Raw genomic sequence first — 57,671 nt, 5'->3', positions numbered from 1 at the left:
ACACTTTGTTAGGAATGATCGACAAGGCCACCAGATCAAAGCCCATTGCCAGTGCCGAATCTTTGGTAAGCTGTAAATTCATAACAAGCGAATCAAGCTCGGATTGGCGGATTTTTGAGAAGGAAGAGGTCACATTAGGTGTGTCCGTATCCATATAAGAGACCACGCTCCGGTCGTTATCAACCAGTGTAACGCTTGTATTGACGCGATGAAACAGATGGTAAGTGAAATCGGCTTTCCATTCTTTCACTTTCAAAAACGCTTCATTTTGAAATAAAAGCGCCTCAAACCTATCCTGTGCCTGCTTTCCGTTGAATGCATCATCCAATTTGTGCATGAATTTAGGATCAACCACTTTTTGGACGAAAGTGGCTGAATCCGGCAAAAGCAACGAAACAGGTGTCGCCAGATGTTGCCGGAAATGTCTTTCCACAGATTCGAGCAGCAGAATGTTGGTCGCTGAGGTGTCCAGTTTTATATGCAGCATATCCGACCACTTTACATATGTATAACCGGCAACGTTAAAATCACTTTTACCAACGCGCTGGGCTTCCGTAAAGCTATCGCCGATAATGTATAAATGGACTTTTTGAGAAGTATTTTGTCGGGATGGCGGCGTGTAATCCGGGCATTCTTTTCGTGGATCCTTAAATGCAGAAAGGTTAGCCATGCGGTAAAGATCGCCGTACTGATAGCCATCCCGGATCAATCCATATTTTCCGACCATACCTAACAAGGTAGGATTGAGCCCGCAAGCCCAAATAATGCATCCTAAAACTAAAATCGTGTATTTTAAAAACTTCATACTTTTTAACGAAGCTTAACGGACCAAACCTGAATCTTTTTCTCGGACCGGCTGAATATAAGCAATTTATAGTATCCGGGTTGATAAGTGAGCTGAACGGGCATTTCCGAAGGAATCGCCTTGTCGCCCAATCTCTTACCCGTCATATCGAAAACCGTCGTGTAACTTCCCGACTTAATGGTGATAAAACGGTTGTCAACGCCGAAGAAGTGATATTGGATAATCGAGTTGGGTAAAATGTCTTTTATCTCAAAAAGATCTTTTCCATCCTTGGTAATAATGGCTGTTTTGGAATTCAATGATCTGATCAGGATCCAGTCCAGGGAATTGCGGTCAAATAATGTCTTGAATTTGGAACCGGGTTCAGGTCTTAATAATTGCTTCCGCGAGGTAATCTTTCCATCCAGGCTGATGCGGATCAGCTCTCCCGAAACGCTTACGCCCACAAGCTCCGGCTGGCCTGTTGCAGGATCCTGGGTCCAGGTAAATGCACTTTCAGTCCGAGTAAGGATGTCGACTGGAAAGCCCTGGCGGACGGTCCCGTTTTCTTTCAGCAGGAATATTTTACCATTTTTCTGAGTAACGATAAAACCACGGTTCCCGATCTGGTTCAATGCAACAACGGGGCTTTGAATGTTCTCGAATTGTACTGAATGATTGAGGCGTCGAATAGGCCTGGTCACACTTTCCCACAGAAAGAGCTCTTCCGCAGTGTTTTTGACGATGAACCGGTTACTGCCATCATCCCCGCCATCGATGGCATACAACGCCGCAATGTCCTGTCCGGATGGCAAAGAACCCGTAAATGTTGTCACAGTTGTAGAATCGTCTTCGTCCAACGCATAAACAGTGCTTTTTGTCGCGAATATGCGTTGCTGCCTGCCAATGTTCAGGAAATCGACTTTATAAGCGGAGGTTATAATAGGACCATTGAGCTTCGCGATGGTTTCCGTTTTTCCTTCTCGTAAATTATTGGTCCTGAGTAGGTTATTCTGTTTATCAGTCAAAAGAATTTCAGAACTTCCGTCGATTGGATTTTGTAATGCGGCCAGTTCCGTATCGTAAATATCCGGCCATTCAATGTCAATGTTCAGGAATGTGCGGTTCAGCACTTTGCTGGCAGTCTGTCGTTTTTTGGGAATAAGCGTAATTTCCGGAAAGGCGTCACCGTCTTCGTATTTACATTGAAATACAAGCGATTCCATTTTGGAAACGAGATCGGTATATTTCTTGATCCCTCCGTTTCCGGCACGCGTTTGCGCTTTCCGCAAATTGACAATGAGGGAAAGTTGCGCCTCCGATTTCGCGGAAATAAGCACGCTGTCATACTCCGGCGACTGCTTCCAGGTGATCTGGTTTTCGTAATCAACAATGTAATTTTGCAAAACCTGAGAATTGTTGCTGATCACCAGATATGGTGCAATGTACGTAATGTAACTGCGAGGAAAACCCGAAAACATAGGCCCGTAAAGCCCCGTTGGGAGCTCAGGAATGGGGACAGAATAAATGTCATAACCCTGATATTGGTCAATGGAAACATTGGTTTCTTCATTGGCCAATCGCGACAATTTTTGCAGCACAGGGCGTAATTTTTCATAATTAGAAAATTCGGCCAGAAGAATTTTGCCGTCGCTAATGCTGTTGTTTTCTTCCAATTGACATAAAATCAATTCTGCACCGAGATTATCAATCAGCTGATTGCTTTCTTTTCCGATGTAATAATTGAGCTTATTCCAGGCTTCTGACTTGTATTTTTTGTGCCACTGCTGAAACTCCTTTTGAAATGCTGCCCGGTCAACCACCGCTGAACGGTAAAGAAAGGAAGTCTGCTGCGAAATGTGCTTATGACCGACAAATGGCGCTCCCGGGATATCCTTAACAATGTCTGTGAGGTAATAATCAGGGGCGCTTGTCCCCGTTGATTTTAAGGAAAGGCTGCCTTTTACTTTTGTTTCCTCAATGTGGAAATCCTGAAAATTGGGAAAATTACGGCCAAATTCGTAAAAGTTGCTGTTGATATTATCACCTGAAATGACCGATTTCCATGCGTCATTCCGTAAATAAATGCTCGTTCCATAATCGGAGTCATTAATTCGGGAAAAGTTGGATTTCAGCCGGAACGATTCAATGTTAATAGACGATGCCCGTACCGCATCTTCAATCAAATCTCCATAATAACTAACGATCAGATAGTGGTCCTCAATGAGATAGGAGAAAAGTGGACGGGAATTGGCGTCAATGATGTCTGTGATCCGGTGATCCTGAAAGTTATGATGTAGTGCGCGAATGTTAGGGTTTTGCGGCGTGCTCAGCCATTTTGCTTCTTCCTCGTTGGCAATAGGAATATACACAATAACACCCCATTCTGTACTGGTCCGCGGGTGATACGAGTAGGATAATGCTTTGTTTTTGAGGAAGTTGTTTAATCTTTTCTGGTCTTTGGTGAAAAGATTCAGGAGCGATAAATTGTCACTCGCGACGTCCAGTAAGGGCAGCCTTTTTACATCCAGGTTCGCATCCGTGGCTACATAAAGAGAATCCTGAAGGTGCTCGCTGGTAATGACTACGAGGGCGCTGGACGGGATGAATTTCCACGCAGCAGCAGAACCCCGTGAATATTGGAACAGAAAATATCCTGCTGCCGCAAGGACAGCAGCAAGCAGGATAGCAATAATGTATTTTTTCGACACAAGCCTAGTTGTTAAGCACGGATCGCTTTTACCTTTTTATTGAGTTCAAGTCGAAACCGCAACAGTTCTTTAAAGCTGCGTATACAAACCTTCCAGAGGTTCCATTTTACGATCGAAACCGTGCCGGTCTCACGATCTTTATGTGTAATAGGAATGTCAAATAACTCCTGACCCGATTTTTTAGCCATTACAGACAAGAAAATATTAGGCGCAAACGGCTCAGGATCTGGCAACTGATTCATTAATTTTTGCAGGAATGTTCCTTTGATAAGCCGGAAAGGAATATTGCTGTCCATGATGAATGTGCCGTAAACGGTTGAGATCGTTCCGCGAAGGAATTTTGTGATAAATAAACGCACGCCGGCATCATGTCTCACTTCCCTGTAACCCAGGATAAACTGCGATTGGCTGCGTTTATTCCAAAGTTTATCAAAATCGTCCGATACAAACTGGTCATCGCTGTCTGTCTGAAAAACGTATTCAGAATTGAGTTCCAGCGCTTTGCGATAGCCGTTCACGACCGCATTGCCGTGGCCGCCATTTTTCTGGTTGATGACGGTAAGATTGGTCACCTCCCGCTGTAATTTGTCTAAAAGAACTTTGGTGTTGTCTTTTGAGCCGTCGTTGATTACAATCAGTGTGGTGTTGTCGTTGGGAAATTTATTTTTAAGAAAATTAGTCCAATTATATACTACCTTTTCGATACAATCCTGTTCATTGTATGCGGGCATTACTATACTAAGAAGGTACGACATGCAGAAACGTATTTGGTATGGTTGCGCGAAATTAATAAATAAAGCCTGTAACCGGGCTATGGGTAATGAAAATTACTAAGCGTACTTGTCCTTCAAGGCGTTAATAGGCTTCTCGAAAAAATGCCAGGAGAAAGCCGCAACGGCAATCGTTAATGTGATCACAACCAGCGCTTCGAACGCGACAGAGCCCTTCAGATCGGGTGCATACTGGTAGATTTTTCGGAAAATCCGGACGGTTGGGTGCATAGGGCCACTATGAAAGTGGTTATAGACAAAATTGTGATACAAATACAAACCGTAACTGATTTTACCCAGATAAATGCTCACCGGATTTTCCAGAAAGGCCGCCATAATCCCCGTATAACCCATTACTGCGCGCCCGATAAGGAAAAAGCCAAAGATCGAAGACACAGTTCTGTCCATTACAACGAAAGAAACATTGAAGCGGTTCTCAAAGGATTTGGACCAGAATTGGAGCAGGACCCACGCCAGAAATGCCAGCACAACCGGCCATGATTTGCTAAAAAGGTTTTCGAAAAAATCAGTTTTGTAGACCTGCAACCAGGCAAGGAGACCACCCAGCGCGAATGAGTCAAGGCATGCAGGCGTACTCACATAAGTAACGATCCAATCGTCAATAGCAAAATCCGGGTTTGCATAATAGTAGTAAAACCTAAATCCGAGACTGAGCAAGCCCATCACGCCTAAAACCGGGACCAACTTGCCTTTTGGAATAAAAAAGATCAGAAAAGGGAAGAACAGATAAACCTGCTCTTCAACCGCCAGCGACCATAAATGATCCATGGAACCCATCCAGGTTTTGTTCCAGGCCATGTAAATATTGGTTCCGTATAATGCCAGCCAGCCCAGCTTTTCCCGCACCGGAGGCACATTGAAAATGTAGAGCAACAGAATAGTGAGATAATAGACCGGGAAGATCCTTATTGTCCTGCGTATCAGGAATTTGCTGAGATATTTTTTGAATCCACCTTCCGTTCCATAGTTCTTTTCTTTGCTCTTTAAGAGAATTCTTGAAATCAGAAAACCACTCAATACAAAGAAGATCGTCACACCTGTAGCGCCTACCGGAACTGTGTTAACTTCTACAAAAAGATGTTCAATAAGAACCAGCGCAATGGCAATAAAGCGGATTCCATCAAGTTGAATAATGTGTCCCTGTGATGTGGTGCGCATATTTACCAGTTTACCTTCACTTTGTTTTTCTTTATTTCATTCACCTTCACCCTCTGATTCTGAAAGAGAATGCCCGTTTGGTCGCCTTGCTGACGGATCAATGCAACATCATAAAGTCCTTTGTCCATTTCAGAAAAAGGAATGTCTGCCCTGAATCCGGGTGCAAAATAATATTGTTTTAAAAACAGCTCTTTTCGGCTCGTGTTCCGCGTTCTTTTTGCCGGGAACAGATAAAAGCGATCTTTTGAACTGAGTAAAATGTAGATGCCGCTATCCTGCAATCGCTGACTGGTGAATGTGCTGTTTTCAATGATCAGGTTTTCGTTTCCGGGTGTAAATGTAGTACGATCGTACAAATCTGTTAAACCCCGTGAGTTGCCTGCGTAGGTTTGCCGGTCTGCCAAGGAAATGAGCGGAAGCAGTTTTTCGTAGAATACAGGCGTCTTTTCAACAATGTTCGCAGCTAATGAAGTGTCGGTCGGATAAGTAAGTTTTTTATCTGTAAAAGTCCAGTTGAACTGATATGTGGTCAGGTCTTTACGGAGATTGTATGCTTCCACCAGGTGATAATGATAGCTAAAAACATTAAAAACAATGCCCAGGAAGACAATAGTCGTAATATATGGCGAAAGAAAGCTTCCGCGAATGGGAATAACCACATATAAATAGGCTACAATCAGCAGAAGCACGGAATAAATCTTGTAACGGCTGGTTATCAGCGTATCCATTCCAAAACCTGCACGTCCATAAACGACTATCAATGCGGTGCCCAGGATAAAAAGGATGGTCCCAAGGCAAAAAAGATCGGTTATTCGCTCAAACTTGTGCGCATATTTATTTCTGACAATGCGGAACAAAGTCGTTGAAGCAATTGAAACGGCAACCAGGAACAGCACAATCCCCATAAAAAAGCAAACCTTGATATGGTCTGCAACAGGGAATGATTCTGCAAAAGAGCCCAAAAACGCCATGTAGCCCTTAATAAGCTGGAAAATGGATGCTTTTGACTCAGGATTGGATTCCGGTTTGGTATACCAATTAAAATAACAGAAAATCTCAACTGCGCTGACGATCAGCCACAATGCAAAGCGTTTCCTGTTGCCAGTCAGGAACAACAAGAGTGCGCCTAACGGCAGAACAAGCAGGCCGTTTCCGCTCGTAAGGATTGTAAGCGCTGCCAGAAACAGCGAAATGATATAAGGAAATGTTTTAAAATTAATGCACAGATATAATGTCCAGACCGTAAGAGTGACAACGCCGAAATTCTGGATCGCGGCCATTCCCCAATACATATTTTCCCAAAAAGCGAGTGTAAGCCAGAGAAAAGGGATTGGTAGCAATGCCGAAAGCGGCTTCTTGTTCTTTTTCAGAAGTTCGTACCAAAGCGGAATAACGGCGATGAGCAGCAAATTTCCTGCCGTCATCAGGTGGCGGTAATTCAGTGAACCGAATAAGGAATAATCCCACCAGGCAATGAGACGGGTTAATGAGATCCGGTGTTCATTGTGCTGTTTAAAAAGCAGCCAGATCTTTTCTTTCCAGGTCGATGCCTGCGAATAATAAAGAACAAATTCCTTTAAAGCGTGGTCATCCCATTTCGGGATATTGATAGCATAATAATTCCAGACCGTAAAGTATATCAGGACCGGTAGCAGCAAGATCAGGCTCAGAATGATGGTTAAAGCCTTTTTCGTCATGCCGGAATCATTAGTTGTTCAATATGGGCAATGATGGAATCGGGATCCAGGCCGGAAAGTTTTTGATGATAAGTCTGACTTCCGTAGCGGCCGTTGGGATAACCTTCCGCTTTCAGGCTTTTGAAACTGCGTGGGAAAATGCCGCTCTCCAAAAGTTGAACGGAAAGCTGTTGGGCAAGCCCGCCTATGCTGATATGTTCTTCTGCAACGAGAATTGACGGGGCTTTTCTAATCAAAGATTCCACTTCACTGGTAATCTGTAAAGGAAAATGCAATGCTGTTACCACATTCACTTTTGGCGCAAGATCTTCTGAAAGCGACAGTGCCGTCATGACATTGTTAGCAATCGGTCCAAGTGCAAAAACGGTGATTTCAGCCGTTTCCGGTGCATGTATTACCTTGAACGATCCAGAAATGTAGCTGTTGTCCGGTGTAGTTTTTCCAGCACCTAACCGCAGGTAAGCGGGACGTCCATCGGCCACGATCTGGCGTATAACGGGTTCAACTTCATCGGAAAAAGCAGGCACCCAAACATTTGCATTCTGCTGTCCGCTCAGGCAAGCCAGGTCTTCAATTGTATGGTGGCTGCTTCCCATAATTCCGTAGCCATAACCACCGCCGTTTCCTACCAGGAAAACAGGTAAGTTATTGAAGCATACGTCATTGCGGAATTGTTCCAGGCAGCGGTAAACGATAAATGGTGCAATGCTGTAGCAGAAAACTTTGTAGCCTTTATGTGCAAATCCTGCCGCAACGCCGACCATATTTTGTTCAGCGACACCAGCATTTATAAATCTCTTACCCATTTTGGCCTGCAAATTTTCTAATGCATTATAGCCAAGATCGCCTGTAATGAAAACAATGGAATCATCTTCCAATGCCAACTGCTCCATAGCGTTCGAAAATTCTTTTCTCATTCGGTTTGTATGATGATGCTTTTACGCACTTTTTATTCTGACAGCAGTTTCAAGTTTTGGAAGCGGATACATTTTCTTTTCGTATTCCTGGATTGCTTTGGCAACCTCCAAAAACTTCTGCTGTTTGTTAACGTCTTCCTCAAAATTCTCGGCAATCAGGTTATCAATGATCCTGAAAGCCTCATTATATTCTTGTTCAGTCGAAAGTTTCATAGCAATGTCCTTTAAATCTTTGAAACATTGATCTTCTCATATTCGCTATGCGCTCCAAACCAACGTATATACACGGTTCGGACACTGAAAAATATCATCGCAACCATTCGATAATGGTTGCCTTTGATATTAAAGACAAACCTATTGTCTCCCACGTAGTCGACGCTATTAAAAACAGATTTCACTTCCATGAAATTTGCCCAGTTCGAGGACTCTGTTTTACTCGCCCATTCGGCAATCGCAATCTTTGCCTCCGGGTACTTAATATAATATTCGTGAAGCGTCTTTTGTTTGATAATAACCATCAAGCGACAACATTAATTTGAATTTATCCAATATAATTTGAGATTTCAAAGTTGTTGAGCTTAACTAATTTATTGTTACTATTTCCGCAATTGCTTCACTAACGTCCTGATCTCGTCGGCGGTTTTGTATGATTTGGAGCCGCGGCGGATTCTGGTTCGGATGTATTTCGGTCGTTTTTTGGTTTCTTCAAAGATCTTGGCAATGTACTCGCCCAGGAATGAAATGCCCAAAATGGTCAATCCGCCGAAGAACACGACCAGAACGATAACGGTGCTAATCCCTTGCGGCGTATCCCTGAAAAACACGAATTTCGCTAAGATTTGCCAGATAATCCCTAAAATTGAAAATCCGGTTAATGCAAAGCCTGCATAACTCATCAATTCCAAAGGCGCGAAGCTGAACGAGAAGATCGCCTTTTTTGCCCACCAGATATTCTTTGTCCAGTTATTTGTGGATACGCCAAACATTCTTTCAGGTCTTACATAGGGAACGCCGGTCTGCTTGAAACCGACCCAGGCGCGTAGTCCGCGTAAAAACTGCTCCGTTTCAGGTAAATCCACCAATTCTTTCACAACCTTGCGATCTATCATTGAAAAATCGCCGGCGTCGCGGGGAATTGGAATATAGCTAAGTCCTTGAAATACTTTATAAAACGATTTATAGAAAAAGTGAATGTGCGGTTTCATTTCACGCTGGACGCGGACGCCGTAAACGACATCAAACCCTTCCATCCATTTTTCATAAAAAGCAGGAATAATTTCCGGCGGATCCTGCAAATCACCATCCATCAACACAACACAATCACCTGTCGCAATTTCCATCCCGCTCAAAAAAGCGGATTGTGAACCGAAATTGCGAGAGTGACTGATTCCTACCACATTGGGGTCTTTATCACAAATTGCGCTGATCACTTCTTCCTGATTATCAGGCGAATTGTCATTAACAAAAATAATCTCATAGCGCACTTTAAGATCATTGAAAGTCTTTACCAGCCGCTCGTACATGAACGGAATGGCCTGCGCGTCCTTATAACAAGCGATGATCGCTGTAATGATCGGGTTCAGTTTTGGATTTTCGAATGCTGGGATTACACGATCTTCGTATTTGATCTGAGCCTGCCATTCACTGTATTTTGAAAGTCCGGTTTCGAGAGGCGTCCTGGCTTTCCAGCCAAAGTCGGTTTCAAATGCGCTAGGATCGCCAAACCATTCTGCAAGGTCCCATTTCCGGTTGGACATGCTGCCCCATTGTGGCTCCTGCGTAATGTTGAATGTTCTCCGGGAGGTGTCAACAAGGTTGCCCATCGTTGTTTTGCGCCCCGTTGCAATGTTATATGACTTACCGGAAGTTTCCTTGCTGATCTTTAATGCAGCATCCAGAAACGCTTCCACACAATCTTCTATAAACACAAAATCCCGGCTGATATCCGGTGAAACCAGCGAAGGAAGCTGTTTTTTTCTCGCGTTTTCAATCAGTTTTGGGATTAGCCTGTCCGGTTCTTCCCAGTATCCGTAAATAGAGTAAAGCCGGAGATTTAGTGTTTTCAGATTAAAAACCTTGGCATAATATTCCAACAAATAGGCTGCTGAAACTTTTGAAACCGCATAATGGCTGTTTGGTTCTACACGATCGGTCTCTTTTGGAGAAGTGCAGTTAAAACCATACTCGGAGCTGCTTCCCGCATGGATATAAACCATCTCGGTCGTGCAGTTTTGCAGAATGTTAACGGTTCCGATGACATTGGTTTCATACGTCAGGTTAACATTATTTTGCTTGCTGTAAGCGCCGTAAGCCGCCAGATTGAAGATCGTTTGCGGCTTGTATTTTTCAAAAACTTCCTGGACAGAGTTGTTCGAAAGGATATCACAATGGACAATGTTTTCGAAAGGAACATTAAGCAATTTCAGCCTCCATGCCTTCGTCGCGTCGTGTGTGAGCGCGTAACAGTCTTTGCGGATCTTAAAAATTTCGTTGAAAAGATTGGCACCGATGAAGCCGCTTGCACCAAAAACAAAAACTGGCCCTTTTAAACTTTCTATTTTGTCGCGGAAAACCGGCAATTGGTCAAGCATTCGTCAATTCATTAAAGTAGCGTTCCTTTACTTCCAGCGTGGCTTGCTCGTATTGGTCTTTGTTCATTGGTAAATAATGCCACTCTAATTTATTCTCCATGTAGGACACTCCTTTGCCCTTCACAGTGTTCGCGATAATCGCCTTTGGAAGTCCGTTTTTGTGTGTTTTCAATTCGTCAATAGCCTGACTAACAGCACTGATGTCATGACCGTCAACCTCTATCGTTTCGAAACCAATCGCATTCCATTTTTCAATAGAAGCGGTTTCTCCCAAAACTTTATCCGTAGAACCGAAACCTTGCAAACCGTTTTTATCTACGATCATAAACAGGTTGTCCAGCTGATTTTGAATGGCATAATGTGCTGCTTCCCAGGTGGTCCCTTCATTTGTTTCACCATCCGAAAGCAATGCAAAGGAATAAGTTTCCTCACCACTTACTTTGGCTGCGTGGGCAATCCCGGTCGCAATGGGCAAGCCGTGGCCCAATGAGCCTGTTGCGAAAGGAATGCCTTTGTATTGTCTCGGAGCAGGGTGGGCGGGGAGTGAAGTTCCGTCCAGGTAAAATGTGTCCAGTTCTTCGTCAGTGATTTCGCCAGTAACATTCAGGCAGGCGTATAGTGCCGCAGCCGCATGTCCTTTGGATAATATAAAGGTATCTTCTTCTGATTTTTGCAGAAAAAGAACGGCGATCATCAGATCAATGCAGCTTAGTGAGCAGCCAATGTGGCCGGCGTTTGCTTTATGGTAAAGGCCCAAAATTTTAAGCCGAAGTTCTCCGCTTATCTGCCTTGGGTCATTCAATATCTCTTCTGCGGTCATGCCTGTGTATATGTCGATATTAAGAAAATCTCACAAAATAAAGGTCAAATCTTCGGTTTTAAGAGTGCAATATACAAAATCTTATTTGTCGGCTTTTGTAAATGGCGCACATTGCTTACTCTAATCCGTAACGCAGCCCTTTCAATTTCTTGATCACCACCGGCTCTGGCTTTCCCGCTTTTTTGAGCAAGATATGTGTGGTCTGCGTCGTATCCATCACCTGCACATATTGCGCATCTTTGGGTAAATACAAATTCGTAACCTGCGCATCCTGAACAGAATAAGGCAGGAATGTACGGTCCATTTCTGACAGGATCTGATAGCGGGAAGCCGGATATAAGATCGTATCGCCTTTTTGATATAATTCCTTTATCTTCTGCGCCGCCTCATAATAAGGGTTAGGCTCTCTTGGTGTTGAAAAATAGCCGTATTTCGGGGAGCGGTCTGCATAAAATTCTCCTAATCTCAGTGAGACGAAATACAGCTGACAAGCCAGGCCAATAAAGATCAATGCCCTGAATTCCAATTTAATCGTATTGTAATATTGCAGCAAAAGACTCAGGAAAATGATCACATATGGAAACGAAAACCCCGAATAACGCTGCATTAATCCATAAGTATGCCCGTTTTTGAATGACATAATGATTAAAAAGAAGGTTGGAAACAGCGCCATAATGTACACCATCAAAAGCCGTCTTCTTTGCTGCTTATCCGCCTGCATATGCACATCTGGGATGAACGAAAGTGCGAAAATGCTGATGGACAAGATAATAAATTGGAGTTTGTGATTGGAATAAAAAGCTGCGCCGGAAATAGTCAGAATAAACGGAACTGCCGCTTTCAGCTTGTCATTCATTTTAATGTGGTTCCTGAACCGATACCAGATGATGAGGATCACACCAATAGATATGGCGACAAAAACGTTTTTCTTTCCCGCCAGCGCATCGGTCATACCGTTTGTGAAAATCACAAGATCCGAGAAAAGCGGCAGGGCTTTTGTGAACACATTACCAATGGTGGCCGGCAAAATAACGCCAAAAGGATTGTCGTAAGGCCGCGTGTCGGCCATTCTTTTGTAAAGATCGGCTTGGTAACTCAATGTGTATAACGTATAAGTCCCGCCGCCATAAATCATCCACCACGCTACGCCTGACAATGCCAACACGGCTGAAACGGCCATCTTTATCCAACCTTTAATAGTCCGCAGGAAGAGTAAAGCATACAAGGCATGTCCCAGCAACACCGCAATGGAAAGGAAATGGGATAATATACTTAACCCTGCTGTTACAACGTAGCCAACGTAAAGTTTGGTTGAATGTCTCTTTTTGGCCTCATTTTCAATGATTTGTAAGAAAAAATATGTGGCTAGCAACGTCAAAAAGAACATTAAGGAATAACTGCGGGCCTGCTGGCTGTAACCAATGAAAAAGGGCTCAATAGCCACGATAGCAGAAGCAATCAACCCCGTATTGACGCTAAAAAAACGCCTGCCAAAAAGATAGGTCAGTCCAATGATCAGTACGCTGAAAAACACGGAAAGAGAACGCGCTGAAAAATCTGAAATGCCGAAAACTTCCATCCAGAAATGTAGCAGCAGATAATAAAAGGGACTGTTCCCGATATCGCTCCGGTTATTGGCTTCGTAGTAATCTTCTAATGTTTTCGGTGCCCAGAATTCTGCGGGTGTAAAAGCGCGGGGCGCATAATGTTCGTTATAAGTGAAAGAGCGAAGCACTCTTGGCGGCCTCAGACTAAATTCCGGTGTTTTCCAGAAACCAGAATTGGACACCGTTAGTTTTGAAAAAACCTCCTTCTGATTGGCCCCCTCCAAAACAACACCCTGGCTGATAACCATTGTGCTTCTTTCATCAAAGAAAATACTGTAACGATCCAGATTATGAAGCCTTAAAGCGATTCCCGCGATTAAAATGACGGCAAAAATGAGCCAGGTTTTCGGGGTTTCGTTCGTACGGTTTGAAAACATTGAAGAAAGTTGACGTGCGCGGATATTTCGGATAGACTTGCCGCGAAATTAAGCAAATTTCCCTTTATAGGATATTTTTTAGATTTTAAGAATCGTAAACTCAACCCTGCGGTTCTTCTGGCGCGTCTGTTCGGTGAGGTTGCTGGCAATGGGTTTGGCTGGTCCCCAGGCCTTTGTCTGGATCCTTTTGGCCCCGATTCCTTTGGATAAAAGATATTTTTTCACCTGCTGGACACGGTCTTCTGCGAGCTTCACATTTTTCTGAACCTCACCCTGATTGTCGGTATGTCCTTCCAGCAAAATCTCCATGGCAGGATAATCGGTCATAGCAGCGACGATCCTGTCCAGTTCGGCATACGAAGAGCGGATCACTTCCGCGCTGCTTTGTGCAAACATGGTGCTGCTGAGCCTGATCTGCTGACCAGCTTTGATCGGCCGCAAATATAGATTTTTACGAATATTCCGGAGCGTAGTGTCTTTTGACAAATCAATTTCCTCGGTGAAAGGAAAATAGCCTTTTTCGGAAGCCGTAATTCGGTAAATTTCTTTTAATGGCAAAATAAGCCGATACTCGCCGGTTTCAGGGTCAAATGTGGCTTTGGTAAAGACTTCATTATTTTTCTTGATCTCGGCAATAAGGTCCGAGCGCACCGCTTTATCTGTTTCCGCTTCCAGGATCGTGCCTGTCACAATAGCAACGGGATCAGGGCGCATTTCAGGCGTAAGCCTGACCCTGAAAATGTCCTCTTGTCCCGAAACCTTCTCGCTGGCACTGAAATAGGCATAATCGCCCGTGGCCGGAACATTAAAATACGCATCCCAAAGCGGCGTATTGATCACAGGGCCCAGGTTTTCGGGTTTCGACCAGTTGACCCAGGTATCGTCAAGCCGTCTGGTCAGGAAAAGGTCGCCCGCTCCGTAACCGCTGTGGCCGTGGGACGAAAAATATAGGGTTTTGTTGTCCAGTGCCAGGAAGGGTGTGCCTTCATAGTCGGCCGTGTTGACCACATTTCCTAAATGCAGCGGTTCCGACCAGCTGTCATCCGGTTGAAGAAAGGAAACATAAAGATCCTTTTTGCCCTCCGTATCACTGCGTTCGACAGAAATGATCATCACATTGCCGTATGGCGAAACCGTAGTTTCCATACTCTCAACCTGCTTGCCCTTGTTACTCGCTGTAATGCTCTCGCGAAGATTATTGATCTTGTATTCTTTGGGAAAAGTCCAACCGGTTTTTGTCTGGAAACAGCGCGACAATCCCAATGCCATGGAGCCGTCGGGACTGTATACATTAATGACGTAAATTGTTTTACCGTCCGCGGAAATGCTCGTTACAGCATTATCTGCTGCATTGTTGAGTGGCGGGCCCATATTCACAGCCTGTCCCCACACATTCTTTTCGTTTAGTTTGGAATACCAGATGTCCTGGGTTTCAGAAGTGCCGACATTACCCAAAAAATTTCCTCTGGTAAAAAAGAGCGTTTTACCGTCCGGGGAAATAATAGGTGCAACTTCCTGTCCTATGCTGTTGATAGCAGAGCCCATATTTTCCCGCTTGGTTTTCAACAACGGGCCTTTTGCAATGTTGATAACAGCCTCGACGGGCAGAACACCATCCGAAATTCCGATGGCATCGATTTGATTTGCCCCCGAAACTTTCGAGGGTTGCATTACGATTTTAATTGCATTTGCAAGAATATTTTGCTGTTTTGGAAAGATCCTCAACATTCTCCCTTTGACCGTCAGCTGGCCTGCCGGTGCGTCGGAAATCAGAAATTCTTTACCCGACTCATCATATGCATACACGCGCGCAACGGCACCAGGATTGAAATTTTCGGCGATAGCAACTTGTTTCAGCGGAATTGTTTTTTCAAAACCCACTTTAATCCATTCTTCATTCCGCCCATCCGGGTCAGCGGGCATCCATGCGCAGGGGCTGTTGCCGAAATCAGGAAGCTTGTTAGGAATGCCAAGGATTTGTTTGGCACGAAAAGCATGTCCGTATTGCGCGGGCCTGTTCTCGGACGAATAACCCAGCACTTTATTGGCCCACAAAATCTGCTGACAGTATCCTTGATTTATAAAAACTGCCGAAAGCAGAAAAAAAGCATTGATGAGTATTCCTTTATTCATTTTGAGCGCAATAGAGGCAGCATCACTATAGTAATATTATTAATAAAATGGATGAAAGTCAAACGAATCTATCCGGCTACAAAAGGACTGAAAGGCCCGGAATCTCCCTTACCAGCATCATCTTTTTGCACCGATCAGCAAGATCCAATCCCAGCCTGGCTGTGAGTCGGGTGGCTGTACAACAGCTTCGGGCGTCGCTTTAAAATCACCGCCGGTCCACCTTCGGCCCGTGCGGGGGCTATACCATACAGCCCCAAAATCTTTTCCGTTCAGGTAGTTCAGATTCAAACGCACCGGCCGCGATTCGGGCAGATATAGCATCGACATTTTCTTATTGGAAAGCGAAACAATGCCAATCTCGGCCTTATCTGCCGAATCGGGAAGCAATTCCGAGACATTTTCGGGCTGCATATATTCCCAGGGAATGCCTTTCAGGATTTTGACCAGTTCGTGAATGTATTCGGCACCGTCTTTATCAATGTTAACCTTCCATGTGGGGTTAAAATTTTTGATTGTGCTCATGTGACAAAAACCCGCAGCTGCACTCATAATCGACTGATAAGCCTGGTTCCGGATCAAAACGGATTGATCAGTAATCTCTTTTGGAAACTCGGAATTTGCGATCAAAAATGGCCTTAATGCTGCTTCCGCTGAGTTTTTCTGCCAATTTGCCAATGCCGCGTATTCAGCGGGGGTAACGGTTGAATCCGGAATGATGAATTTCAGGTCCGAACGAACTTTGGAGCTGTCGTTCACACTTGTAGGCGAGCAAGTGCTCAGTGAAGCAAGGATCTGGCCTTCGGAAACAGAGCGGATTCCGTCTGCAATCGCTTCAAATTGAGCGGCTGTCTGATATTCTTCCTCACTCACGATCCATATCACATTGCTGTATTTGGCGAAATGTTTACCAACATATGTGCCGTAATCTTTCCAGACTTCGACGTTTTGCGCATCAAAAATAGCATTCCAGCTTTTGCGCGAAACGACGATGCCCACTACCAGATTACGTTCTTTTGCAGCCGCAATGATCTTGTCAAAATAATCAAAATAAAGCTTATTAGGCTTCGAGATATCGTTGTCCTGAAACGGCAGCGTCTTGTTGAAATTCCGCTGATTGGGAAGCGCGGGTAAAAGCTGAACCAGAAACGTGTTGAACGACTGCGACTTGCGCGTGTCCATATAATGAACGGCATCATTATAACCCAGCTTCCGGAGCATCTGCCATGCCACATCGGCGACCATCAAAAAAGGAACACCATTGTTATCCGTTATGTGGCGACCGTTGGGGCTGATGCGCAAAGGAAATTTAGGGATGGCCTGTTCAGATTTTTGAGAAACATTGACAGCTGCCAAACCAGACGCTGCCAAAATGCTGAAAATGAAGTATCTGAACCACTTCATAGTCTTGGTCGGAAATAATATTCTAACATATCGGGGTGTTTCGGAACGTTGAAAATCAGCTGGTTTTCAAGTCGGCAATGGTTTTCAGCGGATTGTCCGAACTGAAAACAAAGCTTCCTGCAACCAAAATATTCACGCCTTCTTTAACCAGTAACGGCGCATTGTCAAGATTAACGCCGCCATCCACCTCAATCTTGAATGTATAGCCAAATTTTTCTTTCAAAGCCTGTAACTTCGCTATTTTCTGATAAGTGTTTTGAATGAATTTCTGGCCACCAAATCCGGGGTTCACTGACATGATTAAAACCAAAGAAACATCACCCAGAATTTCAGAAAGCACTTCTACCGGCGTATGCGGGTTCAATGCAACGCCCGGCAATGCGCCTAGTTCCTTAATGTGCTGAATAGTCCGGTGCAAATGCGGGCACGCTTCGTAATGCACAGTCAATCCTGCCGCGCCTGCTTTTTTGAATGCTTCGAGATAGCGGTCCGGCTGCTCAATCATTAAATGGACATCCAGCGGTTTTTTTGCATGCTTATAAACGGCTTCGCAAACCGGGAGCCCGAACGAAATGTTGGGTACAAACATGCCGTCCATGATATCAACATGTATATAATCCGCCTGACTGGCATTCAGCATTTCTACATCCCGTTGAATATTGGCAAAGTCAGCAGCAAGTATGGAAGGGGCAATTTCAGCCATGAATTTTAATATTAGTACGGGCCGAAATTAGAATATAATGTGCAACTTGAATGCCAAATCGTGAAATAATGGTGAGCTCACGACATCATTTTCGCCAAACAAAGCTTGAAGTTCATAGCGGCCATCAACAAGTGTGTAAATTTCTAAAATCCGCTTCTCGGGTTTCAAAAGCCAGTATTCCTGCACGCCATAGCGCTCATAGATCTCTTTTTTGATAACCGTATCCATCTTCATAGTGCTTTTGGAGACGATTTCAACCACCATATCGGGAACACCTCTGATCCAATCCTGCGAGATATCCTCGTTTTCTTTTGAAATAAAAATAAGATCCGGCTGCAAACGATTATAATCTTCTTCAAAAATTACGTCCATAGGAGCGTTCCAAATCTCGCCCAAATCATGGTCATCAACATGATCTTCCAAAATCCTTTGCAATTTGCGGGAGGTTTTCTGGTGAGGCTTTTTCGGGCTAGGAGACATAATTTCCTCCCCATTGATGATCTGTGAGAGATCCCAGTCTTGCCAGACGATTGTTTCGGTGTTTTTCATGTGCATAGTTCGTTTTTACGAAAATAATCAAATTTTTTAAGAGATTCATTTAGTGGTGTTTTGGTTAAATGAGACGTTCAATTCGGCACTTTTTCTATTGATACGGAGATCTCAGAAAAAGTAACGTGAATGCCGGCTGCATTTGAAATCGGCGCGAACGCTTCTTAAATTTGGGCACTATCCTTTTTAGCCGCCTTAACATGAACCCAGAACAGCAAATCCAGGAGCTTGTAGACAAACTGCAGCATTTGAATTATAGATATTATCAGGACAATGTTTCTGAGGTCTCGGATTTTGAATTTGATCAGCTGCTGAAACAGTTGAAAGAGCTTGAAGATCAATATCCTGACTTGCGGCAGGAGGATTCTCCGACGCTTCGGGTGGGCGGGACAATCACTAAAAACTTCAACACAGTTTACCATCGCTATCCGATGCTGTCGCTTGACAACACGTATAATGAACAAGAGTTACGGAATTTCGACGACCGCGTGCGCCGTGGACTGGATGGTGAACCTTATGAATACATTTGCGAGCTGAAATTTGACGGGATTTCGCTCAGCTTTACATACGAAAACGGCGTGCTCGTGCGTGGCGTTACGCGTGGCGATGGCACGCGCGGGGATGAGATCACCAACAATGTCAAAACCATTCGTTCACTGCCGTTAAGAGTTAAGGCTGAGAATGTTCCGCCTGTTTTTGAGATTCGTGGTGAAGGTTTCATGCCGATCACATCTTTTCAAAAATTGAATGAGGAAATGGATACTTTGGGTGAAAATCAATATGCTAACCCAAGAAATGCAGCTTCCGGATCTTTCAAATTGCAGGATTCTGGCGAAACTGCGCGGCGCGGACTTGATTGCTATCTCTACTCTTTTTTAACCGATACAGAATTTTTCAAAAGCCACGAGGAAAGCTTGCTAGGCCTTAAAGCATGGGGTTTTAATGTGTCGCCCGGCTGGAAAAAAGTACAGACCATTGATGAAGTTCTGGAATTTATCCATGAATGGGAAGAAAAACGACTTACCCTTCCGCTGGCTACGGATGGGATTGTGGTCAAAATCAATTCTTTTGAACAGCAGCGCGAGCTAGGTTTCACAGCCAAAAGTCCCCGCTGGGCCATTTCATTCAAATATAAGGCTGAAAATAAACCGGCTGTGCTCCGCATGGTGACTTATCAGGTTGGCAGGACTGGCGCCGTTACCCCGGTTGCCAACCTTTGCGACATTAGCGAACGCGCTTTGCCTTATAACCAGGTAAAAGGCGTTCACCTTTCGGGTACGCGCGTGAAGCGGGCCACATTGCATAATGCCAATGAAGTGCTCAGGCTGGGACTGGAAATCGGCGACACCGTTTTTGTTGAAAAAAGCGGCGAGATCATTCCTAAAATCACCGGGGTAGACATATCCCAGCGCGAAAAATATCCGACTGAACCACTTATTTTCCCAACACATTGCCCGGAATGCAGCTCTGAATTGCAGCGAAATGAAGGTGAGGTCGCGTTTTTCTGTCCCAATGACAGCCATTGCCCACCCCAGCTGAAAGGCCGGATAGAGCATTTTATTCACAGAAAAGCGATGAACATTGAAAGTCTGGGCGAGGGAAAAATAGAACTGCTGTTCGATCTCGACCTCGTGCGCACGCCAGCCGACCTGTATGATTTAACGCCTGAAACGCTTCTTGGTCTTGAAAAAAATATCCTGAATGAAGAAACAGGAAAGGTTAAGAAGATCAGTTTTCGCGAAAAAACGGTTGAAAATATTCTGAATGGCATTGCGCTTTCGAAAACTGTTCCTTTCAAAAATGTGCTTTTCGCGCTTGGAATACGGTTTGTGGGCGCGACGGTTGCTGAAAAACTGGCAGCTTATTTCAAATCTATGAACGCACTGCGCCTGGCCACTTATGATCAGTTAATTGCGGTTCCGGAAATTGGCGGAAGGATTGCCGAGAGCATTGCTTCTTATTTTTCTGTGCCCGAAAACCAGCAGTTGGTGGCGCGTTTGCAGGCTGCCGGCATTCAAATGGAAAGTGACGAAAAGCCCGTTGAGCTGGAAAGCGATATGCTGGAAGGAAAAACTTTTGTGATATCCGGTGTTTTTGAAAATTTTGAAAGGGATGATCTCAAACTAAAAATCGAAGTCAACGGAGGTCGGGTGCTTAGTGGCGTCTCAGGTAAGCTTAATTACTTGCTCGCAGGCGCGAATATGGGCCCTTCCAAGCTGGAAAAAGCCCGGAAACTGGGCGTTACCATTCTTAGTGAGGAAGAATTTTTAGCGATGATCGAGAATAAGTAAAGAAAAATGGCTCAGAAAGCTAACTTTGTGTTTTAAATTTCAACCAATTATATAAGTAAATAATGCCATTGGACCAACGTTTCAAAGGGGTAGGAGCGGCGCTGATTACACCTTTTGATGAGCAGAATGCAATTGATTATCCGGGTTTGAAAAGATTGATCGACCTGGTCACGGAAGGCGGATCGGATTACCTTGTGGTGCAGGGAACAACCGGCGAATCGCCTACGGTGAACTCCCGTGAAAAGCGTGAAATCCTGGCATTTACAATAAAGAATAACTCCAAATCGCTTCCCATCGTCTATGGGATGGGCGGCAATGATACGCAGTCGGTTCTGGATTGTATTAAAGAGACAGACTTTACAGGCGTTGATGCCATTCTTTCGGTTTGTCCTTACTATAATAAACCTACTCAGGAAGGCATAATCGCGCATTTTACGGCGATTGCGGACGCTTCTCCTGTCCCGGTATTGCTATATAATGTTCCGGGCCGCACGGTGATCAATATGAAGCCGGATACGATCGTTACGCTCGCTGCGCATGCCAATATTATAGGCATTAAAGACGCTGGCGGGTCAATCGAGCAAAGTATGGAGCTTGCTTCCCGCGTGCCGGACGATTTCTTGCTGCTTTCAGGCGATGATAACCTAGTAACAACTATGGTAAGTGTGGGCTGGCATGGCGTTATCTCCGTGATTGCCAATGCTTTCCCAAAAGAATTTGGTGAATTGACCTGGCACGCACTGGAAGGGCGTTTCAAAGAAGCGGCCAGATTGCAGCTTGCATTTCTTGAATTCGATACTTTGCTATACGTTGAGTCCAATCCTGTGGGCATTAAGAAATGTCTCGAAATCAAAGGAATTTGCAGTTCGGCCGTGCGTTTACCATTGCTGAAAGCTTCCCGGGGATTGGGTGAGAAATTAGAAAAGGCAATGGTTCGCGAAGGATTTATTTGATCAAAAATGATAACCTTTTATCCCGGTCCTTCCAAAGTTTACGATGAGGTTGGCCAGTATTTGCAGGAAGCGGTCGATAGCGGTGTTATTAGCGCCAATCATCGGAGCGCAGCTTTTATGCAAATGCTGGAAGACGCAATCCGTAACCTGAAAACGAAGCTGAATGTGCCCGATGCATACGAGGTTTACTTCGTTTCGTCGGCGACAGAATGCTGGGAGATCATTGCTGAAAGCCTTATTTCGGACGGGAGCCTGCACATTTATAATGGTGCGTTTGGTGAAAAATGGATGGAATATACCCAAAAGCTGACGGGTTCTGCCAGACCATATTCTTTTGAGACCAACAACGAGCCGCTTTTGAAGGACGAAATCCAACCAGCACGCAACGAAATCATTTGCGTTACGCACAATGAAACTTCCAACGGAACCGCGCTAACTGCTGAATTCCTAAACACAATACACGATCAGTCAGACAACATTATCGCCGTCGACGCGACATCTTCCATGGCTGGCGTCGAGCTTCCCTGGCTAAGCGCGGATGTTTGGTATGGATCGGTGCAGAAGTGTTTTGGCCTGCCCTCCGGAATGGGTGTCATGATTGTTTCTCCAAAAGCGGTGGAACGGGCCATAGCAATCGGAAACCGGGCACATTATAACAGTTTGCTTTTTATCCGTGATAATTTCCTGAAATTCCAGACACCTTATACGCCGAACACATTGGGCATTTACCTGATGGGCAAGGTTATGCAACAAGTTGCGTCTATTGAAACTGTTGCCCAAAAAACGCTTGAAAGGGCACAGGATTGGTATTCATTTTTACCAAAACATGGTTACCAACTTTTGGTTGAGAACGAGGCGGTTCGCTCAAAAACGGTGGTTGCATTGAGGGATACGAAAGAGCGGATTGCGTCGATCAAAAAGGCAGCTTTGCAGGAAGGCATCGTGCTGGGAAATGGTTACGGTAAGGACAAGGAAACCAGTTTCCGCATCGCAAACTTCCCGGCTATTACCGACATGGAGATCCAAACATTGAAGGATTTTCTGGTTTTCTTTTCATCAAAATAGCGAATGAGTAGTAATAGGGGCGATTTGCTTTATTAACTAAATATTAACTTACTCACTCCCGCAGTATCAAGTTGTGCGATTAGATATATTAAAACAATATCAGGCCCAAACCAAGTGTCTGGTCGCTCTGGACTCCATTATTTTCGGTTTTGACGGCGAAGAATTAAAATTATTGCTGGTAAAAAGGGGCATTGAGGACGAACATCACACGTGGTCCTTAATGGGCGGCTGGGTGCAGCCGGACGAGAGCCTTGAAGGTGCATCGTCCCGCATTCTTTTTGAACTTACCAACCTCACCGACATTTACTTAGAACAGCTTCATACATTCGGAAGCCCGCAGCGAGATCCCGTCGAAAGGACGGTTTCTGTGGCTTATTTCGCACTGATTAATGTGGAAGATTACGATCACAAGCTTTCCAAAAACTTCGAAGCGCAATGGTTCCCGATCCAGGAATTGCCCAAATTGCTATTTGACCACGGTGCAATGGTCGAAATGGCCATTCAGCATTTGCGTTATAAGGCTTCGCAGCATCCGATTGGCTTTGAATTGCTTCCGGAAAAATTCACGATCCCGCAGTTGCAGAAGTTGTATGAAGCCATTTTCGGGACAGAGCTGGATAAACGTAATTTTTCACGTAAACTGCTTTCCACAAACCTGTTAGTGAAGCTGGATGAGAAGCAAAAGGGTTTTTCCAAAAAGGGCGCTTTCTTTTATAAAATTGATGAGGAAAAGTATAAAAAGCAGTTCAATACATTCCTGAATTTCCTACCTGGAAGCACTTCATAGGGCTTAAATTTTGGTCCGAATGGCATGAAGGGTTGTGTAAGCAGTGGGTTTTAAGCAACTTTGCGGACAGATCACCAGGCCCGGCCCCATGTTTAATTTTAAGGAAATCGTTTCCGTAACACTCATTCTTTTCTCGGTTATTGATATCCTGGGTTCGCTGCCCGTGATTGTGGATTTCCGCAGGAAGCTGGGTAAAATTGAATCTGAAAAAGCCACCCTGGCAGCTGGGTTCATTATGATTCTTTTCCTGTTTTTGGGAGAAAGATTGCTGAGCTTATTTGGCGTTGATGTGGCCTCATTTGCGATTGCCGGCGCTATTATCCTGTTTTTGCTGGGTATGGAAATGATTTTGGGAAGAAACATTTTCAAGCATGATAATCTGGATGTTGGCGTCGCTTCCATTGTCCCCATTGCGTTTCCACTCATTGCCGGAGCCGCCACCATGACCACATTGCTGTCACTTCGTTCTGCTTACCAGATCGAGAACATCCTGGTCGGCATTCTGCTCAATTTATTCTTTGTATACCTGGTTTTAAAATCGTCAACCTGGCTGGAAAGGAAACTCGGACAGGGCGGTACGGACATTCTTCGAAAGGTTTTCGGGATCATTCTACTTGCTATTGCGATCAAGTTATTTAAGACAAACCTTTCCATGTGAGGGTTTTATGAAAGTTTATTGAATTAATTTAACACAATATAAAAATGCAACAATTGGACAGCCTAAACCAGGTCGCTGAATTTCACAAGACATTTAAACACCCTATTCTGGAAACACCTACGATCCCTTCTGAAGAACGCAGCAGATTGCGCGTGGCTTTGCTGGCAGAGGAATTGAAAGAATTGGAAGTCGCCATTCTGGAAAAGGACATTGTGGAAATTGCCGATGCGCTTTGTGACCTGCAATATGTGTTGTCGGGCGCGGTGCTGGAATTTGGATTAGGGGAAAAATTCAGGGCTTTGTTTGATGAAGTGCAGCGTTCGAATATGTCGAAAGCGTGCCTTACCGTGGAAGAAGCCGAAGCAACCGTGGCACATTATGAAGCCAAAGGAACAGATTGTTATTATAAGGAAGACAATGGTAAATATCTGGTTTACAGAAAAGCAGATGACAAAACATTGAAAAATATCAACTATTCACCTGCTGATCTGGCTTCAATCCTGAACTGATCACACAAGAATTCGTATACATTAAATGCTGCTTTTATGACATCTGTTCTGGAACGTTTTCTTCGGTATGTGAAGATCGATACGCAGTCGGACCCGAATTCGGAAAGTTTTCCCAGCACGGCCAAACAGCGAGATCTGAGTAATCAGCTGGTCGTTGAATTACAGGAACTTGGGATCGAAGATGCGCATCTGGATGAACATGGATATGTTTATGCGACCATTCCTTCCAATTCTGACAAAACAGACATTCCGGTCATTTGTTTTTGCTCGCATGTAGACACATCCCCGGACGTTTCAGGTGCGCACGTAAAGCCGATTGTGCATGAAAACTGGGATGGATCTGACATTGTTTTGCCTGATGATACAACTCAGGTTTTACGCATTAGTGAACTGCACGATCTGGATCAACAGATTGGAAATGATATCGTTACCGCCAGCGGAACCACGCTCTTGGGCGCGGACAACAAAGCAGGCGTTGCCGAAATCATGGCAGCCGCAGAATATCTGGTAAATCATCCGGAAATCAGGCACGGAGCAATCCGGATTTTGTTTACGCCGGATGAAGAAGTTGGACGCGGAACAGAAAAAGTGGACATTGCCAAATTAGGCGCCGACTTCGGTTACACAGTTGATGGTGAGGCAGTAGGCACATTGGAGGACGAAACATTTTCAGCGGACGGTGTTAAAATAACCATTCACGGTGTCAGCACGCATCCGGGTTACGCATTAGGCAAGCTGGAGAACGCATTGAAAATTGCCGGAGAAATCCTGGCTGCGTTGCCCAAAGATTCTTTATCGCCCGAAACAACCGAAGGAAAAGAAGGTTTTATCCACCCGACTCAAATCGAAGGAATCCAAGAAAAAGTAACATTAGGCTTCATTATCCGCGATTTTACAGTTGAAGGTCTGCATGAAAAGGAAGCGAAGTTGAAAGAAATTGCAGACAATGTGCTGGCAGGTTATCCTAATTCGAGCATGGAATTCAAGGTAACGGAGCAATATCGCAATATGAAGGAAATCCTGGACCAGCATCCCGAAGTGCTCGAAAATGCATTACTAGCCATGAAAAAAGCAGGTCTAAACCCGATTCAAAGAAGCATAAGAGGCGGAACAGACGGTTCAAGACTATCATTCATGGGCCTTCCCTGCCCGAATATTTTCGCAGGAGAACACGCATTCCACTCAAAGTTAGAATGGGTTTCAGTTCAAGACATGGAAAAGGCAGTAGAAGTGATTGTTAACATAGCCCAGATCTGGGAAGAAAAAGCCTAAAAACCATTCAGCGCAGCGGCGCCCGCTCATTCACTCATTCACTCATTCAAAATTAATTTTGGCAAAAAAGACCAAATACTACGTCGTCTGGCAGGGAAGAAAAACGGGCGTTTTTACGGATTGGAAGGAGTGTGAGGCACAAATAAAGGGTTTTGAAGACGCTCGTTACAAGTCTTTTGAATCCATACAGGAGGCTGAAGCAGCCATTCAGCGCAATTATTGGGAATTTGTAGCCAAAAAAGAGAACAAGCCAGCCGTAGCGAAGGACATTCCGGCTAACATTGGAAAGCCGATTAAAAACAGCATTGCTGTGGATGCAGCCTGGAACACAGCTTCCGGAGACATGGAATATCAGGGCATTTATTACCAAACCGGCGAGCGAATCTTTTTACAGGGACCATTCAAGGACGCGACAAACAACATTGGCGAGTTTCTGGCGATTGTACACGCATTGGCCTATCTTCAAAAAAAAGAAAGCGATCTACCCATTTACAGCGATTCCAGAACGGCGATTGCATGGATCAAGAAAAAGCATGCGAATACGAAATTGGCATTGACGCCAAGGAATAAACCTGTTTTTGAAATGCTGCAACGCGCTGAGCGCTGGCTTGCGGCCAATAAGTTTCCGAACAAAATCCTGAAATGGGAAACCGAATACTGGGGCGAAAACCCGGCTGACTTTGGAAGAAAATAAAACGGTTATGGCTAGAAATTCCTCTTTTCGCTTCAAGAATTTTACGGTGCAGCAGGATAAATGCGCCATGAAAGTATGCACGGATGCCTGCGTGCTGGGCGCCTGGGCCGACATTGCAGACGCTGATTACATTCTGGACATCGGTGCAGGAACGGGTTTGCTGTCTTTAATGGTTGCCCAAAGAAATTCTTATGGCATCATTGACGCAGTTGAAATTGACGCGGAGGCATTTTACCAGGCTGGCGAGAATGTGGAAAACAGCCCGTTTCATGACCGGATCAGGCTTTTTCATTCTGCGGTTCAGGAATTTACTTCCGAGCATAAATATGATGTGATCATCACCAATCCGCCGTTTTTTCAATCCGACCTGCTTTCCCCGCTTGACAAAAAGAACATTGCGCACCACGCTAAATCACTGGATTTTGCAGAATTACTGACTGCTATCGACACACTTTTATCGGATACTGGGAAGTTCAACATTCTTTTCCCGGTGGATGAAGGAAAGCAGTTTTTGACCAAAGCATTGGAATCCGGATGGATTTTGAGCCGTAAAATGACATTGTTTCACCAGGAAGGAAAAAAGGCATTTCGCCAGCTAATGACGTTTCAGCGCACCGAACCTGTTCATAGTCTGGATATTACAGAAGAACTTTACATTTACGAGCCGGACGGGACAACCTACACCCAATCGTTTAAGGCTTTACTGAAAGATTTTTATATGATATTTTGATCGGGAAAAACACGAACTTTGCCCGGTGATCCCGGTTTTGGGCTTTGCTATTATACATTCATGACTTATTCAGCTATCCAGATTTCCGTTGTCGTTCCGCTTTACAATGAGGAAGAATCATTGCCAGAACTCAGTGAATGGATTGCGCGGGTAATGAATGAAAATGGCTTCTCCTATGAAGTGATTTTTGTCGATGATGGCAGTAAAGACAGCTCCTGGGACGTTATTTCAAACATTTCTCAGGAAAATCCGAACATTCGCGGGCTGAGATTTGTGAGGAATTACGGCAAAACGGCTGCTTTGCAAACTGCTTTTCAGGCTGCCAAAGGTGATGTGATCATTACCATGGACGCGGACCTGCAAGATAGCCCCGACGAAATTCCGGAGCTTTATAAAATGATCAAAGAGGATCGTTATGACCTGGTTTCAGGCTGGAAAAAGAAACGCTACGATCCGATTACCAAGACAGTTCCTACCAAAATTTTCAATGCAGCCACGCGCAGCATTTCAGGAGTTTCGCTGCATGATTTCAATTGCGGCCTGAAAGCTTACCGAAAAGAAGTCGTCAAAAACATTACTATTTACGGAGAAATGCACCGTTACATTCCCGTTATTGCCAAGTGGAATGGTTTTGCCAAGATCGGTGAAAAGGTTGTGCAGCATCGTCCGAGAAAATACGGCACGACAAAATTCGGGCTTGAACGTTTCATTTTTGGCTTTCTGGATTTGCTTTCGATTGCCTTTGTGAATAAGTTTGGGCGCAGACCCATGCATTTGTTTGGCAGTCTGGGAACACTTATGTTTTTTCTGGGAAGCATTATAGCTTTCTGGTTGCTAGGGAAGAAGATTTACAATATTTACAATTTGCAGCCCTATCGGAACGTGACGGAAAACCCGTTGTTCTTTCTCGCATTGGTTGCCATAATGGTTGGTTCTCAACTGTTCCTTGCAGGATTTCTGGGGGAATTATTTGTAAAACAATCCATCTCCAAAACAGGGGATTATAATATTTCTGAAAAGGTCGGATAACCCAGGACCACTCGTTAATTAAAATATTATCCATTTAAAGTTAATACTATTACACAGATAATGATCGCCAACGTACACAAAGCACATCCCTGGCACGGGATCCCGATGGGAGACAATGCACCTAATCTCGTAACCGCCTTTATTGAAATTGTTCCGACTGATACAGTAAAATACGAAATAGATAAAGCAACCGGCTATCTGATGATCGACCGGCCGCAGAAATATTCGAACATTGTTCCGGCACTTTACGGTTTTATCCCAAAAACTTACTGCTCAGAAAAAATCGCAGCGCTTGCCCGCGAGCGTTCAGGAAGAGATGTGACCGAAGGTGACGGTGACCCGCTGGATATTTTGGTTCTTTGCGAAAAGATCATTTCACACGGAGACATTCTTTGCACAGCGAAGCCAATCGGCGGGATTCGCCTGATCGACGGCGGCGAAGCGGATGACAAGATCATTGCGGTTTTGAAAGGCGACGAAGTTTATGGCGGTTTTTCAGATCTGAGCGAGCTTCCGGAAGGGATCGTAGAGCGTTTGAAACATTACTTCCTGACTTACAAGAACTTGCCAGGCGAAAAAGCACACATTGAAATTACCAATGTTTATGGCAGAGAAGAAGCACATGAAGTGATCATGACTTCTGTTGAAGATTACAAGCATTCTTTTTACTGAGATCGGATTTAAACACTGATCGTTTCTTTGCAAGATAATTTAGAGCCGTCCCGGTTAGGGGCGGCTTTTGTTTATTCTTATCTTTGTGCAAATTTTAGATATGAGTAATTTAGAAGAAATCAAGAAGCGGCGCACATTCGCAATTATCAGTCACCCAGATGCTGGTAAAACGACACTTACTGAAAAGCTGCTCCTTTTTGGAGGTGCGATCCAGACTGCGGGCGCGGTAAAATCCAATAAAATTAAAAAGACCGCTACTTCCGATTTCATGGAAATTGAGAAGCAAAGGGGAATTTCGGTCGCTACTTCGGTAATGACTTTTGAATATAAAGATCTGCTGATCAACATTCTGGATACGCCCGGTCACAAGGATTTTGCGGAAGATACTTACCGTACATTGACGGCTGTGGATAGTGTAATCCTGGTGATTGACTGCGTAAAGGGCGTTGAGGAACAGACGGAACGGCTTATGGAAGTGTGCCGGATGCGTAACACGCCTGTTATTGTTTTCATTAATAAGCTGGATAGGGAAGGGCAAAATCCATTCGAACTGCTGGACGAACTTGAAACGAAATTGAGCATCCGCGTTCGCCCGCTGACGTGGCCGATCAACATGGGAGCCAATTTCAAAGGCGTTTACAGCTTGTACGAGCAAATGTTGTATTTCTTTAAAATCAATAAGACAAAAATTGAAAGCGACGTTGCCAAGGTGAGTTTGGAAGATGACAAACTGGTTGACTTGCTTGGAGAAAGAGACGCATTGCAACTTACTGAGGATGTAGAGCTTGTTGAAGGTGTTTATGATGTGTTTTCGGAAGAAGCTTATCAAAAAGGCCAGTTAGCGCCGGTTTTCTTCGGAAGTGCCATTAATAACTTTGGTATCAAAGAATTGCTGGATACATTCTGTGAAATTTCACCCATCCCTCAGCCACGGCCAACGGATGTGCGTGAAGTGTCGCCTATGGAGCCTAAATTCACAGGTTTTGTATTCAAAATACACGCTAACCTGGATCCAAGGCACCGTGACCGCATTGCGTTTCTGCGGATTTGTTCAGGGAAATTTGAGCGTGGAAAGTTTTATAAACATGTCAGAATGGGTAAGGATGTCCGTTTTTCAAGTCCGTTTACATTCATGGCTTCGGCTAAAAGTGTAATGGACGAAGGCTTCCCGGGCGATGTGGTTGGGCTTTACGACACAGGAAGTTTCAAGATCGGCGATACATTGACGGAAGGCGAAAACCTCCAATTTTCAGGGATTCCAAGCTTTTCGCCCGAGATCTTTAAAGAATTGATCAACCTTGATCCGATGAAATCCAAGCAATTGGAAAAAGGCATTCAACAGCTTACAGACGAAGGCGTTGCGCAGCTTTTTACATTGGATCTGGGTAACCGTAAAATTGTAGGAACAGTTGGTGAACTTCAATTTGATGTAATCCAATATCGTTTGGAACACGAATATGGCGCAAAATGCCGCTGGGTTCCTATGGGCATTACACGCGCTTGCTGGCTTACCGCCGACGAAAAACCTGCCATGGATCAGTTTATCCGCCTAAAAGGAAACCAAATTGCCTACGATAAAGACAGAAACCCGGTTTTCCTGGCGGAATCCGAATGGATGATCCGCATGAACAGGGAGAATAATCCAGCGATACATTTCCACTTTACGTCGGAATTCAAGACTGAAATGGCGATTTAATATGGAAATGGTTATTTAGGTTTGTAATAGCATTCATAGAAAAAGGGTTGGATATCTTGCGATACCAACCCTTTTCATTTCCTGATAAAAGAGAGCTTAGTTTCCTCGCGGGCCTCCGCCGCCGCCATTGTCTCCGCGTCGGTCGCCACCGCGGCGGTCGCCACCGCGGCGGTCTTCGAGCATGGTTTTATATTTTTCCTGTTGTTCGACAGTCAGTAATTTCGCAACCTCGTTGTTGAAAGTTTCCATCGATGCCCGCATCTGCTCGCGATCAATGGTTTGCGCTTCCCTCATTTCCTTCACTTTCTGGGCTCTTGCCAGGCTTAAATTATAAATTTGCTTTTGCTGGTCTTCCGAAAGGTTCAGCTTTTCGGTCATCTGTTTTGTCTGATTTTCTGCTCGTTTTTCCGGAGTTACATCAGAATCCTGGCGTTGGGCAAAGGCTGCTATGCTAAAAAGAGCCATTATCATGGCCAACATTGTCTTTTTCATGGTTATCAAGTTTAGATACTCATATTAGAGCAATTTGTTGCAGCAAGGTTTAATCACATCGCCTTTTTAATACAATGTTTTCACAACCAGCGCCACCGCGATCGCGCATGTGTAGCTCATTAACGTGCCTACAAGCACATATTCAGACTTTTTGCTGATGTAAGCCGCTGAAATTTCGCTGCTGGCAGATTTATCATTATAACGAAGTAAGGATTTTGCAGCAATCAGAAATCCAATGGCCGAAAACTGGCTTACCAGCACAAAAACAAAGATGAGCAGCCTTTCCGACATCCCGATCCAGCGTCCGGCATTGGCTAGGTTATCATCCGCATTAGGTGCCAGCCGTGCAAGTTCTTCGCGCCAGGGTTTTGTAAGGATGCCGACAAAAAACGAAATAGGGGAGAGCGAGACCAGCGCGCCAGTGAAAATGGCAAGCGTTTTTGTGGTGAACAGCCAGGTTTTGAAAACTTCCACGCCAGCCGGTAAAGCACTGGTAATAATAAGCGCCGTAAGGGCAATGCTGATCACATGGGCTGCCTGATCGGCCACAAACCAGATCAATGTTCCCTTTTTATCCAATGCGATTTTCATAATATCAATAATGCCATGCGCCGCGCCTAATGCAATAGCAGGAACAGGATTGGTCCAATAACCCAGCACGACGTAAGAAACAACGATAACAAGCGTAATGTGGAGGTAAAAGTATTTGGAGCGGAATGATTTTTCTCTTTTTTCAATGACCCATTTTGTAGGCTGCCAGTAGAAATCAACCAGAATGTGTGCGAGCAATAGTTGCAGAAACTCGATCATAATTTAGTTTTTGTGTATAGTGATAAATGTTTGGGAAAGGTAGCGAGAAAATTTTCAATTGCCCACCATTTCGAAGAAGCAACGCGCTGGCTGGCGGCAGGCTGGCTGATCCCGAGTTGCTCGGAAATCTGGTTAATGTTCTTTTTCAGGAGCAACGCTACAATCACCTCGCTTTGGGAAGTGGTCCAGTTCTCAATAAGCGTCTCCAAAAGATCTAATGTAGCATTAAGTGGCTCGGAAGGATTCGGTAATGCAATCCCGATCCGCGCTTTTTGTTTCCTGATATTATCAGCCAAATGCCCCGACAAACGAAATGCTTCACCGTCTGAGGTGCCTGCGCGATCGGTGAGCTGTTCCGTTTTTCCTATGCCAATGGCGATGCGCAGATCAGTGTTTTTGGCGTGCGTGCGCATGGAGGCACGTGCGAGAATGGCAGCGTGCATGGCTTCATTGGTGTTTTTTAATACACCCTGAAAGCTGTCTCCCCGATAAATTTCGGGTTTCAATGCCCAGTCGAAAGCCGGATTCTCCCGTAAGAGGCCAATCATTTCGCTAAGCCATTCTGTGGTCTCTTCTCGTGTGAAAAACGTTGAATTAACCATATCAGCGGTGATTACGGCATGATACTTCTTCATTGGATATAAGCTTTTAGCCTTATAATGAGTAAATATAAGGTAAAAGCCTTATATCATACAAATATAAGGCAAAAACCTTATATTGACCGAATATAAGGTAAAAGCCTTATATTTTTTATAGTAAGGATGTGGTTAATGCTTCCAATTCTTCTTGCAATGACCCCTTAAAAACCGGTTTTCCAGCCCGTTTGTACCAATATCCAGCATTCCAGGTGTCCCCTTCGACGCGATGAAGGTAAGCATGCAAATGATCGTAAACAGGCATTCCTTCTTTGCTTTGGGCAATGTTGTGTGCTGCTTCCCAATCGTCTTTTGCAGCATACCAAAGGGCTTTTAATGGTTCTGAGACCGTTTCTGGCGGGACGTTTTGCGAAAGTGATTCTTTAAATTGATTGTAATCCATTTTATAAAGGCTAAATAAACATCTAGAAAACTAATACCAAGATGCAAAAAATAGGCAACATAACAATTCCCCGCGGCAATTGTAACTTCCAGTGAAAATGCCCTTTCCAAGCTGAATTTTCATTTTTACTTGTATATTGTAGTTCCGAACTGCAATCAAATAACACCATATGTTTAAACAATTATCAGCCCTGCTGACCTGTCTTACGATCAGCGTGATCGCCCATGCGCAGGAAACTTTCCCCCAAAACGGAGCTTACGACGACCGGCCGGGGCGCTACGCATTTACGAACGCAAACATCGTCGTCGATTCCAAAACCACGATCCTTAAAGGAACCATGCTCATTGAAAACGGGATCATCCGTGAGGTGGGTAAACAAGTAAAAATCCCCGCCGGCACAGTGGTGATGAATTTGAAAGAAAAATACATTTATCCTTCGCTTATAGACCTGGACTCCGATTATGGAATGCCGGAAGTGAGGAGAGAACGTCCCGCAGGCGGCAGGCAAACGCCGCAACTGGAATCCAGTAAAAAGGGCGCATTTGGCTGGAATCAGGCTATCCAACCTGAAAATGATGCCAGTTTGATATTTACACCTGATGCGAAAAAAGCGGAGGAGCTTCGCAAAATCGGTTTTGGAACTGTGCTGATCCATCCGCATGACGGAATTGTACGTGGAAATGGCGCAGTAGTAACATTAACCGACGAGGCGGCCAACAAAGCATTATTGAAAAGAAAGGCTTCTGCCCATTTTTCATTCAGCAAAGGCTCTTCCTCCCAAACATATCCTTCGTCTACAATGGGTGTTGTGGCGCTGTTAAGACAAAATTATTATGATGCCGATTGGTATGCTAAAACAGAAAAAGCCAAGGAAACCAACCTTTCGCTCGAAGCCTTCAACCAGATCAAAACACTTCCTTCCTTTTTTGAAACCAATGATAAATACAGCATTATCCGTGCTGACAAAGTTGGTGATGAATTTGGGATACAATATATTATCAAAGGTGGCGGCGATGAATACCAGCGCTTGAAAGAGATAAAAGCCACGAAAGCCACATTGATTTTACCACTCCAATTTCCCGAAGCCTACGATGTCGCGGATCCATGGGATGCGGATTTGGTAAGCGTAGCCCAGTTAAAACATTGGGAATTAGCTCCTAAGAATCCATCCGAAGTGGCTAAGGCAGAGATTCCGTTTGCATTCACGGTTTCAGGCATGAAGAACAAGGCTGATTTTTGGAAAAATATAAAAACGGCCATTGAATACGGCCTTCCAAAAGAAAAGGCACTTGAAGCATTAACAACCATTCCTGCAAGTCTGATCAAGGCGGAAGGGCAGGTTGGGAGCTTGAAAAGCGGGTTACTTGCCAACTTTATCATTACTTCCGGTGATCTGTTTGGGAAGGATAATGTGATTTATGAAAACTGGATCCAGGGAAAGCAGTTTGTTTTGTCAGCGATGAATGCGCCGGATGTGCGCGGGACTTATGCGCTGTCCGTGAACAATCAGCCTGCGGGCAAACTGCAAGTTACAGGTGCACCGGATAAGCCGGAATATAAGATAACTGTTCAGGATTCGGTGAAAATAACGCCTAAGGTCATTCTTTCGGACAAATTGCTGACCATTACTTACCAGCCTGATAAAAATGCGGGAACAACGCGCCTGACGGGTTGGATAGCTGGAAATGGCCTGGCAGGGGAAGGCGTTTTGCCAAATGGAAATGTTGTCCCCTGGGTCGCAACATTATCAGAGAAATATCAGCAGGCAATTGCCAAAGACACGGCTGTTGCAAAAGTGAAGGAAACCGGACCCGTTTATTATCCTTTTGTGGGTTTTGGAAACGAAACATTACCTGTGGCTGAAACCGTTCTGATCAAAAATGCAACCATCTGGACGAATGAGAAAGAAGGGATTTTGCAAAATGCGGATGTGCTGGTTCAAAACGGCAAGATAACCAAGGTTGGGAAAGCATTATCCTCGCCTTCGGGAGCAAAAACCATCGACGGAACCGGCAAGCATTTGACCAGCGGCATAATTGACGAACATTCACACATTGCGCTGTTCACCATTAACGAAGGCGGTCAGACCAGTTCTGCGGAGGTGAGAATGAGTGACGTGATCAACCCGGATGACGTTAACATTTACAGGCAACTTGCAGGCGGTGTAACGACCTCACATTTGCTTCACGGTTCTGCCAACTCTATTGGCGGACAAAGTGCATTAATTAAGCTGAAATGGGGTGCCAGCCAATCGCAAATGCTGATTCCCGAGGTGAAAACGATCAAATTTGCTTTGGGAGAAAATGTGAAACAGTCTAACTGGGGCGATGTTGTCAGAACGCGTTTTCCCCAGACCAGAATGGGCGTGGAACAAGTATTTTTTGATCATTTTCTACGGGCAAAAGATTACGCTGCGCAATGGAAAACCTACAACGCAAATTCCAAAAAACAAACTGGTAATGCACCCCGACGAGACATTGAACTGGATGCATTGGCGGAAATCCTGGCCAGCGAGCGCTTCATTACTTGCCATTCGTATGTGCAGTCGGAGATTAATATGCTGATGCATGTGGCTGATTCTCTCAATTTTAAGATCAATACATTCACCCACATTCTGGAAGGTTACAAGTTGGCCGACAAAATGGCCAAGCGCGGCATAGGCGGCTCGACATTCGGCGACTGGTGGGCGTATAAAATGGAGGTGAAAGAGGCAATTCCGTACAATGCGGCATTAATGTATCACGAAGGCGTCACCGTGGCAATTAACTCCGACGATGCCGAAATGGCGCGCAGATTGAATCAGGAAGCCGCAAAAACGGTTGAGTATGGCGGTGTGCCGGAAGAAGAAGCTTGGAAAATGGTGACGCTGAATCCTGCAAAATTGCTGCATATAGACAATCGCCTGGGAAGTGTTAAAGCAGGCAAAGATGCCGATCTGGTGCTCTGGAATGCACATCCATTGTCTATTTATGCAAGGCCAGAGTTTACGATGGTTGAAGGCGCTGTGTATTTTGACAGGAAAAAGGATGAGGAAAAGCAAAAAACAATGGCTGTTGAACGTGAGCGGCTGATCCAGAAAATGCTGGGCGATAAAGCGGAAGGTAAGCCAACGCAAAAACCACAGGCATCGCAGCCAAAAATGTGGCATTGCGAAGACATTGTTGGCGTTCACACGGAACATGAGACAGCACATTAATCCATCAGATTCAATTCATTGTTATGATAAAATATAAATTCATTATTCCGCTGACCAGCCTGGCACTGAGCTTGTTGATGCTCATTCCTGCAAGTCAGGCGCAAAACCCGGCTCCCGCAGTTGCACAATCCAAATCGATTCTTATCACCGGCTCGACCATTCACGTCGGGAACGGGCAAGTGATTGAAAACGGTGTCATAGCGTTTGATAAAGGCATCATTACGCAAGTAGGAGCCTCAGGATCAATTACCAGTGCAAATGGCGCCGAAATTATTGACGCAAAAGGTAAGCACATTTATCCCGGGATCATTTCTCTTAATACAACAGTTGGTTTGCAAGAAATTGCTTCGGTAAGGGCGACTTTGGATTACAATGAAGTAGGACAGATCAACCCGCACGTAAGGGCGCTGGTCGCGTATAACACGGATTCGGAAGTGATCCCGACATTGCGCGGCAATGGTATTTTACTGTCGCAGGCAGTTCCGCAGGGCGGGATTATTTCGGGTTCTTCTTCTGTTTTTTATTCGGATGGATGGAATTGGGAAGATGCCGTGCTGGCCAAAGACGACGGGATCTGGCTGAGCTGGCCTCCCTTTTTGGCAAGCACTTTCAATTATGAGGATTTCACCGTTTCAGTCAAAAGAAACGAAAAGCGTCAGGAGGTGATCAATTTGTTTCGGTCAACATTCTCGGATGCGAAGGCTTATGCTGAAACGAGCTCACCGAATCCGGTAAACCTGCGCCTTGCAGCCATGAAGCCGCTTTTTGATGGTTCTGCTAACTTGTACATTAGGGCTGAATATGGTAAGGATATTATTGAAGCAGTTAATTTTGCAAAGGAGAATGGTGTGAAAAAAGTGGTAATAGTAGGCGGGGATGAGTCCTATAAAGTGGTTTCTTTTTTGAAAGAAAACCAAATTGCTGTAATTCTGAACCCAACGCACCGGCTACCCGGGCGTGTTGATGAGAACGTTTATTTGCCCTATGAGTTGCCAGGAATATTGCACAAAGCGGGTGTAAAAGTGGCCATCACTTACGCGGATGAATGGTGGCGGACGCGGAATCTTGCGTTTCTGGCGGGAACTTCGTCAGGTTTTGGCAATGTGACACCGGAAGAAGCATTGCAGTTTGTTACTAAGAATGCGGCTGAAATTATTGGTGCGGATAAGCTGGTTGGAACATTAGAGAAAGGCAAACACGCTTCTTTCTTAGTTACTGCGGGCGATATGCTCGATATGCGCGGCAATGTGATCCAAATGGCCTTTATCAAAGGTGGAAAAGTGAGTCTGGATGATAAGCAGAAGCGCCTTTATGAGAAGTATAAAGTGAAATACGGAAAGAAATAATGTTAACAAAAATGCCGGCTCAGCACCGGCATTTTTAATTTAATCTTCAACAACCAGCCGGATCCCGTCATCACCGATCTTGATCAGTCCCTGTTTGTAAAGCCCACCGATTGCCTTTTTAAACACTTTCTTGCTGATTTGTAATTTTTTATAAATATCCTCCGGTGAGCTGCTATCCGATAAGTTTAGGAAGCCATCGGCCTTTTTCAATTCATCCAGAATAAACTGCGCAGTCGGCTCAACTACTTCATAACCTGTCTTTTGCAGACTCAAATCGAGCTTGTTTTCTTCTCTTATTTTCTTGACGTAACCTTTTAAAGAATCGCCGATTTTTATCTCGCGGAAAACTTCATTGGCATATATCAATCCTTTGTGATATTGATTAACAATGGCATTATAACCCAGATCCGATTTAGAAAAGATCAACAGATCCACCTGATCACCTTCGGCTACGGTAAGCCTTTCATTTTCCAGGAAGCGATCTATTTTGGTAGAAGCAATTAAGCGGGACGATTTTTGATCGAGATAAAGAAAAACGACGTGCCATTCTCCGACCTGCATGGGCGTGCTTTGTTCCCTGAACGGCACGAAAAGATCTTTGATTAACCCCCAATCCATGAAAGCGCCGTGCTCGGTAACATCTGTCACTTCGAGGAATGCGAATTCATTACGGATGATTTTTGGCGTTTCTGTGGTTGCAACCGGCCGGTCCTCGGAATCAAGATAGACGAACACTTTAATGTTATCGCCGATCTGCATTTCATCGGTAAGATATTGATTGGGCAGCAGCACTTCCTCGCCCTCGATGTCGCTCAGAAACATGCCTACGCTGGTAAGGCGTTCAATGGTGAGGTGATTGTATTTTCCTATAAAAAGCATTCGCTATTGTACAAAAGTTTGCGCAAATGTAACGCTTTCAACCGTAGAATCAGTCTTCCTCATTTTCTCCGCCTTTGTTATCCATCCTTTCCTTTTCCTTTGAGCGGTTGAGCCTGTAAGCGAATGTAACCAGAAATTGTCTCGCTCTCCATTGGAATTCGGAGCGCGAATAGTAACCCGAGTTTTCGACAATGCTGCGTCTTTTCTGAGAATTGAGCAGGTCTCGCACACTCGCCGTTACGGTTGCTTTTCCTTTTAAGATGTCCTTTGAAAATCCAAGATCTATAAAATAAATGGCCAAATCACGTCCCTGAGTCGTTTTTCTCGGTGCGCGATAATTGAATGACGATTGAAAATCAACGGATTTGAAAAGCGTAACCCGCGAAGAAAAGCGGCTCGTCCACGAATAGGTGTCGCTTTTTAAAACCTTGTCATTGTAAAAACCCTCATTGATCGCACGGAAAATGTTGGCGTTTCCAGTCAGTTTCCACCAGGGCGCAGGATCATAAGTAAGGTTGAATTCAAAACCGTAGGAATCTCCAGTTGAAAGGTTTACAGGCGTGACTGTGGTGAAACCCGTTGAGTCAACGAAAGTAATGTTTTCAACAACACCAAGCCGATGACGATAATAAATGCTGGAAAGCAGTGATCCTTTCGGCATATTCAGCAAGTGGCCTGCTTCAAAAGAATGTGTGAATTCAGGATTCAGCAGCGGGTTACCAGCTCTGAAAACGCGCGAATCGCTGAAATTGGAGAAAGGCAGAAGGTCACGGAAATTGGGGCGGCTGAGGCGGTAACTGTAACTTAGCTGCACGGTTTGGGCATCTTTAACTTTATAGGACATGTGAACGCTTGGGAATAAATTGAAATATCCCCGGTGGTTGCGCTCATTCGTCTTTTTTAGTTCGGTTGTAATGTCCGAATATTCGCCCCTTAAACCAGCTTGCAAGAATACTTTCCCAAATTGATTGCTGGCCATTACATAGCCTGCATGTATTTTTTCATCATAAGCAAACCGGTTGTCGTACTGTTCCAGAATGATCCAGTCCATTTGCTCGTCTTGCTGATGCACGGAAAAGTCGTTATCCAGCAACCTGATTGAGCTTTTAAGTCCCGCTTCTATTTTCCCATCTTTCCCAACGGGCTGAATGTAATCGAGTTGCGCCAGGAAAGTTTTTTCATCTTCTGTATTGAATGCACGCTGCATGATCCCAGCCGGATCCAGATTCGAAAATTCGTGATAGCGTGAAGATTCCGTCTCGTCACTGATAATATATTTGGAATTGAATGTCAGGCTCTGGCCTTTTTTGTCAAACTTCTTTTCATAGTTGAGCGCCGCCTCAATGTTGGTTCTCGGCTCTGTTTCCCTTTCCGCACGTGTGACGGTTTGAGTCAGCACATTGTTGAAATCATAATCCATGTAATCCAGATGCGACTTGTTCTTGTTCATTGACTTACGATAAGAAACAGTTGCCGTAACCGTATTGAAGTTATTCAGAAAATAATCCAGCCCGACCATGAAATTGTTTGAGGTTCCGGAACGCGTCCGCGCAGTCTTTTGCTCGTATACAAAGCTTGTGTCGGCGCTGTTATATTCCTGACGCGAATTGCCACGTCCAGGCCCTTCACGATACATTAAGCCGTAATTAGCGATCAGGTTTACCTTCTTTCTGCGGTAATTGAGGTTAAATGAGCCGCCGAAGTTAGCCGGATAACCACCTGTTGCGGTGAAAGACCCATTCAGGCCATAACGGATATTTTTTTTCATTACTATATTCAAAATCCCTACTTCGCCCTCGGCGTCGTAGCGAGAAGAAGGATTTGTAATGATCTCAATGCTCTCGATCAAATCGCCTGGAATTTGCCGTAATGCTTCTGCCGGATTAAGTCCAACCATCCCCGATTGCTTCCCATCGATCAGGATCCGGACATTCTGGCTTCCTCGCAATGCCACATTTCCCTCCACATCCACGGTCACCGACGGCATGTTATTGAGAATATCCGAAGCATTGCTCCCGATGTTGCTCAGGTCTTTTCCCACGTTGAAAACGCGCTTGTCGAGCTGCAATTCCATCTGGCTCTTTTCGCCCCTGACGAGCAATTCTTCCAAAACTTTTGCATTGGATTTGAGAGAAATTGTTCCGAGATCAACATTCTGGGCTGCAACGGTCACATTGGGGACAATCTTCTCATCCAAAGTGAGATACGTTATTTTGAGAAAATAATTTCCCGGTGCTGCGGGGAATTCAAAAACACCTTTGTCGTCAGAAGCGATGCCGCCGGTAAGGGTTGAATCCTTGGCAGAATACAAGGCAACATTGGCAAACAAAACCGGATTCTTATCCCCATCCTCCAATTTGCCTTTAACAGAGAATGTCTCCGCCGGCTCTTCCTGCGCATAAGCTCGAAACGTGATCAAAAGCAAAAGGAAAAAAGGCAGCCGGAAATTTTTCATAATGTTAAGTTGAAGGAAATAAGTCTGTTAGATGAAGAATGATGTGAAAGGTTTAATGTCTTTTTAATCTTTCTAAACAAATTGGAGAAAAACCTATGCCAACAACGCTCCGTATGGGACAAAAAGAAAGGGCTGACTATTTGATAGCCAGCCCTTTAATTGCATAAGAAATATGCTATTGCAATGTGTTACTAAGTCTTTTCAGTTCAATTTCGGCTGCTTTGGCGGCATAATTAAGGTTAATCATCCGATAACCGGCGTCTTCAAAACTGCGTTGCGCTTCCCGCACATCAATGATCGTCGCCTGTATCAACTCAAAACGCTGCAATGTCAGATCAAGTAATTGCTTGCTAAGATTGTAATTGAGTTTCTGGGTTTCCAGCTGCTGGAGCGAGGAAAGATAAGTTTGATACATTTTAACGGCTCCTGCATTGTAATCGCGCACGATGGAGCTGCGCTGTAACTTTGCACTTTCTGTATTGATTTCTGCCACCTGCTGTTGCCTTTTAAATGCCGATCCATTATAAATCGGAATACCCAATGAAAGGCCTGCGTTGGGCCCAACTGCCCGGTTGAGCAGCGTAAAACCTGCGGCATTTTGGTTTCGTGAGTAATTATAAGCGGTGTTGAATCGAACAGTAGGATATCTTAATGCAGCCGTTTCTCTGACAATGAGCTCATTAATGCGGATTTGGTGATCCGCGGCCTTAACATCAGCATTTACGGCAATGCGGTCCAGAACTGTTTCAAGCTTCAAATTATTATCAACCATAATCGTATCCCTGATGCTCACCGCCACTTTCGGGTCCAGGGTCAGGATGCGTAGTAACTCAGTTTTTGCGACCTGGGCCACCATCTGCTGGTCCAGCAATGTTTGATTTAATGTATTTAAATCAATTTGTGCCTGAAAAAGATCTGCATTATTGGCCATACCGGCCTCTTTTCTCACTTTCAAAATTTCCAGCCGTTTTTCGGACGCCTGAATAGATGTCCTGACCGTATTTACGTAGCTCAATTGGCGAACCACATCATAGTAACTCGTCATGACCAGCGCGATCGTGTTCTGAATCTGAGAGTTAAGCAGCTCAGCGCTTTGATTTTGCAGTTCAGCTAAACGCTTTTTTGTGGAAACAACCCTTTTTCCATTATATAACAAAATCCCGACATTCAAACTAGCTTGGGTGTTGTTACCCGCGGCTGCATTCCGGTTGATTTCCGTTCCGTCGGTTAATTTTTGCGTGATCTGCGTGATCTGCTCCGTATTTGATGCGGCAGCCGTTACCAGCGGCAAACCTCCAGCAACCCCGTAATTATTGAGCAGCGTATTGGCTTCAACATTGTTTTTAGCTATTTCTATTTCGTAGTTGTTTTTTAAAGCCGTTGCAATGGCATCCTCCAACGTGATAGTCAGGCTGTCTGCCTGCATTGAAAATGCGCTGCTACTGACCAGTAAAAGCATTAATAAAAGGTTCTTCTTACATTTCAAAATCAGGAGCGGGTTCATGCAAAAACAAAAGTTGATTTATAATTATTTGAGAAAAATGGCAATTAATGTTGAACAGTAAGTTCTTCTGCCATTTTCTGTTCCTCGGTCATTTTATGATTTTTCGGTGAAATGAAGGTGTAAACTGCTGGGATTACGAATAATGTAAGGATCAGCGAGAACATGAGGCCACCCACGATCACGACACCCAACGGAACCCGGCTTGTAGCGGCGGCTCCCAAACTCAATGCAATTGGCAATGCACCAAACGCGGTTGCAAGACTTGTCATCAAAATGGGTCGTAAACGTTGTGTGGCCGATTCCACCGCTGCCGCTGTTCGTCCCATGCCTTGCTCTCGTTTCTGATTTGCAAATTCCACGATCAGGATCCCGTTTTTCGTCACAAGTCCAATGAGCATGATCATCCCGATCTGGGAGAAAATATTAATGGTTAAACCGAAAAGATAAAGGCTTAATAATGCTCCTGCTAGTGCAAGCGGCACAGTGATCATGATGATGAATGGATCGGTGAAGCTTTCAAACTGTCCGGCAAGCACCAGATACACCAGGAGTAATGCCAGTCCAAAAGCAAAGCTGGTGTTGGAAGAGCTTTCTTCAAAGTCACGCGATGAGCCTGTTAATGATGTCTGGAATGATTCATCCAACAGTTTCGCAGCGATTCTTCTCATTGCAGCAACGCCATCGCCAATGGTTTTTCCTTCTACTAACGAAGCGGAGACTGTCGCACTTTTGTAACGATTATAGTGATAGATCGTAGGCGGGCCGCTCTCTTCTTTCATCTGGACCACGGCAGTTAAAGGAATGTTTTCACCGCGGGTATTTCGAACATATAATTTGGAAATATCGGCTGGTTTGTTGCGTTCATCGCGCTCCACTTGTCCGATTACCTGATATTGCTGACCATTCATGATAAAATAGGCAAGCCTTCGCCCGCTAAATGCCGATTGGATGGCGCCGGCAACATCAGTCGTTGATAATCCAAGATCTCTTGCCTTTAAGCGATCAATAGTTAGCCGGATCTCAGGCTTGTTGAATTTAAGATTGACGTCCACATTCTGGAACGTAGGATCTTGCCTGGCTTCTTCCAGAAACTTCGGTAAAACGTCAAAAATCTTATTGAAATCGAGGTTTTGCAAAACAAACTGAACCGGTAATCCGCCCCTTGAACCTTGTCCTACCGAAATGGTTTGTTCCTGTGTTGCAAAAATCCGGGCATCATTGAAACGGGATAGTTTTTTATTGATCTCTTGTGCAAGATCATTCTGGCTCTTTTTACGATCACCTGCCGGAACAAGGCCTATACGCGCCGTACCGCTATTTACGCCGCCACCACCGAAGCCCGGCGTAGCGGAGAATGTAAATGCCATTTCCGGAATAGAGTCGTTAAGGAAATTGGATAGCTGATCCGAAACCTGCTGCATCTGGTTAAAGCTGGTTCCCTCAGGTGCCGACAGGTTAAAGCGAATGCTGTTCCGGTCTTCCATGGGAGCAAGTTCACTTTGGAGATTGGTATAGGTAAAATATATTACTACACCACATGCTGCCACCAAAACCCAGGCAATCCACCTGGCCTTCATAAAACCGCGCAAAGACCTGTTATATCCATCTTCCATACCTGTGAAGAATGGTTCTGTTTTGTTGTAAAACCATCCGTGGCCTGCGCTTTTACGATTTAAAAATACATTAAGCACCGGGGTGATTGTCAATGAAACAAATGCCGAGATCAAAACCGCAGAGGCAACTACAATCCCAAATTCCCTGAACAAGCTTCCAACGAAACCTTCCAGGAAAATCACCGGAAGAAACACAACAGCAAGCGTAAGCGAAGTAGAAATAACGGCAAAGAAGATTTCACGGCTTCCTTCCAGTGCCGCCTGCCGGATTGGAAGGCCGCTTTCGAGCTTTCGGAAAATGTTTTCCGTGACCACAATCCCATCATCCACCACAAGCCCGGTTGCCAGTACAATGCCCAGCAGGGTTAATATATTGATTGAAAACCCAAACAAATACATAATGAAAAACGTGGCGACCAGTGAGATCGGAATGTCGATAAGCGGGCGGATGGCGACTACGAAGCTTCTGAAAAAGAAAAGGATTACGATCACAACCAGCGAAAACGCAATGAGCAGCGTTTCTTCAACTTCCAGGATGGATTGGCGGACAAGCCGGGTGTTATCCAGTAAAACGTTGAATGTAATGTCTGATTTATTCGATTTCTGAATCTCTGCAAGCCTTTTATTAAACTCATCGGAAATTTCTACATAGTTAGCACCCGGTTGTGGGATTACTGCCAGACCAACTGCATACATGCCATTGTATTTCCAGCTTTGCTCTTCATTTTCAGGCCCTAATTCCACTTTTGCCACATTAGCGAGGCGCACAATCCCGGCCGTGTCATTTCTGATGACGAGATCGCTGAATTCTTTTTCACTCGTAAGCCGGCCCATTGTTCTGATGGTCAGCTCGGTGTTGTCGCCATAAATTTTACCGGCGGGCAACTCAACGTTTTCGGAGCTTAATACGGTTGAAATGTCATTGAAGGAGATTCCGTAGGCGCTCATTTTATCAGGATCAAGCCATATGCGCATGGCATAACGCTTTTGCCCGAAAATATTAATGGCGCTTACGCCGTCAATGGTTTGCAAACTTTGCTGCAACACATTCTCTGCATATTCGCTCAATTCCAATAACCCTTTGGACGGACTTTGCACTGCCAGAAGCAGAATAAAATCACTGTTTGCATCAGCTTTACTCACCACCGGCGGCGCGTCCACGTCCTGCGGAAGGTTCCGCTGTGCCTGGCTTACTTTGTCACGCACATCATTGGCAGCGCCTTCAAGATCTGCTTCCAGGTTGAATTCTACGGTAATATTACTGGAACCGATCTGGCTCGATGAGCTAATACTTTTAATGCCGGGAATACCATTAATACTTTTTTCGAGTGGCTCAGTAATCTGGCTTTCAATGATATCGGCATTCGCACCGGTGTAGCTCGTGCGGACGTTGACGACCGGCGGGTCAATGGCGGGATAATCGCGGAGGGAAAGGAAATTATAGCCTACCACACCAAACAAGATGATGAGCAGGTTCATGACTACGGCCAGTACGGGCCGTTTCAGGGATAATTCGGAAATGTTCATAGGTCAGGTTTCAAGGGAATAGTCATCGTACCGCCGTACTTACTTCGCAACATTCAAGCTTTTTACGCTTCTCACTTTCACAGGAGCATCAGGACGGGCAAATAACACGCCCGAAACAACCACGGTATCGCCAACACTCAGGCCGCTCGTTACTTCCACTACATCTTCCCGTCTGTCGCCAGTCTGGATCTCGACGAACACTGCCTTACCACCTTTTACAGTAACTGCCTTTTTACCCATTGCCTCCGGGATAATGCAGTTGGTAGGGATCATAATACTGTTTTTATTCGTACTCGCATTCAAATATACTTTGGCAAATGAGCCCGGACTGGTAGATCCCGAGTTCAGGACGGCTCTCACCGTAATGTTCCTCGTCGTTTGGTTAACCTGCGGTTCCAGGGCTATAATCCGCGCAGTTTCTCTTTTGCCTGAATTTTGGTCCAGAAGCACTTCTACATTCCGGCCTTTCTGCACATATTTCTGATAGGTTTCAGGAATTGTAAAGTCAATTCTCAGGTTCGACAACTGCTGCATGGTTGAAATAATGCTCGTAGGCGTCACAAAAGAACCTTCACTAACCTTTCTTAATCCTATAACACCGGTAAATGGCGCCCTAACAATTGTTTTGTCAATCAAAGCCTGCGTATAAACCATATCCGCCTTCAATGTATTAACCTGATTTACAGCCAGATCGTAGTCTGCCTGGTTAATGCCGTTTACGGCCACAAGTTGTTTTAATCGTTTCTCAGTTGTTTCTGCAAGATCAAGCTGCACTTTCGATCTGCTTAATTGCGCTTGCAAATCGGCGTTATTGATTCTTGCTATTACCGTCCCTTTCGAAACCGTCTGTCCCTCAGGAACATAGAGGAAAGTAAGCAATCCGCTTACTTCCGGTCTCAGTTCGGCGAATTCATTGGCAACAATTGTTCCGTTAACCTCAACTTTATCACTAACTTTTTCAGACTTGACAATAATGACGTCCACAATGGTGGGACCGCCACCGCCGCGAGCCTGGAAGGTGTCTTTTTTTTCTTTACAAGAAAATGTGGAGAGGAGCGTACCCGAGATAATTACAAATGAGAGGGTTTTATTCAGATTCGGTATTTTTGAAAATACAGACTTTGCGTTTGAATTCATAAAAATGATAATTCCAGAGCTTATGGTTTAGGGGCCGTTGTTAAGATTAATATTGAGTTTCGGGTCTTTCCCAAAATTATATATTAATCTAAAACCTATTGGACTTTTTTCTACTATAAAAGTTTAAAAGCAGAAAATATATTTTTAGAATTCCTGGGCAATTACCTTCAAAAGCGTATCACATTTCATCTCCGTTTCCTCCCATTCACGCTCTGGGATGGATTCTTCGGTAATTCCGGCACCGGCAAAAAATGTTGCTTTTCCCTCTTTAAATCTGACTGTCCGAAGGTTAACAAACAAATTTGTATCCCCCCCAACCTGCGCTGGCCCCAGAAAGCCACTGTAAAATGAGCGGTCATAACCTTCAATTTCTGTCAGAAATTGGAGGCTCGGTAATTTGGGGACGCCGCAAACTGCGGATGTAGGGTGCAGCAATTTTAACATCACCGAAGCCAGTTCCGGGAAGTTCAGCGCAACAGTGTCGACTTCAAAATCAGTTCTTAAATGGTATAAGTTGCCCGCCAGCACCGTTTTAGGGCCTGTTTCGGTGTATTCACGCAACCGGATTTTCTTGAAACATTCAACGATATAGCGGCTCACCAATGCTTGTTCCTCAATTTCCTTTTCTCCCCAGCGTATATCAAATTTTGGGATCAGTTCACCCGCCTCGCTACGCGCATTTTGTGTTCCAGCCAGCGACATTGTCCTGAATGTTCCGCTGGAATCCTGACGAACCAGCGCTTCCGGGCTTGCACCAAGCCACATTTCGTTGCGATCGGGGAGATTTACCAATGAAACAAAAGCATGAGGATACACTTTGGCCAGTTTGCAGAATGCTTTCGCGGGTTGAAATTTTTCGCAATAAGGCAGGTCTTTGGTTCTGGATAAAACCACTTTTTTGAACTGGTTCTGCCGGATTGCTGAAACGGCAAGTTCAACAGTGCGCTGAAAACGGGCACGGGAATCCAAATCAGGCAAATCCGGGATTGCGATGGCATCACTATTAGCTACTTCATGGTCCTGCTTCGCTATTTCATTAGCCAGGCTTACCAGCAGCGCAACGTCCGGGTGTTCTTCGCCAACATTGTGTTGAATGTCTTGAATGTTGCTTTCCTCTGAAAACGTCAGAATGATATCGCCCTCTAAAAACAGCACTTCTTCATTTGTATCCCAATGGAAATTGCTCATCACAAATCCGGGAGATAGTTTTTCTAGCTCGGGTTGGCATTTTCTGATCCCTTCCTGGATGGAGATCAGCAGCTGGATTTCATTTTTATGTGGTAACCTCCATAATGCCGACGGAAATCCCAATTGTCTGGATGCCGTCCAGAGTTCCTCGACCTGTAATCCCTCAAATATGGAAAGTCGTGTGTCGGTTTGTACTGAAAGCATTTATACTTAGAATCTAATAGTTAGGTTATTTTTCTGCAAAATAAGGTCAGCGCTCCGCATTCACAATAGCAACTGTCAACCGGCTGATACATACCAGCTTATTTTCCTCATTCGTAATTCTGATATCCCAGATATGGGTCGTCCGACCCAGATGGATCGATCTTACGGTTCCATATACAAACCCGTGCTTCACCGGACGCAGGTGATTAGCATTGATCTCGAGTCCCACCGCGTGTTGTTTCTCCGGGTCCGGCAGGCAAAGGAAAGATGCAATGCTGCCCAGCGTCTCGGCCAAAACAACCGATGCGCCGCCGTGTAAAATTCCAAACGGCTGATGCGTCCGCTTGTCCACTGGCATTCTTGCAGTTATATAATCCGTTCCGATCTCGGTGAATTCAATTCCAAGATGATTCGCGATTGTATTCTGGCTAAAAGAATGAAGTGCATCAAGCGTGATGGATCTAGTGAACATATCTAAAAAATGTATAAATTTGTAACGGCTATAAAGGTTAAAAACAAGGTATTTGCAAAATTAATATTTAAATTATCCTATTATTTTGAAAAGAAAGTCTATCTACCTCATTCGCCACGGTGAAACAGATTTTAACCGCAGGGGAGTGGTTCAGGGAAGTGGTGTTGATTCCTTGCTGAATGAATGGGGCGAAGCCCAGGCTGCCGCTTTTTTTAATGCTTACCAACATGTCCCTTTTGACAAAATTTATACTTCCGATTTAAAACGAACACAGCAAACTGTTCGCGGGTTCATCAAGCTGGGCATACCGCACGAAAGTTACGCAGGCCTCAACGAAATCTCCTGGGGGAACCGCGAAGGCCGTGAGCCCAATACGGGCGATAATAACTATTACCGCGAGCTGGTAACTGCCTGGAAAAACGGACAGGTTGAATTAGCAGCAGAAGAGGGCGAAAGTCCGTTGCAGGTCAGGGAGCGCCAGATCCCGGTTATTGAGACAATCCTTTCCCGTCCACACGAAAGAAACATCCTTATTGCTATGCACGGCCGTGCAATGCGGGTGCTGCTCACCACGCTTTTTAGTCAACCATTGGTGAAAATGGACGATTATGAGCACAGTAACCTCTGTTTGTACAAAATCAATTATTCTTACGACACGGCTAAATTTGAGCTCGAAGTTTCCAACGACATTACCCACTTATTGTCTCTGGAAATACCCCAAACCTTGTAAAAACCGCTTGTGTAGATTCGTTTCCTTTGGTGTATTTGTGAACTGAAGTGCAGGTCACATAGATACATTTGCCGAAGTTCAAACAGCACAACAGAAAATCTTCATGTCCAAAAAACGTACTTATTGGACGTTACAAATTCTCGGCTGGACGTTGCTGATCATGTTCGAGTACATTCCTTATGCGCTCGAATTTGGTTTTGAAGCCGGCGTCTTTTACACAGCATTAGCCAATATTCTGTTTGTTATTTGCCTTACGCACGTATACAGGCTGGTGATCCAAAAATGGAACTGGTCATCATTACCACTCCCACGGCTTGCTTTGCGGGTTATTGGGTCGGTCTTATTATTAGGGTTGATCATGGCGCTGGTCAATCAGCCTATGGACCGGAAAGTGCTTGAAGAGAATTTGCTTAACCAGCCACTCGTTTTCTGGGGTTACTATGCAACCTGGTGCAAAAACTTACTTGCCTGGATTTTGTCTTACACAGTTTATCATTATATAGAACAGACAAGGCTTGCCAGTTACGAGAAGATCATGCTGAAAATGTCTATGCGGGAAGCAGAAGCGAAGGTTTTACGTTCGCAGCTCAACCCACATTTTACATTCAACGCACTGAACAGCATTAGGGCGCTGGTATATGAAGATCCTAAAAAAGCGCAGCTCAGCATCACGCAGTTATCCAATATTTTGCGAAATTCGTTACTGGCCGACAGACGGAAAACGGTTGATTTGCAGGAAGAATTGAGAACCGTCGAGGATTATCTGGAACTGGAAAAAGTGCGTTACGAAGATCGTTTACGCTACTCCATCGCCACAAATCCGCAGGCGATTTACTGGCAGGTTCCGCCGATGATGCTGCAAACTCTGGTAGAAAACGGCATCAAGCATGGAGTTTCCAAAGAAATGGGTGGTGGATTTATCGATGTAAAATCGGAAATTGCGAACGAACTTCTCATCATCACCATTCTGAATTCCGGTAACCTGGGAAATACGGATTCGGGTGGTGTCGGATTAAAAAATACAGCCGAGCGGCTATCAATTTTATATGGTAAGGGGGCGACTTTCCGCATTTTTCAGGAGAAACCAGATGTAGTTTGCTCGGAAGTGCGGATCCCAATGCTGTCGGAAGGCGTGATGATGGTAGGAGAGGAGACGGGAAAAAGCAACTGACGGCTTTACATCAATTTTAAAACTTCATTTTATTCCTAACTGACCTGTTATGAGGACTCTTATTGTCGACGACGAACGCCTTGCAAGAAACGAATTAAAAAGGTTACTGGAACCTTATACCAGGATTGACATTGTGGGCGAAGCGGCCAATGCGGAAGAAGCATTGGTGATGATTGAAGAATTACAGCCGGAACTGCTTTTTCTCGACATTCAAATGCCTGGTAAAAACGGTTTCGAATTACTTTCTTCCATTGAAGGAAAAACCCCGGAAGTGATTTTTACCACGGCTTATGATGAGTATGCGATCAAGGCATTTGAATTTAATGCGCTTGATTATCTCTTAAAGCCAATTGATTCAGAGCGTTTAAAAGACACGATCCATCGCATCGAAGAGAATCAGGCACAACCCGAAACGCCGGCTCACGCGCACGAACGCGCTGAAAAAGTGCTTGGTGAAAATGATCAGGTTTTTGTTAAGGATGGAGAAAAATGCTGGTTTGTGAAATTGGGCAAAATCCGTCTTTTTGAATCAATGGGCAACTACGTACGACTGCATTTTGACGATCAAAAACCTTTGGTCCTAAAATCCCTGAATAATCTGGAAGAACGGCTGGAACCTAACACTTACTTCCGGGCCAATCGCAAGCACATTATAAATTTGCACTGGATTGAGAAAATTGAACCCTGGTTTAGCGGCGGATTGCTCGTTACGCTACAAGGCGGCGACAAAATTGAAATTTCTCGTCGTCAGGCCATCAGGTTTAAAGAGCTGATGAGTTTATAATTGGTCTCCATTTCATCAGCAATAATATGCATTTAAACAAAATCTGTTTTTTTCTTTTCGTCATATCTTTTCTTGCGGCTTGCAAAGGTTCGGGTGATAAGGAAAATTCGGGAAGTAGGGAGAAGTTCACGGGCATTAAGAAGAATAAGCAATTTGGTGGCTGCGACACGGTCAGTAACAAAGGCATTTCTATCATCGTTAATCTCTGGGAGCCATCCGATTCCAGTCAGTCTTCGAAAGCGATCCGGGCTGCCTTAACACAGAAATCTATTCAAAGAATCAATTCCTACGGAGATTCTGCCAGCATTGCAGCGAATCCGCAGGCGGGTAAAAGCGTAAAAGGTGCTTTTGATGTTTTTGAAAAAAATTACAATGACTTCAAAAAGGACTTTCCGGACGCTCCAGGCTGCTGGGAAGTGGAGTTGAAAGGCGATACAGTCTTTTCGTCACCAAAAGTGCTGTTTTATCAGCTTGATCATTATGCCTTCACGGGCGGAGCACACCCCAATACATTTCGTTCATATCATGCTTTTGATGCCAGAACAGGGAGCGAAATAGAAATGAAAGACTTTATTTCCGATTCTACCGCACTGCTGAGCCTGGTGGACAAAGCATTTCGAAAAACAGAGAAACTGAGCGCAGAAACCGATTTGGAGGAAGCAGGTTATTTTTTGGTCAACCATAAATTTGTGCTGCCCGTCGCTTATGTTTTCACGCCTGAGGGCATTTTGTTTTACTATAATCCGTACGAAATCGCTGCATATGCCCGGGGCGCCATTCAGTTTACTATTCCTTACGCCGAGCTGGACGATGTGATTGATAGAGATAAGGTTTTCTGATCACATTTCACCTTCATCCTTGAAACTATAATAACCATTATCGGTAAAGATCATATGATCCAGAACAGGCATGTCGAGCAATCGGCCTGCCTCTTTTATTTGTAATGTGAGCGCGCAGTCGGCCGCACTGGGCGTAAGCTGGCCGGAGGGATGATTATGCACCAAAATCACGGAGCTCGCAAGGTTGTCGACCGCCAGCTTGAAAATCACTTTGATATCCACTGCGGTGCTGGAAACCCCTCCAACGCTGATCTGAACTGATCGCATAACCTGATTAGCCCTGTTCAGAAGGATTATCCAGAATTCTTCGTTGGGTTTGTCAAGCAAATATGGCTTCATTTCCTCATAAGCGGTTTTTGAGTTGGTGATCTTCCGTTTCTGCGTCCCTATCAGGTCGTTTCGGCGGCGTCCGAGTTCGAGCGCTGCCAAAATGGTAACCGCCTTTGCTTCCCCAATGCCCGGATGTTTTTTGAGGTCGTTCACCGTGACCTTCGCGAGTTCATTAATGTTGTCCTTGCACGATTGCATAATGATCTTTGCGAGGTCAACAGCGGACATATCACGGGTTCCCGACCCGATCAGGATTGCAATCAGTTCTGCATCCGACAATGCCGCCCGGCCTTTGAACATGAATTTTTCGCGAGGGCGGTCCTCTTCGGACCAGCTTAATATTTTCAGAGGATTTTCGTATCCGTTTTTCGACATAAAGAGAATTGGTGATTTTTCCCTTTTGACGTTACGATCCAGAAATGGTCACATCCGTTTATTGGCCCAATGTTGTAAGTGCAGCGCGCGCTTTGTTGTCGATGCTGTTTTTGTATTCGTGTTTTTTGAATGACATTGCCTTTTTGAAGTATGCAATTGCGTTGGGCTTGTCATTTTTTTCTAAGGAAATATAGCCTAGTTGTAACGCAGAGGCCGCTCCAAAGCCAGCTGCCTCCTGTTTGGTCAAATTCAGCGCGCGGTTATAATAGGGAACAGAAAGTGCCGGATGACCTGATTTTTGAAGGATCCTGCCTTTTCTATAATTGAATTCTGCTTTTTCTTCGGTCGAAATGAATGATTTTTCGGTGACGGTTTCCATCAAAGCGGACGCAGTTTCCAGATATCCGCCGTCCGTTGCATATCGGGCTTTGTAAAGAATTTTTTGGTTCGGACTTATTTTTCCGGAAATGAACTCCGCAGCTATCCTTTCCGCGAGCTGATCCGCTTCGATAATCGTGCTGCCGGATCCTTTTACTTTTTGTATGAATATATTCGCCTCCCGATCCTGATCAACGAGCCAGTTGCACATAAAAAGCTTCAAGTTGCTATCCTTGATGTAATTAAATCCCGGGTAAATTTTCAAAAACACCTTGTAATGACCTTCCGCTTGGGCGTAATTGCCCTTTTGAAGGTTTATTTCTCCCTTTAAATAGTCGAGGAACGGGAAAGAGACGTAAGCCGGGCCGGAAGGTGCCTCAGCCAGATAATATGCCGCATCTTCGCTGCGCCCTTCTTTCATTAAAATGGTTGTTGCAAAAAAATGCAGAAGCAAATTGTCAGGCTGCTCTTTGGGCCAATCGCGAATGCGGGATTGTTGCGCAGGCGAAAGCTGCAATGTGTAGGCGTGCAACAAAAGATCAATTAACTCTGCCTCTTGCCGGAAAAATGGCAGTTCTTTTTCAACAATCCGCAGCTCGCTGATGCCATTCTGGATATTTCCTTTCAGGCCAAGTATCTTTGCGACCCAGCCGTAATTTTCAGGAATGGAACCTATTAAAACGTGTAACAGGCCAAGAGATTTAAGTGTTGGCAGAAAATCGGGGAATATTTTTTTGTTTTCCTCGAGGAGTTTGTAGGCCTTAATGATCTCCCACGATCCACTGATCTCATTCCCGAATTTAAGTTTGGCAAATGCCCAGTGCATACGTATTTCCGCTTGAAGGAAACGTTTGTAAGGAGAATTATCAGGTAACTTACCCAGGGCGTCGAGGCGCAGATTTTCTTTTTGAGATAACGTTTTGTAAGCTTTTTTATCCTCCGAGATCAAAAGATAATGCAGATCAGCGTAGTTATCCAGATAGGGAATAAGTGCATTGTCTTTTTCAGAAGTGCGCTCCGTATTTATTAACGCACGAGCGGACGGCAAACGTAGTTTCTGAATCTCGAAATAAGCTTTTTGCAGCTTCGGTGTGAAGATGACGTCATACTGTAACTCTTCCGCGTTTACAGAAAAAGGATACACCAGGAAGAAAACCAGCATAGCCGATCTGAGAAATCCGGACGCAGGAATATGCCAGTTACTTTTCCAATTCATATTTAAGCCCATAAAAAAAGGTTGTCCGGGTAAGACAACCTCTTAATCTTTTATATGGAAAGTTATCTGCGCTGATGAACAGGCTCAACACTTTCAACGTCTGCAAGGATACGTCCGCAATGTTCGCAAACGATCAGTTTCTTGCGCTCACGAATGTCAGCCTGACGTTGTGGCGGAACAATGCTGAAACAGCCTCCGCAAGCGCCGCGTGATACGTGAACAACTGCCAGACCATTCATTGAGTTGTCGCGGATCTTCTGATAAGATTTCAGCAAACGATCCTCAATTTTCTTGATATGCTTTTCTCTTTCTGCAATCAGCCCTTTTTCCTCAGCTTCACTTTCGCTGGTAATAACATTCAGTTCACCTTTTTTCGCTTTAAGATCTTCGTTTCTTTCATTCAAAACGGATTCTGCACGGTTTGCATCATCTTCGATCAGGCGGATACGTGCTTTGGCTTCATTAATTTTCTTATCTGCCAATTGCATATCAAGCTCTTGCAATTCAATTTCCTTGGTGATCGCATCATACTCGCGGTTGTTGCGAACATTCATTTGCTGATCCTTGTATTTTTTGATCAGTTTTTCACCTTCTTTCTGAGCATTTTTGAAATTCTCAATCTCGGTGTTCAGGTTGGCGATCTCACTTCTGAACTTGCCTAAACGTGTTTCAAAGCCAATAATCTCATCTTCCAGATCCCGGACTTCCTCAGGAAGATCACCACGCGTTTTTAGTATTTCGTCAAGGCTTGAATCAATTTCCTGCAATTTCAGGAGAGCGTCTAATTTTTGTGCGATTGTGTTTTCCATGTATGTCTTTAATGGACTTGTTTCAATGCGTAATAAGTGAAGGTTTAAACAAAATATCGTACCGGATTGGTATTGACTTCTGACAAACAGAGTGCAAAATTAGGGAATTTTCCCGATAAATAGTTATAGAGTAAATTTTTCGTAAACACTTCGCTTTCATAATGCCCGATATCGCATATCATAATGTCGTTTTCGGCATCAAAAAACTCGTGGTATTTGTAGTCAGCTGTAACGAAAACGTCCGCCTCAGCGCGAATCGCATTGGGCAATAGAAAACTTCCTGCACCGCCGCAAACGGCAACACGCTGAATCGTTTCTTTGACGGGTCTGGTATGTCTGATCACATTTAGCTGCATTTTTTCTTTTAGTAAGCGCAGAAATGCCTCCGTGTCCAACGGCTCGTGTAATGCACCAAAAGCACCCGCACCCACTTCCTGATTTTCATTTTCGAGGGATTGAAGATAATAAGCGACTTCTTCATATGGATGTGCCCTTTTCAAAGTGCTGATAATGGCGGCTTCAAGGTGTGAGGGGAAAATCAGTTCTGCACGATGCTCAGTCACCACTTCCTGCTTCCCGCTTTCACCAATCACCGGGTTGGCCGAACTGTTGGGGCGGAATGTTCCCGAACCTTCCGTCTGGAAGCTGCAATTGGAATAATTGCCAATGTTTCCCGCCCCGGCCTCATGAAGCGCATCAAGGATGGATTGCGTGTTTTCGACAGGGGAGAAAAAAGTGAGTTTGGAAAGTACTTGCTTTTTAGGGGCAAGTACTTGAATGTTTTGAAGGTTTATCAAATTGGCAATTTGCCAGTTTACTCCATTGATAACGTGGTCGAGGTTCGTATGGGTGGCATAGATGGCGATATCATTTTTGATGGCTTTTAGAACAGTGCGCTCTACATAATTCCTGCCATTCAATTTTTTCAGGCCTTTAAACACAATCGGATGGTGGGCGACGACAAGATTACAATTGCGCTCAATGGCCTCTGCTATCACTTCCTCAGTCACATCCAATGTCAATAGCACGCCAGAAACCTCTGTCACTCCTGATCCTACAATAAGTCCGGCGTTATCGTAGCTTTCCTGGTAGGCTGAGGGAGCGAGTTGCTCGAGAACCTGAATAACTTCTTTTATTAATGTCATTTTATGTGGGCTACAACTGTTTCACTTTCAGATTCTTCTTCATTTTGGCACTATTATTTTGCAAATAAAATAACTAAATTGGTGTCCTAAGTATTGCAATGGAAAATAATAATACTAGTTTTGCACCACGTTTTACAGAAAAGTGCTGTGAAATTATTCTGGTTTGGTAGTTCAGTTGGTTAGAATACATGCCCGGCTCACGTTGAGTGTCACGCATGGGGTCGCGGACTTCCGCAGCCCGGTTCGAGTCCCGTCCAGACGGCCGGAAAAGTTTAAGTTAAGTTTTGAAGTTCTTTATTTAATGGTTTGGTAGTTCAGTTGGTTAGAATACATGCCTGTCACGCATGGGGTCGCGGGTTCGAGTCCCGTCCAGACCGCAGAAAGCTCAGAGAAATCTGGGCTTTTTTCGTTTTTAGGGCCACGAATGCACGGATTTGCACGAATGTCGGATTTACTTTTTGCTGGGTTTCGGGAAGACCTGATGCGTAGCGGCCCATTCTTGCCATAAGCCCGAAAGCTCTTTTACCTTTTCAGGATGTTTTGCTGCCAGATTTTTTGTTTCCGTTTTATCGGCTTGTAAATCATATAGTTGCCAGGTTGTGTCGCGCGCCAGCGACACCAATTTCCAATCTCCTTTTCTTGCATATCTTGCTCCAAAGTGTTCATTATAAAGTTCTTCATGGCCTTTTGACGACGTTCCCGAGAACGTTGCTGTCAGGCTGGATCCCGTGGTTGGCGTGATTTTCCGTCCATTGTGTTTGGTAGGATAGGTTGCACCAGCTAGTTCACAAAACGTGCTCATGAAATCCATAACATGGCCTACGTGGTCACTAAAACTACCTTTCTTTGCCGTGATGCCTTTGGGCCAGAACGCAATCATTGGCGTGTTGATGCCGCCTTCCAGCGATTCGGCTTTCCAGTATCGGTAAGGCGTATTGGAAACAGCTGCCCAGTGCGGGCCGATAGATGCATAACTGGTTTGAGGCCCTGGTAATGCTTGTTTTTCTGTTGCGTAGACGATTTCTGCTCCGCCGCGGGTTTCGCTCGGACGATCAAATCCCTTGCCATATTTGGCGCAGTCTTCCGGACTGGCACCATTGTCGGAAAGAAACATGATCAACGTGTTGTCTAGCTGGCCATTCTGTTTCAATGCATTAATAATACGTCCTATCCCCTGATCCATGCGATCCACCATTGCGGCGTGTACTGCCATGGCCTTTGCATCCCAATCTTTGGTAGGATTGTCTTCCCATTGCTGCAAATTTTGATCGGGTTCCAATTTTGTTTTTGCGGGATCAATCAGTCCCTGCCTGACCATTTTTTCATAGCGCGCTTGCCTGATGGCATTCCAGCCTTTTTTGTAAGTGTCTCTGTATTTTTCAATGTCCTCTGGTTTGGCCATTAGCGGCCAGTGAGGTGCATTTTGAGCCACATAAAT

49 protein-coding genes and 2 tRNA genes (2 of these 51 running past the window's edge) are annotated in these 57,671 nt (G+C 44.7%); 20 read left to right on the top strand and 31 right to left on the bottom strand.

The window, feature by feature from the left end; translation table 11 throughout:
* From B5X68_RS04080 to B5X68_RS04010, 15 genes are all read right to left on the bottom strand, one after another.
* A protein-coding gene (locus B5X68_RS04080; RefSeq protein WP_082213368.1) for an alginate O-acetyltransferase AlgX-related protein crosses the window boundary here: on the bottom strand, positions 1–805 show its 5' portion. 224 nt of this gene lie to the left of the window's left edge; 805 of the gene's 1,029 nt are visible here — the first part of the coding sequence; it begins with the start codon at positions 803–805; the stop codon falls past the left edge of the window.
* A gap of 5 nt (positions 806–810) precedes the next feature.
* A complete protein-coding gene (locus B5X68_RS04075; protein ID WP_082213367.1) occupies positions 811–3,495 on the bottom strand; it encodes a DUF3352 domain-containing protein in 2,685 nt (894 codons plus the stop codon).
* Positions 3,496–3,506: 11 nt separating this feature from the next.
* Positions 3,507–4,250 carry a glycosyltransferase family 2 protein gene (locus B5X68_RS04070; RefSeq protein ID WP_082213366.1) on the bottom strand — a complete coding sequence of 248 codons (744 nt, stop codon included), beginning with the start codon at positions 4,248–4,250 and terminating at the stop codon, positions 3,507–3,509.
* A gap of 75 nt (positions 4,251–4,325) precedes the next feature.
* Entirely contained in the window at positions 4,326–5,444 is a 1,119-nt protein-coding gene (locus B5X68_RS04065; protein ID WP_082213365.1) for an acyltransferase family protein, read from the bottom strand.
* A gap of 2 nt (positions 5,445–5,446) precedes the next feature.
* Entirely contained in the window at positions 5,447–7,141 is a 1,695-nt protein-coding gene (locus B5X68_RS04060; RefSeq protein ID WP_082213364.1) for a hypothetical protein, read from the bottom strand.
* Entirely contained in the window at positions 7,138–8,058 is a 921-nt protein-coding gene (locus B5X68_RS04055; RefSeq protein ID WP_082213363.1) for a transketolase family protein, read from the bottom strand. Before B5X68_RS04055 ends, B5X68_RS04060 begins: the two co-directional genes overlap by 4 nt.
* A gap of 21 nt (positions 8,059–8,079) precedes the next feature.
* Complete coding sequence (locus B5X68_RS04050; protein WP_082213362.1) at positions 8,080–8,271, bottom strand: hypothetical protein; 192 nt, start codon at positions 8,269–8,271, stop codon at positions 8,080–8,082.
* Positions 8,272–8,282: 11 nt separating this feature from the next.
* The gene (locus B5X68_RS29355) at positions 8,283–8,576 is read right to left on the bottom strand and encodes a type II toxin-antitoxin system HigB family toxin (RefSeq protein ID WP_082213361.1); all 294 of its coding nucleotides are present in this window, start codon (positions 8,574–8,576) and stop codon (positions 8,283–8,285) included.
* A gap of 78 nt (positions 8,577–8,654) precedes the next feature.
* Positions 8,655–10,649, bottom strand: a complete 1,995-nt coding sequence (locus B5X68_RS04040) for an NAD-dependent epimerase/dehydratase family protein (protein WP_082213360.1) — start codon at positions 10,647–10,649, stop codon at positions 8,655–8,657.
* Positions 10,642–11,469, bottom strand: a complete 828-nt coding sequence (locus tag B5X68_RS04035) for a transketolase (RefSeq protein WP_082213359.1) — start codon at positions 11,467–11,469, stop codon at positions 10,642–10,644. Before B5X68_RS04035 ends, B5X68_RS04040 begins: the two co-directional genes overlap by 8 nt.
* A gap of 115 nt (positions 11,470–11,584) precedes the next feature.
* The gene (locus B5X68_RS04030) at positions 11,585–13,453 is read right to left on the bottom strand and encodes a glycosyltransferase family 39 protein (protein WP_082213358.1); all 1,869 of its coding nucleotides are present in this window, start codon (positions 13,451–13,453) and stop codon (positions 11,585–11,587) included.
* A 78-nt stretch (positions 13,454–13,531) separates the two neighbouring features.
* Positions 13,532–15,586, bottom strand: a complete 2,055-nt coding sequence (locus B5X68_RS04025; protein ID WP_082213357.1) for an OmpA family protein — start codon at positions 15,584–15,586, stop codon at positions 13,532–13,534.
* A 117-nt stretch (positions 15,587–15,703) separates the two neighbouring features.
* Positions 15,704–16,987, bottom strand: a complete 1,284-nt coding sequence (locus tag B5X68_RS04020) for an apiosidase-like domain-containing protein (protein WP_082213356.1) — start codon at positions 16,985–16,987, stop codon at positions 15,704–15,706.
* A 55-nt stretch (positions 16,988–17,042) separates the two neighbouring features.
* On the bottom strand, positions 17,043–17,690 hold the full coding sequence (gene rpe / locus B5X68_RS04015; RefSeq protein ID WP_082213355.1) for a ribulose-phosphate 3-epimerase: 648 nt from the start codon (positions 17,688–17,690) through the stop codon (positions 17,043–17,045).
* Positions 17,691–17,717: 27 nt separating this feature from the next.
* Entirely contained in the window at positions 17,718–18,239 is a 522-nt protein-coding gene (locus B5X68_RS04010) for a Uma2 family endonuclease (RefSeq protein WP_082213354.1), read from the bottom strand.
* Positions 18,240–18,439: 200 nt separating this feature from the next.
* Between B5X68_RS04010 and ligA the strand changes: the two genes are divergently transcribed.
* From ligA to B5X68_RS03950, 12 genes are all read left to right on the top strand, one after another.
* On the top strand, positions 18,440–20,530 hold the full coding sequence (ligA, locus tag B5X68_RS04005) for an NAD-dependent DNA ligase LigA (RefSeq protein ID WP_082213353.1): 2,091 nt from the start codon (positions 18,440–18,442) through the stop codon (positions 20,528–20,530).
* Positions 20,531–20,592: 62 nt separating this feature from the next.
* Complete coding sequence (gene dapA / locus B5X68_RS04000; RefSeq protein WP_082213352.1) at positions 20,593–21,483, top strand: 4-hydroxy-tetrahydrodipicolinate synthase; 891 nt, start codon at positions 20,593–20,595, stop codon at positions 21,481–21,483.
* A 6-nt stretch (positions 21,484–21,489) separates the two neighbouring features.
* The gene (locus B5X68_RS03995; RefSeq protein ID WP_082213351.1) at positions 21,490–22,548 is read left to right on the top strand and encodes an aminotransferase class V-fold PLP-dependent enzyme; all 1,059 of its coding nucleotides are present in this window, start codon (positions 21,490–21,492) and stop codon (positions 22,546–22,548) included.
* Between the two features lie 73 nt (positions 22,549–22,621).
* Entirely contained in the window at positions 22,622–23,335 is a 714-nt protein-coding gene (locus tag B5X68_RS03990; protein WP_082213350.1) for an NUDIX hydrolase, read from the top strand.
* Positions 23,336–23,423: 88 nt separating this feature from the next.
* On the top strand, positions 23,424–23,993 hold the full coding sequence (locus tag B5X68_RS03985; protein WP_082213349.1) for a MarC family protein: 570 nt from the start codon (positions 23,424–23,426) through the stop codon (positions 23,991–23,993).
* A gap of 44 nt (positions 23,994–24,037) precedes the next feature.
* Positions 24,038–24,502, top strand: a complete 465-nt coding sequence (locus B5X68_RS03980; protein WP_082213348.1) for a pyrophosphohydrolase domain-containing protein — start codon at positions 24,038–24,040, stop codon at positions 24,500–24,502.
* A gap of 36 nt (positions 24,503–24,538) precedes the next feature.
* Positions 24,539–25,774 (top strand): peptidase T, encoded by a 1,236-nt coding sequence (gene pepT, locus B5X68_RS03975; protein WP_082213347.1) that lies wholly within the window; start codon positions 24,539–24,541, stop codon positions 25,772–25,774.
* Positions 25,775–25,832: 58 nt separating this feature from the next.
* The gene (locus tag B5X68_RS03970) at positions 25,833–26,468 is read left to right on the top strand and encodes a ribonuclease H1 domain-containing protein (protein WP_082213346.1); all 636 of its coding nucleotides are present in this window, start codon (positions 25,833–25,835) and stop codon (positions 26,466–26,468) included.
* A gap of 7 nt (positions 26,469–26,475) precedes the next feature.
* Positions 26,476–27,198, top strand: a complete 723-nt coding sequence (locus B5X68_RS03965; protein ID WP_082213345.1) for a tRNA1(Val) (adenine(37)-N6)-methyltransferase — start codon at positions 26,476–26,478, stop codon at positions 27,196–27,198.
* A gap of 60 nt (positions 27,199–27,258) precedes the next feature.
* Positions 27,259–28,227 (top strand): glycosyltransferase family 2 protein, encoded by a 969-nt coding sequence (locus B5X68_RS03960; protein WP_082213344.1) that lies wholly within the window; start codon positions 27,259–27,261, stop codon positions 28,225–28,227.
* Between the two features lie 60 nt (positions 28,228–28,287).
* A complete protein-coding gene (locus B5X68_RS03955) occupies positions 28,288–28,899 on the top strand; it encodes an inorganic pyrophosphatase (RefSeq protein ID WP_170916577.1) in 612 nt (203 codons plus the stop codon).
* Between the two features lie 100 nt (positions 28,900–28,999).
* Positions 29,000–30,595 carry a peptide chain release factor 3 gene (locus B5X68_RS03950; RefSeq protein ID WP_082213343.1) on the top strand — a complete coding sequence of 532 codons (1,596 nt, stop codon included), beginning with the start codon at positions 29,000–29,002 and terminating at the stop codon, positions 30,593–30,595.
* A 96-nt stretch (positions 30,596–30,691) separates the two neighbouring features.
* Here the strand turns inward: B5X68_RS03950 and B5X68_RS03945 are convergent, their stop codons facing one another.
* The 4 genes from B5X68_RS03945 to B5X68_RS03930 form a co-directional block, all read right to left on the bottom strand.
* Entirely contained in the window at positions 30,692–31,087 is a 396-nt protein-coding gene (locus B5X68_RS03945) for a DUF4890 domain-containing protein (protein WP_082213342.1), read from the bottom strand.
* A gap of 66 nt (positions 31,088–31,153) precedes the next feature.
* On the bottom strand, positions 31,154–31,897 hold the full coding sequence (locus B5X68_RS03940) for a DUF3307 domain-containing protein (protein ID WP_082213341.1): 744 nt from the start codon (positions 31,895–31,897) through the stop codon (positions 31,154–31,156).
* A complete protein-coding gene (locus B5X68_RS03935; RefSeq protein WP_082213340.1) occupies positions 31,894–32,532 on the bottom strand; it encodes a hypothetical protein in 639 nt (212 codons plus the stop codon). Before B5X68_RS03935 ends, B5X68_RS03940 begins: the two co-directional genes overlap by 4 nt.
* 115 nt (positions 32,533–32,647) lie before the next feature.
* Complete coding sequence (locus B5X68_RS03930) at positions 32,648–32,935, bottom strand: hypothetical protein (protein ID WP_082213339.1); 288 nt, start codon at positions 32,933–32,935, stop codon at positions 32,648–32,650.
* 169 nt (positions 32,936–33,104) lie between these two features.
* Between B5X68_RS03930 and B5X68_RS03925 the strand changes: the two genes are divergently transcribed.
* Positions 33,105–36,131: an amidohydrolase family protein gene (locus B5X68_RS03925; protein ID WP_082213338.1), complete on the top strand. Its 3,027-nt coding sequence runs from the start codon at positions 33,105–33,107 to the stop codon at positions 36,129–36,131.
* A 23-nt stretch (positions 36,132–36,154) separates the two neighbouring features.
* Positions 36,155–37,477: an amidohydrolase family protein gene (locus tag B5X68_RS03920; RefSeq protein ID WP_082213337.1), complete on the top strand. Its 1,323-nt coding sequence runs from the start codon at positions 36,155–36,157 to the stop codon at positions 37,475–37,477.
* Between the two features lie 39 nt (positions 37,478–37,516).
* Here B5X68_RS03920 and B5X68_RS03915 read toward each other — a convergent pair whose 3' ends face one another.
* The 7 genes from B5X68_RS03915 to B5X68_RS03885 form a co-directional block, all read right to left on the bottom strand.
* Positions 37,517–38,356, bottom strand: a complete 840-nt coding sequence (locus tag B5X68_RS03915) for a CvfB family protein (RefSeq protein WP_082213336.1) — start codon at positions 38,354–38,356, stop codon at positions 37,517–37,519.
* A 49-nt stretch (positions 38,357–38,405) separates the two neighbouring features.
* A complete protein-coding gene (locus B5X68_RS03910) occupies positions 38,406–40,811 on the bottom strand; it encodes a TonB-dependent receptor domain-containing protein (protein WP_082213335.1) in 2,406 nt (801 codons plus the stop codon).
* 175 nt (positions 40,812–40,986) lie between these two features.
* Positions 40,987–42,270, bottom strand: coding sequence for a TolC family protein (locus tag B5X68_RS03905; RefSeq protein WP_229208272.1), 1,284 nt, complete (start codon positions 42,268–42,270; stop codon positions 40,987–40,989).
* 89 nt (positions 42,271–42,359) lie between these two features.
* On the bottom strand, positions 42,360–45,455 hold the full coding sequence (locus B5X68_RS03900) for an efflux RND transporter permease subunit (RefSeq protein WP_082213333.1): 3,096 nt from the start codon (positions 45,453–45,455) through the stop codon (positions 42,360–42,362).
* Positions 45,456–45,494: 39 nt separating this feature from the next.
* On the bottom strand, positions 45,495–46,592 hold the full coding sequence (locus B5X68_RS03895; protein WP_082213332.1) for an efflux RND transporter periplasmic adaptor subunit: 1,098 nt from the start codon (positions 46,590–46,592) through the stop codon (positions 45,495–45,497).
* Positions 46,593–46,736: 144 nt separating this feature from the next.
* Entirely contained in the window at positions 46,737–47,984 is a 1,248-nt protein-coding gene (locus B5X68_RS03890; protein ID WP_082213331.1) for a chorismate-binding protein, read from the bottom strand.
* 46 nt (positions 47,985–48,030) lie between these two features.
* On the bottom strand, positions 48,031–48,456 hold the full coding sequence (locus B5X68_RS03885; protein WP_082213330.1) for a hotdog fold thioesterase: 426 nt from the start codon (positions 48,454–48,456) through the stop codon (positions 48,031–48,033).
* Between the two features lie 85 nt (positions 48,457–48,541).
* On the opposite strand from B5X68_RS03885, the gene B5X68_RS03880 reads away from it, so the two are divergent.
* The 4 genes from B5X68_RS03880 to B5X68_RS03865 all read left to right on the top strand — a co-directional run bounded on the left by B5X68_RS03880 (position 48,542) and on the right by B5X68_RS03865 (position 51,980).
* A complete protein-coding gene (locus B5X68_RS03880; RefSeq protein WP_082213329.1) occupies positions 48,542–49,186 on the top strand; it encodes a histidine phosphatase family protein in 645 nt (214 codons plus the stop codon).
* A 103-nt stretch (positions 49,187–49,289) separates the two neighbouring features.
* Positions 49,290–50,357, top strand: coding sequence for a sensor histidine kinase (locus tag B5X68_RS03875; protein WP_082213328.1), 1,068 nt, complete (start codon positions 49,290–49,292; stop codon positions 50,355–50,357).
* Between the two features lie 49 nt (positions 50,358–50,406).
* Positions 50,407–51,141, top strand: coding sequence for a LytR/AlgR family response regulator transcription factor (locus B5X68_RS03870; protein WP_082213327.1), 735 nt, complete (start codon positions 50,407–50,409; stop codon positions 51,139–51,141).
* Positions 51,142–51,167: 26 nt separating this feature from the next.
* On the top strand, positions 51,168–51,980 hold the full coding sequence (locus B5X68_RS03865; RefSeq protein WP_082213326.1) for a PdaC/RsiV family protein: 813 nt from the start codon (positions 51,168–51,170) through the stop codon (positions 51,978–51,980).
* Here B5X68_RS03865 and radC read toward each other — a convergent pair whose 3' ends face one another.
* From radC to B5X68_RS03845, 4 genes are all read right to left on the bottom strand, one after another.
* Positions 51,981–52,685, bottom strand: coding sequence for a RadC family protein (radC, locus tag B5X68_RS03860; protein WP_082213325.1), 705 nt, complete (start codon positions 52,683–52,685; stop codon positions 51,981–51,983).
* A gap of 58 nt (positions 52,686–52,743) precedes the next feature.
* Complete coding sequence (locus B5X68_RS03855; RefSeq protein WP_229208271.1) at positions 52,744–54,279, bottom strand: hypothetical protein; 1,536 nt, start codon at positions 54,277–54,279, stop codon at positions 52,744–52,746.
* 62 nt (positions 54,280–54,341) lie between these two features.
* Positions 54,342–55,088: a zinc ribbon domain-containing protein gene (locus B5X68_RS03850; protein WP_082213323.1), complete on the bottom strand. Its 747-nt coding sequence runs from the start codon at positions 55,086–55,088 to the stop codon at positions 54,342–54,344.
* Between the two features lie 44 nt (positions 55,089–55,132).
* Entirely contained in the window at positions 55,133–56,233 is a 1,101-nt protein-coding gene (locus B5X68_RS03845) for a Nif3-like dinuclear metal center hexameric protein (protein WP_082213322.1), read from the bottom strand.
* A 160-nt stretch (positions 56,234–56,393) separates the two neighbouring features.
* Between B5X68_RS03845 and B5X68_RS28840 the strand changes: the two genes are divergently transcribed.
* Together B5X68_RS28840 and B5X68_RS03840 are read left to right on the top strand one after the other, a co-directional pair.
* Positions 56,394–56,495: transfer RNA gene (locus B5X68_RS28840), tRNA-OTHER, on the top strand.
* 41 nt (positions 56,496–56,536) lie between these two features.
* Positions 56,537–56,610, top strand: a tRNA-Asp gene (locus tag B5X68_RS03840).
* A gap of 74 nt (positions 56,611–56,684) precedes the next feature.
* Here B5X68_RS03840 and B5X68_RS03835 read toward each other — a convergent pair.
* A protein-coding gene (locus tag B5X68_RS03835) for an arylsulfatase (protein WP_082213321.1) crosses the window boundary here: on the bottom strand, positions 56,685–57,671 show its 3' portion. 717 nt of this gene lie beyond the right edge of the window; the window shows 987 of its 1,704 coding nt (coding positions 718–1,704); its start codon lies off the right edge, out of view; the stop codon is at positions 56,685–56,687.

The sequence above is a fragment of the Dyadobacter psychrophilus genome, assembly GCF_900167945.1.
Taxonomy (GTDB): Bacteria; Bacteroidota; Bacteroidia; order Cytophagales; family Spirosomataceae; genus Dyadobacter; species Dyadobacter psychrophilus.
This window is presented reverse-complemented; position numbering and strand designations above follow the sequence as displayed.

Excerpts from the sequence above, each read along its gene's own strand:
- B5X68_RS04070 (WP_082213366.1), bottom strand. The coding sequence starts at position 4,250 with ATGTCGTACCTTCTTAGTATAGTAATGCCCGCATACAATGAACAGGAT.
- B5X68_RS04065 (WP_082213365.1), bottom strand. The coding sequence starts at position 5,444 with ATGCGCACCACATCACAGGGACACATTATTCAACTTGATGGAATCCGC.
- B5X68_RS04060 (WP_082213364.1), bottom strand. The coding sequence starts at position 7,141 with ATGACGAAAAAGGCTTTAACCATCATTCTGAGCCTGATCTTGCTGCTA.
- B5X68_RS04055 (WP_082213363.1), bottom strand. The coding sequence starts at position 8,058 with ATGAGAAAAGAATTTTCGAACGCTATGGAGCAGTTGGCATTGGAAGAT.
- B5X68_RS04050 (WP_082213362.1), bottom strand. The coding sequence starts at position 8,271 with ATGAAACTTTCGACTGAACAAGAATATAATGAGGCTTTCAGGATCATT.
- B5X68_RS29355 (WP_082213361.1), bottom strand. The coding sequence starts at position 8,576 with ATGGTTATTATCAAACAAAAGACGCTTCACGAATATTATATTAAGTAC.
- B5X68_RS04040 (WP_082213360.1), bottom strand. The coding sequence starts at position 10,649 with ATGCTTGACCAATTGCCGGTTTTCCGCGACAAAATAGAAAGTTTAAAA.
- B5X68_RS04035 (WP_082213359.1), bottom strand. The coding sequence starts at position 11,469 with ATGACCGCAGAAGAGATATTGAATGACCCAAGGCAGATAAGCGGAGAA.
- B5X68_RS04030 (WP_082213358.1), bottom strand. The coding sequence starts at position 13,453 with ATGTTTTCAAACCGTACGAACGAAACCCCGAAAACCTGGCTCATTTTT.
- B5X68_RS04025 (WP_082213357.1), bottom strand. The coding sequence starts at position 15,586 with ATGAATAAAGGAATACTCATCAATGCTTTTTTTCTGCTTTCGGCAGTT.
- B5X68_RS04020 (WP_082213356.1), bottom strand. The coding sequence starts at position 16,987 with ATGAAGTGGTTCAGATACTTCATTTTCAGCATTTTGGCAGCGTCTGGT.
- rpe (WP_082213355.1), bottom strand. The coding sequence starts at position 17,690 with ATGGCTGAAATTGCCCCTTCCATACTTGCTGCTGACTTTGCCAATATT.
- B5X68_RS04010 (WP_082213354.1), bottom strand. The coding sequence starts at position 18,239 with ATGAAAAACACCGAAACAATCGTCTGGCAAGACTGGGATCTCTCACAG.
- ligA (WP_082213353.1), top strand. The coding sequence starts at position 18,440 with ATGAACCCAGAACAGCAAATCCAGGAGCTTGTAGACAAACTGCAGCAT.
- dapA (WP_082213352.1), top strand. The coding sequence starts at position 20,593 with ATGCCATTGGACCAACGTTTCAAAGGGGTAGGAGCGGCGCTGATTACA.
- B5X68_RS03995 (WP_082213351.1), top strand. The coding sequence starts at position 21,490 with ATGATAACCTTTTATCCCGGTCCTTCCAAAGTTTACGATGAGGTTGGC.
- B5X68_RS03985 (WP_082213349.1), top strand. The coding sequence starts at position 23,424 with ATGTTTAATTTTAAGGAAATCGTTTCCGTAACACTCATTCTTTTCTCG.
- B5X68_RS03980 (WP_082213348.1), top strand. The coding sequence starts at position 24,038 with ATGCAACAATTGGACAGCCTAAACCAGGTCGCTGAATTTCACAAGACA.
- pepT (WP_082213347.1), top strand. The coding sequence starts at position 24,539 with ATGACATCTGTTCTGGAACGTTTTCTTCGGTATGTGAAGATCGATACG.
- B5X68_RS03965 (WP_082213345.1), top strand. The coding sequence starts at position 26,476 with ATGGCTAGAAATTCCTCTTTTCGCTTCAAGAATTTTACGGTGCAGCAG.
- B5X68_RS03960 (WP_082213344.1), top strand. The coding sequence starts at position 27,259 with ATGACTTATTCAGCTATCCAGATTTCCGTTGTCGTTCCGCTTTACAAT.
- B5X68_RS03955 (WP_170916577.1), top strand. The coding sequence starts at position 28,288 with ATGATCGCCAACGTACACAAAGCACATCCCTGGCACGGGATCCCGATG.
- B5X68_RS03950 (WP_082213343.1), top strand. The coding sequence starts at position 29,000 with ATGAGTAATTTAGAAGAAATCAAGAAGCGGCGCACATTCGCAATTATC.
- B5X68_RS03945 (WP_082213342.1), bottom strand. The coding sequence starts at position 31,087 with ATGAAAAAGACAATGTTGGCCATGATAATGGCTCTTTTTAGCATAGCA.
- B5X68_RS03940 (WP_082213341.1), bottom strand. The coding sequence starts at position 31,897 with ATGATCGAGTTTCTGCAACTATTGCTCGCACACATTCTGGTTGATTTC.
- B5X68_RS03935 (WP_082213340.1), bottom strand. The coding sequence starts at position 32,532 with ATGAAGAAGTATCATGCCGTAATCACCGCTGATATGGTTAATTCAACG.
- B5X68_RS03930 (WP_082213339.1), bottom strand. The coding sequence starts at position 32,935 with ATGGATTACAATCAATTTAAAGAATCACTTTCGCAAAACGTCCCGCCA.
- B5X68_RS03925 (WP_082213338.1), top strand. The coding sequence starts at position 33,105 with ATGTTTAAACAATTATCAGCCCTGCTGACCTGTCTTACGATCAGCGTG.
- B5X68_RS03920 (WP_082213337.1), top strand. The coding sequence starts at position 36,155 with ATGATAAAATATAAATTCATTATTCCGCTGACCAGCCTGGCACTGAGC.
- B5X68_RS03915 (WP_082213336.1), bottom strand. The coding sequence starts at position 38,356 with ATGCTTTTTATAGGAAAATACAATCACCTCACCATTGAACGCCTTACC.
- B5X68_RS03910 (WP_082213335.1), bottom strand. The coding sequence starts at position 40,811 with ATGAAAAATTTCCGGCTGCCTTTTTTCCTTTTGCTTTTGATCACGTTT.
- B5X68_RS03905 (WP_229208272.1), bottom strand. The coding sequence starts at position 42,270 with ATGCTTTTACTGGTCAGTAGCAGCGCATTTTCAATGCAGGCAGACAGC.
- B5X68_RS03900 (WP_082213333.1), bottom strand. The coding sequence starts at position 45,455 with ATGAACATTTCCGAATTATCCCTGAAACGGCCCGTACTGGCCGTAGTC.
- B5X68_RS03895 (WP_082213332.1), bottom strand. The coding sequence starts at position 46,592 with ATGAATTCAAACGCAAAGTCTGTATTTTCAAAAATACCGAATCTGAAT.
- B5X68_RS03890 (WP_082213331.1), bottom strand. The coding sequence starts at position 47,984 with ATGCTTTCAGTACAAACCGACACACGACTTTCCATATTTGAGGGATTA.
- B5X68_RS03885 (WP_082213330.1), bottom strand. The coding sequence starts at position 48,456 with ATGTTCACTAGATCCATCACGCTTGATGCACTTCATTCTTTTAGCCAG.
- B5X68_RS03875 (WP_082213328.1), top strand. The coding sequence starts at position 49,290 with ATGTCCAAAAAACGTACTTATTGGACGTTACAAATTCTCGGCTGGACG.
- B5X68_RS03870 (WP_082213327.1), top strand. The coding sequence starts at position 50,407 with ATGAGGACTCTTATTGTCGACGACGAACGCCTTGCAAGAAACGAATTA.
- B5X68_RS03865 (WP_082213326.1), top strand. The coding sequence starts at position 51,168 with ATGCATTTAAACAAAATCTGTTTTTTTCTTTTCGTCATATCTTTTCTT.
- radC (WP_082213325.1), bottom strand. The coding sequence starts at position 52,685 with ATGTCGAAAAACGGATACGAAAATCCTCTGAAAATATTAAGCTGGTCC.
- B5X68_RS03855 (WP_229208271.1), bottom strand. The coding sequence starts at position 54,279 with ATGAATTGGAAAAGTAACTGGCATATTCCTGCGTCCGGATTTCTCAGA.
- B5X68_RS03850 (WP_082213323.1), bottom strand. The coding sequence starts at position 55,088 with ATGGAAAACACAATCGCACAAAAATTAGACGCTCTCCTGAAATTGCAG.
- B5X68_RS03845 (WP_082213322.1), bottom strand. The coding sequence starts at position 56,233 with ATGACATTAATAAAAGAAGTTATTCAGGTTCTCGAGCAACTCGCTCCC.